Source organism: Ruegeria discodermiae (assembly GCF_030758345.1).
Taxonomy (GTDB): domain Bacteria; phylum Pseudomonadota; class Alphaproteobacteria; order Rhodobacterales; family Rhodobacteraceae; genus Ruegeria_C.
Map to the genome: position 1 here is coordinate 57672 of NZ_JAVAMO010000016.1, position 54819 is coordinate 112490.

56 protein-coding genes, 2 tRNA genes and 3 pseudogenes (2 of these 61 running past the window's edge) are annotated in these 54819 nt (G+C 58.9%); 27 read left to right on the forward strand and 34 right to left on the reverse strand.

From position 1 onward, the window contains the following. Both Q5Y75_RS23115 and Q5Y75_RS23120 read left to right on the forward strand, forming a co-directional pair. On the forward strand, window positions 1–628 hold the 3' portion of the coding sequence (locus Q5Y75_RS23115) for a LysR family transcriptional regulator (RefSeq protein WP_306201982.1). It extends 302 nt beyond the left edge of the window; 628 of the gene's 930 nt are visible here — the last part of the coding sequence; the start codon falls outside the window, past its left edge; the stop codon is at window positions 626–628. Window positions 629–637: 9 nt separating this feature from the next. Continuing rightward, on the forward strand, window positions 638–1030 hold the full coding sequence (locus tag Q5Y75_RS23120) for an alpha-ketoglutarate-dependent dioxygenase AlkB family protein (RefSeq protein ID WP_306201984.1): 393 nt from the start codon (window positions 638–640) through the stop codon (window positions 1028–1030). A 15-nt stretch (window positions 1031–1045) separates the two neighbouring features. Here Q5Y75_RS23120 and Q5Y75_RS23125 read toward each other — a convergent pair whose 3' ends face one another. The 4 genes from Q5Y75_RS23125 to Q5Y75_RS23140 form a co-directional block, all read right to left on the reverse strand. Further along, complete coding sequence (locus Q5Y75_RS23125) at window positions 1046–1900, reverse strand: alpha/beta hydrolase family protein (RefSeq protein WP_306201985.1); 855 nt, start codon at window positions 1898–1900, stop codon at window positions 1046–1048. Between the two features lie 130 nt (window positions 1901–2030). Continuing rightward, entirely contained in the window at window positions 2031–2876 is an 846-nt protein-coding gene (locus Q5Y75_RS23130; protein ID WP_306201986.1) for an enoyl-CoA hydratase/isomerase family protein, read from the reverse strand. Between the two features lie 85 nt (window positions 2877–2961). Continuing rightward, window positions 2962–3750, reverse strand: coding sequence for an SDR family NAD(P)-dependent oxidoreductase (locus tag Q5Y75_RS23135; RefSeq protein WP_306201987.1), 789 nt, complete (start codon window positions 3748–3750; stop codon window positions 2962–2964). A 97-nt stretch (window positions 3751–3847) separates the two neighbouring features. Next, window positions 3848–4624 (reverse strand): CmcJ/NvfI family oxidoreductase, encoded by a 777-nt coding sequence (locus Q5Y75_RS23140; RefSeq protein WP_306201988.1) that lies wholly within the window; start codon window positions 4622–4624, stop codon window positions 3848–3850. A 114-nt stretch (window positions 4625–4738) separates the two neighbouring features. Between Q5Y75_RS23140 and Q5Y75_RS23145 the strand changes: the two genes are divergently transcribed. The 3 genes from Q5Y75_RS23145 to Q5Y75_RS23155 all read left to right on the forward strand — a co-directional run bounded on the left by Q5Y75_RS23145 (window position 4739) and on the right by Q5Y75_RS23155 (window position 6924). Further along, window positions 4739–5686 carry a LysR family transcriptional regulator gene (locus Q5Y75_RS23145; RefSeq protein ID WP_306202100.1) on the forward strand — a complete coding sequence of 316 codons (948 nt, stop codon included), beginning with the start codon at window positions 4739–4741 and terminating at the stop codon, window positions 5684–5686. A gap of 152 nt (window positions 5687–5838) precedes the next feature. After that, window positions 5839–6303 carry an NUDIX hydrolase gene (locus Q5Y75_RS23150; RefSeq protein WP_306201990.1) on the forward strand — a complete coding sequence of 155 codons (465 nt, stop codon included), beginning with the start codon at window positions 5839–5841 and terminating at the stop codon, window positions 6301–6303. Between the two features lie 237 nt (window positions 6304–6540). Further along, window positions 6541–6924: a hypothetical protein gene (locus tag Q5Y75_RS23155; RefSeq protein WP_306201992.1), complete on the forward strand. Its 384-nt coding sequence runs from the start codon at window positions 6541–6543 to the stop codon at window positions 6922–6924. Window positions 6925–7007: 83 nt separating this feature from the next. Here Q5Y75_RS23155 and Q5Y75_RS23160 read toward each other — a convergent pair whose 3' ends face one another. The 5 genes from Q5Y75_RS23160 to Q5Y75_RS23180 all read right to left on the reverse strand — a co-directional run bounded on the left by Q5Y75_RS23160 (window position 7008) and on the right by Q5Y75_RS23180 (window position 12644). Further along, on the reverse strand, window positions 7008–7919 hold the full coding sequence (locus tag Q5Y75_RS23160) for a 2OG-Fe(II) oxygenase family protein (RefSeq protein ID WP_306201994.1): 912 nt from the start codon (window positions 7917–7919) through the stop codon (window positions 7008–7010). Between the two features lie 1030 nt (window positions 7920–8949). Then, window positions 8950–9026 (reverse strand) — tRNA-Arg (locus Q5Y75_RS23165). 65 nt (window positions 9027–9091) lie between these two features. Then, entirely contained in the window at window positions 9092–10477 is a 1386-nt protein-coding gene (locus tag Q5Y75_RS23170) for a sensor histidine kinase (protein WP_306201995.1), read from the reverse strand. Between the two features lie 13 nt (window positions 10478–10490). Further along, window positions 10491–11909 carry a dihydrolipoyl dehydrogenase family protein gene (locus Q5Y75_RS23175; protein WP_306201997.1) on the reverse strand — a complete coding sequence of 473 codons (1419 nt, stop codon included), beginning with the start codon at window positions 11907–11909 and terminating at the stop codon, window positions 10491–10493. Window positions 11910–11912: 3 nt separating this feature from the next. Beyond that, window positions 11913–12644: a TVP38/TMEM64 family protein gene (locus Q5Y75_RS23180; RefSeq protein WP_306202102.1), complete on the reverse strand. Its 732-nt coding sequence runs from the start codon at window positions 12642–12644 to the stop codon at window positions 11913–11915. Between the two features lie 289 nt (window positions 12645–12933). Here Q5Y75_RS23180 and rpmH point away from each other — a divergent pair, with 289 nt between their 5' ends. From rpmH to yidD, 3 genes are read left to right on the forward strand one after another with little or no spacing between them, the layout of a single operon-like run. Further along, a complete protein-coding gene (rpmH, locus tag Q5Y75_RS23185; RefSeq protein WP_005980833.1) occupies window positions 12934–13068 on the forward strand; it encodes a 50S ribosomal protein L34 in 135 nt (44 codons plus the stop codon). A gap of 25 nt (window positions 13069–13093) precedes the next feature. Beyond that, window positions 13094–13513, forward strand: coding sequence for a ribonuclease P protein component (gene rnpA, locus Q5Y75_RS23190; protein WP_306202000.1), 420 nt, complete (start codon window positions 13094–13096; stop codon window positions 13511–13513). Beyond that, the gene (yidD, locus tag Q5Y75_RS23195) at window positions 13510–13743 is read left to right on the forward strand and encodes a membrane protein insertion efficiency factor YidD (protein ID WP_306202002.1); all 234 of its coding nucleotides are present in this window, start codon (window positions 13510–13512) and stop codon (window positions 13741–13743) included. Before rnpA ends, yidD begins: the two co-directional genes overlap by 4 nt. A 5-nt stretch (window positions 13744–13748) precedes the next feature. On the opposite strand, the gene Q5Y75_RS23200 is transcribed toward yidD, so the two are convergent. Continuing rightward, entirely contained in the window at window positions 13749–14684 is a 936-nt protein-coding gene (locus Q5Y75_RS23200) for an alpha/beta fold hydrolase (RefSeq protein WP_306202003.1), read from the reverse strand. Window positions 14685–14801: 117 nt separating this feature from the next. Here Q5Y75_RS23200 and Q5Y75_RS28585 point away from each other — a divergent pair, with 117 nt between their 5' ends. Next, complete coding sequence (locus Q5Y75_RS28585; protein ID WP_371933299.1) at window positions 14802–15008, forward strand: hypothetical protein; 207 nt, start codon at window positions 14802–14804, stop codon at window positions 15006–15008. A gap of 658 nt (window positions 15009–15666) precedes the next feature. Here Q5Y75_RS28585 and ccmI read toward each other — a convergent pair. Genes ccmI through Q5Y75_RS23225 form a run of 4 tightly spaced genes read right to left on the reverse strand, consistent with a single transcriptional unit; the run spans window position 15667 to window position 20326 of the window. Further along, window positions 15667–17079 carry a c-type cytochrome biogenesis protein CcmI gene (gene ccmI, locus Q5Y75_RS23210; protein ID WP_306202005.1) on the reverse strand — a complete coding sequence of 471 codons (1413 nt, stop codon included), beginning with the start codon at window positions 17077–17079 and terminating at the stop codon, window positions 15667–15669. Further along, a complete protein-coding gene (locus tag Q5Y75_RS23215; RefSeq protein WP_306202007.1) occupies window positions 17076–17558 on the reverse strand; it encodes a cytochrome c-type biogenesis protein in 483 nt (160 codons plus the stop codon). Before Q5Y75_RS23215 ends, ccmI begins: the two co-directional genes overlap by 4 nt. Before the next feature lie 12 nt (window positions 17559–17570). Beyond that, entirely contained in the window at window positions 17571–19547 is a 1977-nt protein-coding gene (locus Q5Y75_RS23220; RefSeq protein ID WP_306202009.1) for a heme lyase CcmF/NrfE family subunit, read from the reverse strand. Further along, window positions 19544–20326: a Crp/Fnr family transcriptional regulator gene (locus tag Q5Y75_RS23225; RefSeq protein ID WP_306202011.1), complete on the reverse strand. Its 783-nt coding sequence runs from the start codon at window positions 20324–20326 to the stop codon at window positions 19544–19546. The genes Q5Y75_RS23220 and Q5Y75_RS23225 overlap by 4 nt, the downstream gene beginning before the upstream one ends. A 214-nt stretch (window positions 20327–20540) precedes the next feature. Here Q5Y75_RS23225 and Q5Y75_RS23230 point away from each other — a divergent pair, with 214 nt between their 5' ends. The 4 genes and pseudogenes from Q5Y75_RS23230 to Q5Y75_RS23245 form a co-directional block, all read left to right on the forward strand. Continuing rightward, window positions 20541–22889, forward strand: coding sequence for a hypothetical protein (locus Q5Y75_RS23230; protein WP_306202013.1), 2349 nt, complete (start codon window positions 20541–20543; stop codon window positions 22887–22889). 66 nt (window positions 22890–22955) lie between these two features. Beyond that, window positions 22956–23321: a Rap1a/Tai family immunity protein gene (locus tag Q5Y75_RS23235; protein WP_306202014.1), complete on the forward strand. Its 366-nt coding sequence runs from the start codon at window positions 22956–22958 to the stop codon at window positions 23319–23321. Between the two features lie 118 nt (window positions 23322–23439). Next, window positions 23440–23538 (forward strand): annotated as a pseudogene (locus Q5Y75_RS23240) (IS481 family transposase); the annotation flags it as partial. Between the two features lie 85 nt (window positions 23539–23623). Continuing rightward, a pseudogene (locus Q5Y75_RS23245) lies at window positions 23624–24636 on the forward strand (IS3 family transposase); the annotation flags it as partial. A gap of 48 nt (window positions 24637–24684) precedes the next feature. Here the strand turns inward: Q5Y75_RS23245 and Q5Y75_RS23250 are convergent. Both Q5Y75_RS23250 and Q5Y75_RS23255 read right to left on the reverse strand, forming a co-directional pair. Further along, the gene (locus Q5Y75_RS23250; RefSeq protein WP_306202015.1) at window positions 24685–25650 is read right to left on the reverse strand and encodes an LLM class oxidoreductase; all 966 of its coding nucleotides are present in this window, start codon (window positions 25648–25650) and stop codon (window positions 24685–24687) included. A gap of 14 nt (window positions 25651–25664) precedes the next feature. After that, complete coding sequence (locus Q5Y75_RS23255) at window positions 25665–26441, reverse strand: CmcJ/NvfI family oxidoreductase (protein ID WP_306202016.1); 777 nt, start codon at window positions 26439–26441, stop codon at window positions 25665–25667. Window positions 26442–26548: 107 nt separating this feature from the next. On the opposite strand from Q5Y75_RS23255, the gene Q5Y75_RS23260 reads away from it, so the two are divergent. Beyond that, window positions 26549–26749 carry a helix-turn-helix domain-containing protein gene (locus Q5Y75_RS23260; protein ID WP_306202017.1) on the forward strand — a complete coding sequence of 67 codons (201 nt, stop codon included), beginning with the start codon at window positions 26549–26551 and terminating at the stop codon, window positions 26747–26749. Between the two features lie 189 nt (window positions 26750–26938). On the opposite strand, the gene ttcA is transcribed toward Q5Y75_RS23260, so the two are convergent. Then, entirely contained in the window at window positions 26939–27862 is a 924-nt protein-coding gene (gene ttcA / locus Q5Y75_RS23265; protein ID WP_306202018.1) for a tRNA 2-thiocytidine(32) synthetase TtcA, read from the reverse strand. A 143-nt stretch (window positions 27863–28005) separates the two neighbouring features. Between ttcA and Q5Y75_RS23270 the strand changes: the two are divergent. The 10 genes and pseudogenes from Q5Y75_RS23270 to Q5Y75_RS23315 all read left to right on the forward strand — a co-directional run. Further along, window positions 28006–28305: pseudogene (locus Q5Y75_RS23270) on the forward strand (tRNA 2-thiocytidine(32) synthetase TtcA); the annotation flags it as partial. Window positions 28306–28369: 64 nt separating this feature from the next. Then, window positions 28370–29908 (forward strand): putative bifunctional diguanylate cyclase/phosphodiesterase, encoded by a 1539-nt coding sequence (locus Q5Y75_RS23275; RefSeq protein ID WP_306202019.1) that lies wholly within the window; start codon window positions 28370–28372, stop codon window positions 29906–29908. Between the two features lie 126 nt (window positions 29909–30034). Then, the gene (gene yidC, locus Q5Y75_RS23280) at window positions 30035–31855 is read left to right on the forward strand and encodes a membrane protein insertase YidC (RefSeq protein WP_306202020.1); all 1821 of its coding nucleotides are present in this window, start codon (window positions 30035–30037) and stop codon (window positions 31853–31855) included. Then, a complete protein-coding gene (locus Q5Y75_RS23285; RefSeq protein WP_306202022.1) occupies window positions 31852–32592 on the forward strand; it encodes an MOSC domain-containing protein in 741 nt (246 codons plus the stop codon). The genes yidC and Q5Y75_RS23285 overlap by 4 nt, the downstream gene beginning before the upstream one ends. Continuing rightward, entirely contained in the window at window positions 32589–33242 is a 654-nt protein-coding gene (gene yihA, locus Q5Y75_RS23290; RefSeq protein ID WP_306202024.1) for a ribosome biogenesis GTP-binding protein YihA/YsxC, read from the forward strand. Before Q5Y75_RS23285 ends, yihA begins: the two co-directional genes overlap by 4 nt. Further along, complete coding sequence (locus Q5Y75_RS23295) at window positions 33239–33598, forward strand: DUF2946 domain-containing protein (RefSeq protein ID WP_306202026.1); 360 nt, start codon at window positions 33239–33241, stop codon at window positions 33596–33598. Before yihA ends, Q5Y75_RS23295 begins: the two co-directional genes overlap by 4 nt. Window positions 33599–33668: 70 nt before the next feature. Continuing rightward, window positions 33669–35069, forward strand: a complete 1401-nt coding sequence (locus Q5Y75_RS23300) for a PepSY-associated TM helix domain-containing protein (RefSeq protein ID WP_306202028.1) — start codon at window positions 33669–33671, stop codon at window positions 35067–35069. Between the two features lie 105 nt (window positions 35070–35174). Then, window positions 35175–36038 (forward strand): acetylglutamate kinase, encoded by an 864-nt coding sequence (argB, locus tag Q5Y75_RS23305; protein ID WP_306202030.1) that lies wholly within the window; start codon window positions 35175–35177, stop codon window positions 36036–36038. Then, entirely contained in the window at window positions 36038–36700 is a 663-nt protein-coding gene (locus Q5Y75_RS23310) for a ferredoxin (RefSeq protein ID WP_306202032.1), read from the forward strand. The genes argB and Q5Y75_RS23310 overlap by 1 nt, the downstream gene beginning before the upstream one ends. After that, entirely contained in the window at window positions 36697–37194 is a 498-nt protein-coding gene (locus tag Q5Y75_RS23315; RefSeq protein WP_306202034.1) for a SixA phosphatase family protein, read from the forward strand. Before Q5Y75_RS23310 ends, Q5Y75_RS23315 begins: the two co-directional genes overlap by 4 nt. 55 nt (window positions 37195–37249) lie before the next feature. On the opposite strand, the gene Q5Y75_RS23320 is transcribed toward Q5Y75_RS23315, so the two are convergent. The 17 genes from Q5Y75_RS23320 to rplO all read right to left on the reverse strand — a co-directional run bounded on the left by Q5Y75_RS23320 (window position 37250) and on the right by rplO (window position 52820). Then, entirely contained in the window at window positions 37250–38041 is a 792-nt protein-coding gene (locus tag Q5Y75_RS23320; RefSeq protein ID WP_306202036.1) for an amino acid ABC transporter ATP-binding protein, read from the reverse strand. 10 nt (window positions 38042–38051) lie between these two features. Then, window positions 38052–39356: an amino acid ABC transporter permease gene (locus tag Q5Y75_RS23325; protein ID WP_306202038.1), complete on the reverse strand. Its 1305-nt coding sequence runs from the start codon at window positions 39354–39356 to the stop codon at window positions 38052–38054. Between the two features lies 1 nt (window position 39357). Continuing rightward, a complete protein-coding gene (locus tag Q5Y75_RS23330) occupies window positions 39358–40626 on the reverse strand; it encodes an amino acid ABC transporter permease (RefSeq protein WP_306202040.1) in 1269 nt (422 codons plus the stop codon). A 129-nt stretch (window positions 40627–40755) separates the two neighbouring features. Next, complete coding sequence (locus tag Q5Y75_RS23335; RefSeq protein WP_306202042.1) at window positions 40756–41772, reverse strand: amino acid ABC transporter substrate-binding protein; 1017 nt, start codon at window positions 41770–41772, stop codon at window positions 40756–40758. A gap of 207 nt (window positions 41773–41979) precedes the next feature. After that, window positions 41980–42687: an ATP12 family chaperone protein gene (locus tag Q5Y75_RS23340; protein WP_306202044.1), complete on the reverse strand. Its 708-nt coding sequence runs from the start codon at window positions 42685–42687 to the stop codon at window positions 41980–41982. Next, window positions 42680–43363, reverse strand: a complete 684-nt coding sequence (locus Q5Y75_RS23345) for an HAD-IA family hydrolase (RefSeq protein ID WP_306202046.1) — start codon at window positions 43361–43363, stop codon at window positions 42680–42682. The genes Q5Y75_RS23340 and Q5Y75_RS23345 overlap by 8 nt, the downstream gene beginning before the upstream one ends. After that, window positions 43360–44403 carry an RluA family pseudouridine synthase gene (locus tag Q5Y75_RS23350; protein WP_306202047.1) on the reverse strand — a complete coding sequence of 348 codons (1044 nt, stop codon included), beginning with the start codon at window positions 44401–44403 and terminating at the stop codon, window positions 43360–43362. Before Q5Y75_RS23350 ends, Q5Y75_RS23345 begins: the two co-directional genes overlap by 4 nt. Further along, window positions 44400–44780: a fluoride efflux transporter CrcB gene (gene crcB / locus Q5Y75_RS23355; RefSeq protein ID WP_306202048.1), complete on the reverse strand. Its 381-nt coding sequence runs from the start codon at window positions 44778–44780 to the stop codon at window positions 44400–44402. Before crcB ends, Q5Y75_RS23350 begins: the two co-directional genes overlap by 4 nt. A gap of 31 nt (window positions 44781–44811) precedes the next feature. Further along, the gene (locus Q5Y75_RS23360; RefSeq protein ID WP_306202050.1) at window positions 44812–46125 is read right to left on the reverse strand and encodes a replication-associated recombination protein A; all 1314 of its coding nucleotides are present in this window, start codon (window positions 46123–46125) and stop codon (window positions 44812–44814) included. A gap of 3 nt (window positions 46126–46128) precedes the next feature. Beyond that, window positions 46129–47511, reverse strand: a complete 1383-nt coding sequence (locus Q5Y75_RS23365) for a trypsin-like peptidase domain-containing protein (protein ID WP_306202051.1) — start codon at window positions 47509–47511, stop codon at window positions 46129–46131. A 146-nt stretch (window positions 47512–47657) separates the two neighbouring features. Further along, window positions 47658–48077: a 50S ribosomal protein L17 gene (rplQ, locus tag Q5Y75_RS23370; protein WP_306202053.1), complete on the reverse strand. Its 420-nt coding sequence runs from the start codon at window positions 48075–48077 to the stop codon at window positions 47658–47660. A 118-nt stretch (window positions 48078–48195) separates the two neighbouring features. Continuing rightward, window positions 48196–49212: a DNA-directed RNA polymerase subunit alpha gene (locus tag Q5Y75_RS23375; protein ID WP_306202055.1), complete on the reverse strand. Its 1017-nt coding sequence runs from the start codon at window positions 49210–49212 to the stop codon at window positions 48196–48198. A gap of 115 nt (window positions 49213–49327) precedes the next feature. Next, window positions 49328–49717 carry a 30S ribosomal protein S11 gene (gene rpsK / locus Q5Y75_RS23380; RefSeq protein ID WP_306202057.1) on the reverse strand — a complete coding sequence of 130 codons (390 nt, stop codon included), beginning with the start codon at window positions 49715–49717 and terminating at the stop codon, window positions 49328–49330. 15 nt (window positions 49718–49732) lie between these two features. Next, window positions 49733–50101 (reverse strand): 30S ribosomal protein S13, encoded by a 369-nt coding sequence (gene rpsM, locus Q5Y75_RS23385; RefSeq protein WP_306202059.1) that lies wholly within the window; start codon window positions 50099–50101, stop codon window positions 49733–49735. Between the two features lie 198 nt (window positions 50102–50299). Further along, window positions 50300–50875 carry an adenylate kinase gene (locus Q5Y75_RS23390; RefSeq protein ID WP_306202061.1) on the reverse strand — a complete coding sequence of 192 codons (576 nt, stop codon included), beginning with the start codon at window positions 50873–50875 and terminating at the stop codon, window positions 50300–50302. Then, window positions 50872–52236, reverse strand: coding sequence for a preprotein translocase subunit SecY (gene secY, locus Q5Y75_RS23395; protein ID WP_306202063.1), 1365 nt, complete (start codon window positions 52234–52236; stop codon window positions 50872–50874). The genes Q5Y75_RS23390 and secY overlap by 4 nt, the downstream gene beginning before the upstream one ends. A 110-nt stretch (window positions 52237–52346) precedes the next feature. Beyond that, window positions 52347–52820, reverse strand: coding sequence for a 50S ribosomal protein L15 (gene rplO, locus Q5Y75_RS23400; protein ID WP_306202065.1), 474 nt, complete (start codon window positions 52818–52820; stop codon window positions 52347–52349). Window positions 52821–53194: 374 nt separating this feature from the next. Here rplO and Q5Y75_RS23405 point away from each other — a divergent pair, with 374 nt between their 5' ends. The 3 genes from Q5Y75_RS23405 to Q5Y75_RS23415 all read left to right on the forward strand — a co-directional run. After that, window positions 53195–53383: a hypothetical protein gene (locus Q5Y75_RS23405; RefSeq protein WP_306202067.1), complete on the forward strand. Its 189-nt coding sequence runs from the start codon at window positions 53195–53197 to the stop codon at window positions 53381–53383. A gap of 324 nt (window positions 53384–53707) precedes the next feature. Then, window positions 53708–53797: transfer RNA gene (locus Q5Y75_RS23410), tRNA-Ser, on the forward strand. A gap of 254 nt (window positions 53798–54051) precedes the next feature. Further along, a protein-coding gene (locus tag Q5Y75_RS23415; protein WP_306202069.1) for a circularly permuted type 2 ATP-grasp protein crosses the window boundary here: on the forward strand, window positions 54052–54819 show its 5' portion. 651 nt of this gene lie beyond the right edge of the window; the window shows 768 of its 1419 coding nt (coding positions 1–768); the start codon lies at window positions 54052–54054; its stop codon lies off the right edge, out of view.

Genomic DNA, 54819 nt, shown 5'->3' on the forward strand with positions numbered 1-54819 from the left:
GATCTTCATGGACGGCGTCATCTCGAATGTAATTGCAGAGTTTCAGGCCGAGTACCCCAATATTCGGATCGACCAATCCTATGGATACCACACTGAACTTTTGTCCCAGTTGTCCGCCGAAACTCTGGATTTGGCCATTCTCCCTATGCGCCCGGCAGACGTGTCTGATGAGTACGAATTTCGTCAAATTCTGCCTGGTCGAAACGTCATTGCGTGCCGCCTTGGGCACCCATTGGCGCGCAAAAAAGTGGTAAAGCTGGAAGACATCACCGAGTTTTCCTGGATCGCGCCACCTGCAAGTAGCCCGCTGTTTCGCGACTTGCGAAATACGCTAGACGGTATCGGTATGCGAGATCTCAAAATCAGTTTCACAGGCGGGTCTTTGAGTGCGGTTGTGAACGTTCTGACGGGTTCAGACTCCCTAACCGTATTGCCTTTTTCGGTGGTCTTCATGATGCAACGGCAAAAAACCTTGACAGCACTGCCGATAAAAATCGGTGATCCCGACAGACACTTGGGTTGCGTTACGCTTAGCGCCCGAAGCTTGCCAGCCTCGTCGAACCGCGTGCTTGAGTTCATAAAGCAGAAGTTCGAAATGCTTGATCGGTTGATTTGTAACGCGGGATGATCTCTCTGAATGGTCTTTTCGAAAAAGCACGAGAGATTGAGTAGTTTTGTAAAGCCCGCACGAAGTTTGGGACGGATGTTGTTCAATGCGTGCTGCTTCGTTGAACAGGCCTGGGGTCATCGTTTCCAAAGCTGCCTGCTCAACCTTTATCACACAGGTGAAGAAGGTTTGGGGTGGCACAGTGACGGGGAAAGAACACCTGTTGCGTCCTTATATCTCGGTGCTGCGCGTCGATTTGTATTCAAAAATAAGATCGACAAAGAAACGATCGAAATCACTCTCGCACATGGTGATCTTTTGGTTATGGAAGGTGAAACTCAGGATCACTGGCAGCATCGTGTCCCGCCGATGAAACGTGTTAGGGAGCCCCGGATCAATTTGACATTCCGGCAAGTGGGGTGATTCTGCGCAAAGTGCTTACCCACGCTCCAGCTCCTCAAACCAATTCATCACGCGCGCGGCCCATCCATCAGGGGCACTATGCCCACCTTTGTGCAGCATCAAATCAATGCGTCCAGCATCGCAATCGGTCCAGTGCCTGAGCCAGAGTTCACCCTCAAACGTGTTCGAGTCTGGCTGTCGGTTTTTGCAGCCATTGGTCTCGCGCAGAACTTTTAGCGACGCCCAGACATCTCCCTGAACCACTGTCCCATCAAAGAAGGATCGCCCCTCCAGCGGCACCACCCGGTCTGTCCAGCCATGGGTATGGAATAGATATACCGGTTCGGCACAGCGGTCTGGCAACTGCTCCCAAAGTGCGCCTGCCAAAGCAGCATAGGCATCAGCAAAATCTGGTTGCCAGCACGCCATATCCCAGACCATTGATCCGCCACGCGAGAACCCGGACAAGAGTAACGGAGCCTCTGCAAGGTCAGTCTTGTTTTGGACATCTGCTAACACCGTGCTCAGAAACGCTGCGTCGTCACGTTCGAATTTCATACTATCCGCACGGACCGACCAATCCTTTGTCCATCTTGCTTCTGGATGCTCTCCATTTGGAGCGACGAAAACATAGCCCCGCGAAAGAGCCTCACTGGCGAGATCAGAATTAAGCATACCGCCACCGGTGCTGCCACCGCCATGCAAATGCATGACAATCCCTGCGGGCTCGGGCGTTTCCGGAAACAGAACATGGTACGTACCGCCTTCAACTGCACAGGGTGTTAAGAGACCACCGCATGACTGCGCGTGCAGATTTTCCGGGCTCAACAAAGCGGCAAAGACAATGCTTGCCACTTGGAAAATACCTTTGTTCAATACAATGACCTCCAATCAGCTTTCCATGCCTGTTTGACTCACCCCGCGACCAGATTCAGCATCTGGTCGCAAAATATCTCTGCAAGTCATAGTGCAACCTCTGGCCACCGCCTCCAAGCGGTGACCAGAACAGCGCCATGCGAGATCAGTTGATGTCTTGTACTTGCATGACCAACTCGCCCCAGTTGCGCTGGTTTTCGATGTCATGTTCCAAGCCTTGCTCATCGGCGATGCCGAAGCGTTTGACAGCCGGTGTTTTGCTTGTTGCCTGGTAGAGCCAATAGGCTTCAGCCTTCAAGGCATCCTGGATCGGTTGGTCGATGGACTCATAAACCATCTGCTTGCAGGCATTGATGGACTCTGCGGGGAATTGTGCAATGCGCTGTGCCAAAGCGTCCACATATGGGCCGATTTCATCGGGGTCGAGCGCCTTGTTGATGGTGCCCAACCGCTCGGCATCATCTGCATCATAGTCCTGCGCACTGAGGATGATCTCAAGCGCCTTGCCCAGCCCCGTCTGGCGGGCCATGCGGGACGCACCGCCGCCGCAAGGCAAAATACCCATCCCGACTTCCATCTGCATGAATTTGTAATTGCCGCGCGCGACAAAACGCATGTCGAGGGCAAGCGCCAGCTCGTGGCCACCACCGCGCGCGAAGCCTTCTATTTTCGCAATGGTGGCTTGGGGGACTTTGCTGATGCGCTCGCAAACAGCTTGAAGGTCCAGAAGTTGTGCTTCGTCGCGCGATACGGCCTCCGTCGACATGTCTTTCAGCAACTCTGTGTCATAATGGCAGACCCAGACCTCGGGGTTGGCTGATTGGAAAATCACAACTTTCACCGAGCGGTCACGCTCAAGGCGCATGGCAAGGCTGTTTAGATCGGCCAGCATCTCCTGACCCTGAACATTGACTGTCCCAAAGTCGAAGGTGACGGTCGCGATCGCGTCCTTCACATCAACTGTAAATGTCTGAAAGTTCTCGTATTTCATTGGGCATTCCTCTCTTGTGGCCCCGCATCGACGATATGGGGATTGGTGAAAACACACTTTGGGTATGATTGCCGCTTGGTGCGGTTCAGCTGTTCTGGTGCACGAAGGTTTTGATCGCCTCCATCACTTGTGACGCATGTGCCGCATCCAAAGCGGCACCGTGCGGGTTGGCGAAGTTGCGGCTGTCATTGTCAAAGTAAGCGCCAGATGCATCTGCAAACCGGTCGCCGAGGGCGGCGTCGATTAGAATGTTGGCCCCAATGTTGAGGTCGTTGCCAGCCATGCCAAAGCCCTCTTTCACCATTTTGGATGCCAGCAATGACCCTGGATTGACAGCGATCATCGCTGGTCCATTGGGCAGAGACTTTGCAAGTTCACGCGTCCAAATCGTAATGGCGAGTTTGCTTTGCGCGTATGCATCCATGTCTCCGAGGCGTTTTTTCCCGCGCATCGCATCCAAGTCCACAGGCACTTGCGCGGCAGACGAAAGGTTCACGACGCGGCCCTCTGACGGCATGATCGGAAGAAGCAATTCTGTCAAAAGGTACGGGGCAAACGTGTTGACTACAAAGCGAATGTCTAAACCGTTGCCAAGCACCGCTTTGGGTGCCTTCAGCACACCGGCATTATTTATCAGAACATCCAGCCTGTTATGCTTGCTAAGGATTTCTGCAGCCAGAGCCTTCACAGCGTCTATGTCCGACAAATCTGCGATGTAGGTTTCGACCTCTCCGCCAATCTGTTTTACAGCCGCTTCGAGCTTTCTGGTGTTGCGTCCATGGATCAATACACGATGCCCATTCGCAGCGAGTTTCTGCGCGGTGAGCAGACCGATTCCATCGGTCGAGCCCGTGATAAGAATAGTCTTACTCATGTAGTCGGTCCTTCACCCAAAGTTCAACGGCGGATCATTTTCACGCTGATTGAAGGGAGTGTTGAAAGCACTTGTCAAAGCAATCGAGTCGGCGGCGTCAATATCGAACCAGCGTCCGGCTCTCGATGCTCTTGCGAATGGTTGTGACGTCGGGGTCCTCAATCATATCCAGCGCGCTGTGTGCAATAGAGGGCAGTCCCCGATTGTCGTAGATGTTGAAGAAAGCCACTTCGTCTGGTGTCATTTTTGATTGATACAACCATTCGTGGTGGTCGTTACCCACCAGTCCCATGATCTGACCCTTGCGATCCGGATAGATCAGGTCGAGTAGTATCCAGTCCTCAGGATCAACGCTGGAGGGACGAACAAAACCCAAAGGCGCGCTGTTGATTGGGTCTTCAATCGGCCGCCAGACGTTGATGAACGCGAAATAGCCTTTGCTCCATTCCGCAGCTTCTTCAGCCCCTAGTAAATCGACAAGGCGTTGTTGCGCACCTGCCTCGCTGTAATCACTGTGAACATTGCGGGCCGGTTTCCGCGTAGCGTCTGGATCGTCAACGCGAACCGTATGATCAAAGATGACGACCTCGCTCACCCCAAGCCTGTTGGTAAGAAGTCGCGTTAATTCACTGTCGTAGGTTTTGCGCCAAACGTCTTCGTTGAAGTCTTCGACCGTGCTGGGATACTTCATAAACTCCACAGCGTCCTGCGCAAATCGAGGGGGCTGCGTCGATAGTCGCGTGTCGTTCAGTTGTACTTCGGTCGGTGCCAACTCAGGGGAAATCAGATTGCCGACGATACCATCTGCATCCAACTCGAATGCTTGCCGCTCGTCCTTGTGGACATGGTAGTTGACTGTGGCGGTCCCTGTCATTGCAGCGATCTCCTGAAATCTACGACATTTCCTTTTCAAACATATGGCTTCTGATATTTACTAAATAAAGTGGACACTTTTATATTCAGAATTCGGAAAGTCGACATAATGGGCATAGATACAGACGAGCTGCGACTGTTTATCCTCGCGGCAGAATTGCTGAACATCAGCGCAGCCGGTCGGAAGCTGGGCATGGCTCCGGCTGTCTCCAGCGCAAAGCTGTCCAAGCTTGAACATAGGCTGGGCTCTGAGCTGTTGCATCGGACCACGCGCAGAGTATCCTTATCTGTCGAGGGCGTGGATTTCCTGCCTTTTGCGCGCGAAATGGTTGCCCAGGAGGAAGCGGCACTTGCTGCGCTAGGACAAGGGTCAGCCAAAGCAAGTGGAACGCTGCGCTTTACGGCGCCCAGCACTTTCGCACAGATCTATATCGCGCCAATCCTACCCGAATTTCTCGACAAGTTCCCCGATGTGACGCTGGATTTACGCATGTCTGACCTTCAGTTCAATCTTATCGAAGGCAGCTATGACCTTGCCTTAAGGTATTCCCCGCTGTCGGACACGAGTTTGAAGGGGCGCAAGCTGGCGGATGACAAACGCATTCTCTGTGCGTCGCCGTCCTACCTAAAGACCCACGGGACACCTGCAACCCCGTCTGATTTGGCGCGTCACAGACTCATAGCTTTCAGCAATCTTGATCCAAGGCCCCTGAAATCTGCTCAAGGCGATATCGCAATGTTTGAGTACGGCGACAAAAAAAACCAGTTGATTGTGGATGACGGGCTCACCCAAAAGCGCGCAACAATAGCGGGAGCTGGCATTTCGATGAATGCACTTTGGAGCGTTCATGAAGAACTCACCTCAGGACTGCTAGAACACGTCCTACCCGATTATGAGGCCGCGGAAGAAAACGTGTTGTGGATGATCTACCCGAAATCCAACGTGCTTTCGCCAAAAGTCCGGGTGTTCATGGACTTTCTCATCGCAAAGATTGGAAAGAACCCGCCGTGGGAGAGTAAGCTCCGCGAGCTTTCAAGAGCCAGCGGCGGCGTTGGTCAGTGACCTCAGCTAGGGTATATCAGATTTACAGATCATTCGCAGCCATAGGTGTTCCATAAAACGAGGTCGGTTGTCTGAGCAAAGCCGAGTTTGCCTTCAGCCAACCATCCTCTAAGGCCGTTTAGATCAGTTTATTCTCGGCCCAAGGTGCTCAGATGACGGAAATCCCTATCAGATCGATTATTGTTTCGCTTGTCGCCATTCGACAGATGCAGGCGCGTCATGAGGTTCTTCTTCTTAAGAGGACCCAAACTTTGATTGGCGAATGGTGCCAAGTTGCTGGTAGTATTGAGGACGGTGAAACAGCTTGGCAGGCCGCTGTTCGAGAGCTGGCCGAAGAGACCGGCTTGCGGCCCAGAACTTTGTATTCGGCGGATATTTGCGAGCAGTTTTATGAAGCAGATCGCGATGCCATCACTGTGGCACCGGTCTTTGTTGCATTCGTAGATGCCACTGCCCAGGTTTCATTGAATCACGAGCACAGCGACTACCGCTGGGTTTGCTTTGATGACGCGATAGAAATGGTTGCTTTCGGGGGCCAACGGCGCATTCTCCGCTGGATAGAGGACGAATTCGTGAAGCGAAAGCCGAGCAGTCATCTTTTGATCGATCCGGGTTAGGCAGTATCCCAAGCTATTTGCAAGTGGTCCTATTTCGACCGATTTTCGCCGTAAACACGAAACCCATCAGTGGACAGGAATCATCCGCCAAAGCCAGGCCCATGCTTTAGATACGCGAATAAGTGGTATGCGTTTCTGGCAGTGGTGCTCAGGCTAAAGCCTCCCTATCTGACTGCGGCCGCAGTGACAGCTCGCTGGTCCATTGGGGCACTCAGCCATAAATTGGAGGTTAATACGATGAACACCCAGGTTTCACGCGCAACCGGGCTGGACCAAGTGTCAAAGGCCCTGCAGTCAGTGCACCAGCATCTGCTCACCTTTCAAGCAGAAAGGGCAGGCTTCACTGGCAGTCCGCTAAAACTGTTCGATCGCGCAACAAAGGACAGTGCATTCGTTTGGCTAAAACCGCTCCGAGACGCAATCGTGGCGCTTGATGAACGCTGTGCGGATAGCCAGAAAATATCGCCTGAGGAATCAAAGGCCTACGGTGATCAATGCCGCGCGTTGCTCAACGCGGAAACCGGTCCGTTTCGCGATGGTCTGAACGCGGCTTTCCAATCTAAACCAGAGGCGATCTGGGCCGTCGGAAACGCCCGAAGGGCCATTGAGGCATTAGGCTGATGCAAACAAGACCGACTGGTCTTTGAAAAGGGGAGACCGCGAAGCGACTTTGATCGCCTCGCGGTTTCTTTGAACCTCTAGACTTAGAACGGCGCAAAACCGTCGCTTTTGTTCTCTGGCAAACTCCATCGATGGGCAGGCTTAATGTCTGGTGCAGGCGCACCTTCCATTGGGATTTGCCCACGATCACCGTAAAGCCAGAGAACAAAATTGAAGCGCTCGCCACTGGTGATCGGCTCTGAAGCATGGGGGACACTACCGTGATGGATCAGGGCTGTTCCAGGTTCAAAGGTGAGTTTTTCAACACGGCGCGAGTCAGGATCAATGAAGCTGACGGCAGAACCAGAATAGTCCTCTCCCGGCAGATTCAGGTTGATGTTCAATGTCACCGCCGAAGCATCCGAATGGGGTCGCAAAGACGTGTCCTTGTTCGCCTGCCATTGGATTGAAAATCCAAATGTCTGGGTGTCATAGCCGTGCACATCCGGAAACAAAAGTCGAGAAACGGGGCGCATATAGCGGTTCATCAGTTCCTGATAAAACGACTGAAACGTCGGTGCGGCGAGATAGCCCTTGGAACGCGGATCTAACATAGCTCCACCGCGATTCAGCACGATGCCGTAAGGCGGGCGCAATGGAATGTCGGCCTCCGAAACAGCATCCATATAGGCGCGTAGGGTGGCCAATTGATCCAGATTGAAGAATTGGGTGCGATAGACGCCGGGAAATACTTCCTCCCACAGATCCTTTACCGCCCCTTCTTTGTTTGGGTCGGTCCACGCGGTCTCAATGGCATCACGCAGGCGCGGGTCGAAAATCGAATTGTCCAGTTTGGGGAGATCACTGCCGAGACTCGCCTCCCATTCTGACCAGGCATCGGCAAAAAGTGTCTTGTTCTCATCCCAGAAGTACTGGACCGAAGGCGCGCGTTGCAGCATCTCTTCTCGTGAAGGTCTCTTGATGGTGTGCGCGCGTTGAAGCGAGGTCTGTGTCATTGCTCAAAGTCCTTATCGGTATGCGGTGATTGTGCTTCGCTCCATATTTATTTTATAGAAATCGGAATTAAACGAGATGGTTTTGAATTCAGAATTCGGTTTTTACCGCTAATTTAGCTGTCCCACCCAACCTTTCCGGGCCTGATAACCTGCTCCAGGGACCTGCCCGGAACAGGTTTTTGCACAAGGAAGCGTGGGGGCTTCAACGGGCCTTTGCCTCATACTCTGCAAGGATCGCATCCAAATCCTCTTCGGTCGGCGGATGTCCTGACTTGTCGCGTATTGCGAGACCCCCGGGTCACGCAGATGCAGCGAGTGGCCGGTTCGGTGAAGCTACATTGCGATTTGGCTTGGCGCGATGAATGACCGGTTTGGGCCGTACTTACTAGTTGTGGTGGGAGTATCGCCCATCGACTCTTTTTGAGGGCCAGCGGGATTTGGATAAACCAAACGCCCCTGGCCGCCAGGGTGAGGGCGCGGCCCTCCCCCTCGGGCAACCCTATTAGACAGGGCCGTGTCCTCGGCTGCGCCTGCGGGCCGCACCACCCCTGTCGAATAGCATTGCCTCGCCCCCTCCCGCGTTCGCCACGTGGCAGATCAGCAGGAACAGGCGGCTTCGCCGTCTGATCTGCAAATCAGCCCTGATTTTCCGGAGGGGAAGTCAGATCAAACGAAACAATCTGGGGCCAGTTAGATTTGGACAAGCCAAACGCCTCTGGCCATCAGGGGTAAGGCGCTGCCTTCCCCCTCGGGCAACCCTATTAGACAACACCGTGTCCTCGGCTACGCCTGCGGGCCGCACCACTATTGTCGAATAGCATTGCCTCGCCCCCATCCGCGTTCGCCACGAGGCAGATCAGCAGGAACAGGCGCCTTCGGCGTCTGATCTGCAAATCAGCCCTGATTTTCCCAATGGAGAAGTCAGGATCATTGAAACCGGTCTAGGTGCTGGATGAAGGATGTGAGGCGAAAATGGAAAGGTTCTGTCGCTGGTGGCAGAACTATGTGTCGCCTGACAACAGGGATTAAGTGGCGGACCGAGGAGGATTCGAACCCCCGACCCCTTGATTCGTAGTCAAGTACTCTATCCAGCTGAGCTATCGGTCCACTTGGTGACGCGCTGTCTAGACCCAGTGCAGAGCGGGCGCAACCCCAATTCCACGAATTTTCGTTCAAAAGGTTCCGTCGCCGCGCGGCAGGAGAATTTCGAAGCTTGTGCCTGTCTCATCCGTCTTTTTCAGACACAGCTCACCGCCATGACCGCGCACCAGTTCAGCTGCAATCGCCAGGCCAAGCCCCGAACCGCCCTTGCGCATGCCGCCCTGAAAAGGGGTGAACAGGTGTTCCCGTGCTTTGGCAGGCAATCCTGGACCACTATCGTGGATCTCGATGCGCCAGTCCTGATCGGTCTCTCTGGCCGACACGCGAATTTCTCCGGGTTTGCCGGTGGCGACGATGGCCTGGCGGGCGTTGCGCACGAGGTTCATCACCACACGGAACAACTGCTCGGGATCGGCCCGGACCAGCAGTCCTTCGGGAATGTCCATACTGAAATCGACGCAGTTATCGGGAACTGCCAAGGTTTCGCTGGCAATCACGTCGGCCACAACCTCTTGCAGGTCAACCATGGTCAGCGTGGGTGCAGGTTCTTCGGCCCGACCAAAGGCCAGCGTGCTTTCGCACAAAGACACTGCGCGCGTGATCGAGTTGACCAGTTTCGGCGCCATGCGCCGGACAAGCGGGTCATCGCTGGCTTCGATACGATCGGTGAATAGCTGGGCGCTGGTCAGGATGTTGCGCAGGTCATGGCTGACCTTGGCCACCGCTCCGCCCAGCTGTGCCAATCGCTCGCGTTGTTTCAAGGCATGGGTCAGCTGGGTCTGCAGCATCAGCAGCGCATCTTCGGCCTCGCGCAGCTCAGTCACCGAGGCGTTGGGGCTGATGATGCCGCGCGCATCTTCTGGCGCGCTGGCATAGCGCTGCATGTAGCCCACCACACTGCGGATCGGACGCACCAGCAGCGCGCGCACCGCGAGAAAGAGCAGCGAAGCGGTGATGATAGAGATAAAAAGCGACAGGGCGAGAATACGCAACCCGTAGTCAATCATCGCCATGCGCAGCGGCTCGGTTTCCATGGTGATTTCGATCAGCAGCCCAGCATCGCGTACCGGTTCGCCGATCACGCGGATGATCTGATTGTCCCGATCACCCAGGCGCAGCATCGCGTCTCGGATCAAAACCCAGGCGCTAGCCATGCGCAGATCATAGGTCTCGGCAATCTGGTCGGGGATCGGCGAGGAGAGCATCAACTGGCGCACTTCATTGCGACGCAGCACCACGTTGAAGACACCGGCATTCTCCAGCAACTCAGCCTCAAGTTCCTCTGCCAACATGTCATCGGCAAGGAGCGCCAGCGAGGCGATCTGGGCGCGTTCCAGACGGTTGAGCAGGAAATCCTCGCGGAATCGGGCGATCGACGGCACGAAGATCAGCACTTCGGCCAACATGACAAACACCGTTGTAAGGATCAGAAATCTGCCCGAAAGCGAGTTCAGCATGTCACCTTTCCGGTCAGGGGATCCATTTCTGGACGAATCCGACCACCCGTTTCACTGCCTGGTTCTCAAACAGCCTTGGCGAGAAATAGGCCCCTGCAGCGCGCTTGTTGACCTCTCCGATGGTCGGATAGGGCGACACCATTGCAGCGACCTGACTCATCTTCAGGTTATTGGCCAGAGCGAGCGACCACAAGTTGATCAATTCCCCGGCCTGGTGACCCACGATTGTCACTCCCACGGGGCGGCCTTTGACCACCATCACCTTGATAAAACCGGTGGTTTTTCGCTCGGCAATGGCACGATCATTGTGGTGATAGTCAAAGCGCACGACCTCAAGCCGGGTGCTGTACTGGGTTCGCGCCTGCATCTCGGTCAACCCGACCTGCGCCAGTTCAGGATCGGTATAGGTGGCCCAGGGGATATGGCCGGTCTTTGCCTTTGACGGCAGCCCGAACAGGGCCGAGCGGATGATGACCCCGGCGTGATACCCCGCCACATGGGTGAATTGCAGCCCGCCCGCGACGTCCCCGATGGCATAGATCTTCTTGTTGGTGGTGCGCAGGCTGTCATCCACCTTGATGCCAGTGCGCGTGACATCGACCCCGGCAGCTTCGAGGTTCAATCGGTCCATATTGGACTTGCGGCCAACCGCCAGCAGCAGATGGGTACCGACAAAGCTTCGCCCGTCCTGGGTGGAAACGGTGATGGCACCAGCCTGCCCCGCAACCTCGGACACCAAAGCATCTTCGGCGATCTCGACGCCTTCGCCGCGCAGCGCGTCCAGCACAACTGCCGCCGCCTCGGGATCATCCTTGCCCAGCGCCTTCATGCCTTCGATGACGGTGACCTTGCAGCCAAGCCGCACATGCGCCTGTGCCATTTCCATGCCGATGGGACCACCACCGATGATCAGCAGATGTTCGGGCTTTTCGCGCAGATCGAAGAGGGTTTCGTTGGTTTCATAAGGAACCTTGTCCAGCCCCGGAATTGGTGGCACCAGCGGAGAGGAGCCGGTGGCGATCACCACCCGGCGGGCCGAGATCACCTGATCACCCGCCCGCACCTCGGTCGGTGAGATGAACGTGCCATATTCACGGATCACCCGCACCCCAAAGCCTTCGAAGCGTTCCTGGCTGTCCATCGGGGTGATCTGGGCGATCACGTCATGCACGTGATCCTTCGCGGCGGCATAGTCGACCTGCGGGGCGACATCAGCCACGCCAAAGCGCGCGCCGTGACCCTGGCCATAGGCCTGCTTCGCGCTCGCAAGCAGCGCCTTGGAGGGAACGCAGCCGAAATTCAGGCAATCGCCGCCCATCCTGTGCCCTTCCAGCAGGGTCACATCGGCCCCCATCTGGCTGGCCCCGGCCGCTACCGACAAGCCGCCGGACCCAGCCCCGATGACCAGGATATCCGTCTTGATAGGGGTCATGGCTCAGATCTCTTTCTTGCCGCGCAGGGCGCGAATGGCGATGGGTAGCGCAGCCAGTACGCAAAGGCCCAGAATCGGCCCGATGATAAAGGGCTCCCACAGCAGCGACAGGTCCGGTGTCTCGCCCCGGTCGAACACGCCGCCCAGACCGACGCCGATCCAGGTGAACACGATTGCGCCCGGAATGATGCCCAACGCCGTTGTCATCACAAAGTTCCGCAGTTTCACGCCAACCAATGCTGGAACCAGATTGGCCACAAAAAACGGCACCGCAGGCACCAGCCGCAGCAGGAACAGCACTGAAATCTCGTTCTCGCGCAGACCGTCGCGCAGCTTTTTGATCGTTCCTTCCGAGGAATCGAGCTTCGCCGTCAATGTTGCCCCCAGCCCCCAGCGCGCGGCCAGAAAGATCGCCGTGGCTCCGATGGTGGCCGACACCACATTCAACCCGGTGCCCATGCTCAGGCCAAACAGGAACCCGCCTGTCATCGAGGCCACCGCCGCGCCGGGAAGTGAGAACGCCACGATCAGCACGTAGAGACCGACAAAAGCGGCGGCCATAGTCAGATAATTGCCGTCACGAAAGGCCAGCAGCGCCTCTCGATTGTCGCGCAGGGTCTCGAAACTCAGGTAATCGCCCAGCGTCACCGCCCCGATGACGGCAACGCTGAGGATGACCAGTAAGGGGATATGCCGCGCCAGCCCGCGGCGCGGCATTTCTGATGTGTCGCTCATGGTTTTCAGCTTTTTGTCGGATCTCATGTTGCCCCCAACATGCGCCGCCTGGGCGTTTAGAAACAGATGCTTCACAACGCGTTGAAGTTTTGCCCGCCAATTGTGAGATAACGCCACGTATTCCGCCCGGATTGAAACCTTTCCCACCGGATCGACGCCATTTTTGTTGCAAAAGACGCTTCCGAGGGTTTGACTTACCCGGGAAGGGGCCGTAAAGGACGGACTTCGAATAACAGACCGGGAGGCGATTCCGCGCCGCGCCCGACCGCAAGAGATTGGAGACGGAGCGATGAAACGCACCTATCAGCCTTCGAACCTGGTTCGCAAACGCCGCCACGGGTTCCGTGCGCGCATGGCCACCAAGGCTGGCCGCAAAATCCTGAATGCCCGCCGCGCCCGCGGCCGCAAGTCGCTGAGCGCTTAAGGCTAATCGACAGCAGGTATTGCTTATGACACCGCCGGAGGCCCCCATGGATGGTTCGACCAGCCAAGGGAATAGCCCTCCGGCGGTGTCCGTTTGTGTGCCGATTATCGTGTTGCGCAAACGCGCCGAGTTTCTGAAAGCGGCCCGCGCGCGCAGGCAAGGCACCGCTTCAATGATGGTGCAGGCCCGCAAACGCGGCGCGGATGAGGCTGTCGGCATACGCGCGGGCTTTACCTGTTCGAAAAAGGTCGGCAATGCCGTGGCCCGCAACCGCGCCAAGCGGCGGCTGCGCGAGGCGGCGCGGCTGGTGTTGCCCGAGCGGGGCAAGCCGGGGTGGGACTATGTGCTGATCGGACGGCGCGACGTTACCGCGAACCGCCCGTTCGATCTGTTGGTGCAGGACCTGCGCCATGCGTTGCGCAAATTGCATGCAGGTAAGCCATGACCTTGTTTGCCCATGTCGTGGCCGTGCCGATCCGGCTCTATCGCCTGATCTTCAGCCCTTGGGTCGGGTTCAACTGCCGCTATCAACCCACCTGTTCTGCCTACGCGCTGGAGGCGCTGGAGAAGCACGGCGCAATCAAAGGCGCGTGGATGGCCGCCAAAAGAATCGCGCGCTGTCATCCGCTGGGCGGCGACGGCTATGACCCGGTGCCGGACGACAAGAAGAGCTGATCTGCTCAGAACAGTCCGAGATTGCCCTGCGTGGTGCGCGCCCGTGTCGGAATCACCTCTCGGTCCAGCTTGCCCAACAGGGTGTGGTGAAGGTCCTCATAAAAGCGCGGTGCGTCAAAGTACCAGCTATGGCTCGCTGACTTGCCGTCATCATAATCATCGCGGGTGTCATTGAAGAACTTGCCGCAATAGAGATTGACGGCCTTTTCATGATGATCCGCTGGCATGCCCACCCGGCCCAGCCGGCGTGACACGCCAACGCGCTTGATCTCAGAGACCGAGAGTATTTCGTCGAACGGGCTGTAATAACACGTCAGCCGCGTACATCTGCGCATCAGGGAAGACGTCTTGGGATTGCCGTTGCTGAAGGATTTCGACGACACATCCGCCGCCACAAAGGCGATCTGGCTGGTGGTCCAACTGGTCTGTGCGGTGGCATGGTCGTCATCTGCGTAATCCATCGCCTCGCGCACCAGATAGGTTCCCATGGAATGGGCCAACACATGGATATTATAGCGGCAATCCGGCGTCTGCATCCGAGACAGCCGGTTGATGCCGTGGACAAACAGCTTGTCCGCCGAGCGGCGCGCATCAGCGCGATCCGAGTTGTAACCCAACACCGACCCGTCGCTTGGCCAATCGAAGCTGATGACCACCCCGGTAAACCCCTGCGCCTCCAGCCCGACGCGAATCTTCCGGTGACGTTCCAGCATCTCGAACTGCTCGGTGTTGAACCCGTGCACAAAGACCACGATATGCCCGTTCTCTTCATCAGTGGCACCAGCCTCGTCCTGAACCCGACCAAGCCATTGCGAGACCGGCAGTTCGTGTTGTCGAGCGGGTTGCCGGACATTTGATGGAATCGCCAGATAGCGCGCGCCGCCCAGCCTGTTGGAGTAATGGTCACCGCTGCGGGCGCGGACGGAAAAGAAATAGTCCATGGCTCAAACCTCTCGAAGTACAATGCTGGCCCAGCCTAACATCGATCTCGGGCCTTTGCAGCGCGACGTTTCGATAGTTTATGCCCGCAAGCTTGAAGAGAGGCGCAATGCTGGACGATGACAGCGATCTCTCCCCTGTTCGCCGAGGCGCCCTCGACCACCGAGTTCAAGAAGCTGCACAAACGGATCGCACGCCGTGCCCGCAAAGCGACCGAGCAATACAGCATGGGCGGCGGACGGCGTCATAAGCACCTGATTTTGCTCGAAATAGAGGCAAGAGTCGCGCGTACAGGAACGACCGGTCTTCGTGTAGGAGCGATCTAGGCTTGGGACTGACTTCCAGATCAAGTGTCGATAGCTGTCAGCGATGTCTAAGGCAGGCTTTTCGGTTGATCACCTGTTCGCAGAAAACACAAACAGCGCAAGCGTTCGAATTTCTCAACAAAGTCGCAGGAAAGAGATCCTTCGCCGCATCTTTGAGGGCAACTCCTCCAATCTGTCAAAAGCGGTCATTTACAATCGAGGGTGCAACAACTGCCATGCTCAAGGCAGCACCAAAAGTGAGCAAAGCGCAGAGAGCGGACTTTGCAAAGTCCGGCGTGCGGCCCAAACCAATAGTTCGCCGGAAGCAAACGTCGCTGCTTTACCTACTGAGAGCAATCGCTAATCGTTAAAGCTCCCGATCTCATAGTTTGGCGGTAGACCGCTTATTGCGCATCGCTTTAACAATTGGCCAGGCGATCACCAGAAGTGTGGCAATTACCAACATGGCTGCGACCGGACCTTGATGCGATGTACTGGGAACGGCTGTTTCGGATATCGGTGAAGAAATCGCAGTCGGCGCTTAGCATTCCAGCCCATGATACGCAGCACTGGTCGATCACCGGACATTCCCAAACAGTATTGCAGACCAAGCGCCAGCTGGATCAAACCGCGCGAAGGTGCAACATGCCGACCAAAGCGTGCGACACAACCAAGTCGATCACTCTCCTAGATGCCTTTCTACCTCGGTGTCCAATCGTATCAAAATTTGGGTATTACCCGAAAAGCGCGCGCGGGCGGTTTCGTAAGAGGCCCGCGCCTTCTCGTCTTTCCCAAGCACCGTGTAGGAACGAATCAGCATGATCCAGTCATCGGGGCTGTCGGGCTCTTCCTTCAATCGGGCCGCAAGCCCCTCAACCATCCCGGAAATCAGGTCAGCCTGCTCATCTGCGTCCATATTTTGTACCGCAGCCACCTGCTCAGCCGACGGGCCGGCTGGGTCTGGGCGCAAGAGATCCAGACCCAGCATGCGCATGGCTTCGTCCAGTTTTTGTTGCACAAAAGGCGCGGCGGCGTAGTGTTCGCGCGCGGTTGTGATCGCCTGTGCCGCGCCCGCGCTGTCGCCCTGTTCGGTCCGGATCGTCGCCAGTTCGATCCAAGCCTGGTGATCCATGGGGTCCACCGCTAGTGCGGTTTCGAGCTCGGTTGCGCGGACCACTGCCAGATCGCTGGCGTTTGAGCCACCGGCGGCAGCGATCTCGGTCGGTGTGGCATCGGGCAGGTATTGCCGCACATCGTGTTTCAGAAACCGCGCCATGTTGACGATGTCGCGCCGCACCAGCGGCAACCACGGTGCATCCGGGGCCGAGGCGAAGGCCAGATCCGTCCAATCCAGCAAAGCGGTCTCGAAATCCTGCGCCTGCGCCTTGGACAGAGCGACATAGTAGCGGGCGCGGGGGTCATCCACGGTTTGCAACACCTGCTCAAAGATCACCCGCGCCGCCGCAGGCACCTTGTTGCCATTGGCCAGAACCATGGACTCGCCATAGGCCGAAAGGATGCCGGGACGGTCGCCGCCCAACTCCACTGCGCGCCTGTAAGCGTCAACGGCCGAGGCATGATCACCAGTTGCGGAATAAGAGTTTGCCAACGTCCACCAGGTCTCAAACGACTCGGGCAGCTCAGAGGTTCGCTGGATTAACAGCTGAATCCGGCTGTTGATATCCCCGGCAGAGGCGCGACGTTCAAGAATTTCGGTTTGACGGATCGCGAGCGGCTGATCGCTATCTTCGGGCGTGCCAAGCGCGGCGTAGAATGCGACGGAGGCGACCACATTGACCCCGACAAGCGCCAAAGCCATTGGAAGGGACCGGCGCGACATCGACATGCCTGCCCCCAGATCGCGCGCGGCCTTGAGCGCCCGCTGCTCTATCTCGCGCTGAGCCGCGTCGCGCTCGGCCTCGGTGATCAGGCCCCTTGCGTGGTCCTGTTCCACCTCGTCGCGCTGATCGCGGAACACGGAAATCGCGCCCTCGGCATCGTCCAGCTCCATCTGTCCGTTCCGCAGGAACGGGCGCGCGGTCCACAGCGCCAGCAGCGTCGCGATACCGATAATGATGAACCAGAATGTCATTGTGATCCCTCCCCATCAAGAAGGTGCTGCGCCCGCGCGCGGTCCTCATCCGACAATACCTGCGCCCGGGCAGTCAACGGGCGGCCCCGAAGGTACATGATCAGAAAGAAGCTGCCCAAACCCAGCAAAACCAGCGGTGCCGACCAAAGCGCATAGGTATGCGCCGCCATCCGGGGTTTGAGCAGAACATAGTCGCCGAAGCGTTCTGAGACATAGGCCAGTATCTCACTGTCGCTGTCGCCCTCGATCATCCGCTCTCGGACGACGACGCGCAGGTCCTTGGCGATCCCGGCATTGGAATCAAAGATCGACTGGTTCCGGCATTTCAAGCAGCGCAGCTGACGGCCGATATCACGCGCGCGTGCCTCTTGCGCCGGGTTGTCGAACATCTCGCCCGGATCAAGCGCCAGGGCGGGGATCGACAGTGAAAGCATCAGTATCGCGGCGCTGAGCAGACAGGCTGATAGGTGTCGTATCATCGGTGCCCTTCCTTATTCTGCGGGCTGCAAGGCAGCGCGGGACCGGCTGGGCGCACCAACCCGCAAGCGGCGGTCGGAAAGCGACACCAGAGCGGATAGCGAGATCAGCAGCGCGCCGAGCCACATCCAGGGCACGCCCGGATTATAGTAGTACCGCATCACGAAACCGCCGCCGCCATTGGGGTCGCCCAGAACCGCGTAGAGGTCACCATGCCAGAGCGTCCGGATACCCGCCTCGGTCGTGGGCTTCTGTTCGACCGGGTACCAGCGGCGTTCGGGTTTCAGCGTGCTGACAAGCGTACCGTCCCTGAACACTTCAACCGTCGCGATCGAGGTCTGGTAGTTCGGGCCGGTGGTGTTTTCGATCCCGTCCAGTACAAACGCGTATGGCCCGACTGCGATGCGCTCGCCCGGCTGCACGGTCTGAATGACCTCGGATTTCCACACCGACACCGCGATCACGCCCGCTGCAGCGATGGCGAGGCCGCCATGACCCAGGTAAAGGCCCCAGGCCGAGCGCGGCAACCCAATAATGCGGCGCAGTGCGACATCCGGTTTCACCCCCGGCAGTCCGATGCGAACCGCCAGATCTTGCAGTGTTGCAACGGCCAACCAGAGCGCGATGAACACGCCCAGCAGGCCCACGGGATCGCGTAACCCGGCAACAAGCAACACCAGCCCGAGTACGGCTGCGGCAACGATCGCGGTCAGCGCAGCCCGGCGTAGTACGACGGCGCGGCGCGCGCGCTTCCACGATAAAAACGGCCCAATCCCCGCTGCCAACATCGCGATGCCAAAGATCGGCAGGAAGGCCTGATTAAAATAGGGCGCCCCGACACTGATCTTGGCGCCGTTGATCAGTTCAAGCGCCAGCGGGTAGAGCGTTCCGACAAACACCACCCCGCAGCCTGCGGCCATGAGCAGGTTGTTAACCAGCAGACCTGTTTCTCGCGACCAGATGGCAAAGACACCGCCCTCGTTGATCTGCGGTGATCGCCAGGCGAACAGCACCAGCGCGGCACCGATATAAAGCGCCAGCAGTAACAGGATGAACGCGCCGCGTTCGGGATCTGTGGCGAAAGCATGGACCGAGGTCAGGATGCCCGAGCGCACAAGGAACGTTCCGATCAGGCTCAGGCTGAAGGTCAGGATGGCCAGAAGGATCGTCCATTTCAGCAGCGCATTGCGTTTTTCTACCACGATGGCGGAATGCAGCAGGGCGGTGCCGATCAGCCATGGCATGAAAGATGCGTTTTCCACCGGATCCCAGAACCAGAACCCGCCCCAGCCCAACTCGTAATAGGCCCACCACGATCCCAGCGCGATCCCGGCGGTTAGGCCGGACCAAGCAATCAAAATCCAGGGGCGCATCCACCGCGCCCAGGCCGGATCAATCCGGCCCGTGATCAGGGCCGCCACCGCAAAAGAAAACGCCGTCGAAAACCCGACATATCCCAGATAGAGCAGCGGCGGGTGGAAGGCCACGCCAGGGTCCTGCAACAGAGGATTCATGCCTTGCCCGTCCAAGGGTGGCATCGCGACCCGTTCGAACGGGTTCGAGGTGAGCAGGATGAACAGATAAAACCCGATCCCGATCATCCCCTGCACCGAGAGGACGGTCGAACGCATGCGCACTGGTATCATGCGCCCGAAGAGAGAAATCAGCACACCGAACAACGCTAGCATCAGCACCCAGAGCAGCATCGAGCCCTCGTGATTGGCCCAGACTCCAGTCACCTTGTAGAGCATGGGTTTCGCGGAATGAGAGTTCAGCGCCGCGATCCGGACAGAGAAATCCGACACCACGAAAGCATAGGTCAACGCCCCGAACGCGGTTGCGATGCCCAGAAACTGGACCTCGGCAGCGCGGTCGGCAACCTGCATGGCGGATGCATTACCCCTCAGCATACCCCAGAGCGGCACGCAGGCCTGAATGATCGACGCAACCAGTGCAAGTATCAGCGCGAAATGCCCAAGTTCGACAATCATCCCGCGGTCTCCCTGATCGAGTTGCAGCCTGCCTGCGCCAGCCCCGCCATACTGTTCGCTCGCCGGAGTACCGCGACGGGCAGGCGCCGTTCGATCGCGGCGAAGTCGGGGACAGCGTATTCCGTGGGGGAAAAGAAGCGCACCAGCCCGCTTTTCTTTAGGCGGCTCATGATGCGGCTGACCGTTTCAGTGTTCAGGCCCAGATAATCGGCAATATCCTCTCGTGACATCGGCAGCGTGACCGCGCTGTCCGAGACGCACCGCCCCTTGGTTCGCACAACCATTTCGGCCAGAAACAGGATCACCCGCTCGGTGCTGTCAAGCCGCCCCAGCGTAGCCACATGCCGCGAGGCGGTTTCCAACTGCTTGTGGGTAACCCTGAAGATCGACAAGATGAAGCTGGGGTTTTCCCGCAGAGCCCCGGCATAGGACGAGAAATCCTGCTCGCATATGACGCAATCATCCAGCGCCTCAAGCCAAGTATCCGACTCGGGTGCCGCAAGCAGCCCGCAGGTGGTCTCCCCAATCGTTTCAAGCGAGATGATCTGACGGCGCCCATCCTCAAATGTCCGGCAGATCGCGGCAGTGCCTTGAATGATGGTCCAGATTTTCAGACAGGCCTGCGCGCTGGCTACGAGCCGATCACCACGATTGAGCGAGATCAGATCGGTGCGGCTCTGCCGTCTTGCCGGGTCCTGAAACTGGCAGAACCGGCTGTGGCAGGCAATGCACTCGTCTGCCCCGCTGAGCGGGTGCCGAGCATCGGAACCGGTGATCATTTCACTCTCCCTGGGCGCTTTTTTAGCTTCCTTGGTGAGGCGATGCTAAAGGTGATCGTTTTGTGTTTCTTTGAGATACATCAAGGTGCAGAACCCCTTATTTCTTGGGGTTTGAGGCTCAATTCAGAAATTCTGATAAATGTCAGGGCGCGATCACAGGGGCTCACGGTAGCGTGAGGGGAATCGGATTCTCAGCTCAACAGGAGTCTGCTCCGTGCGACGCTTTTGCTTCTTTATACTGTTCTTCATCGCTACTGCGGGCTTTGCCGCCGCTCAGGATGTGCCGCACGAGGTGACGCCGGATCTGGCTGCCGAAAAAGGGTGCCTGTCCTGTCATGAAGGCATCGAGAAGTTCACCACGGGTGCGATGATGGAAACCATCGAGGCAATAGGCCCGGACTATGGCGACCCGGCGGGTTGCGTTGTCTGCCATGGCGGCAATGCTCAGGGGCTGACAGCGGAACAGGCTCATGAAGGCACCCATCCGGAACTTGCCGATGCGGGCGGGCCGCACATGTTCTACCCTGATCCGGGCGCGGTCTGGATCGCCGACAAGTCCTGCGGCCAGTGTCACGATGGATATGCGGAACGCCTGATCAAATCGCTGATGAACACCGAAGCGGGCAAGCTGCAGGGCAACCTGTGGTCGTGGGGTGTGATCGACACGCATCGCTCTGTCTACGGCAACTATGATCTGGTGGACGAGGACGGCTATGTGCCCACCGTCGGCACCGAGGCCTATGCCGAGTACATCACCGCCTACGCCGAGGCGCATCCCGATCAACTGCCTTCGTCGATGGAGCAGGTGCCGGATGTGGATGTGGACGAGATCTCGGAACATCCCAATCTGGCCGGGATCACCTATTCGCGCCAGCAATGCCAGCGCTGCCATGTCGGCGTTACCGGACGTGAGAAGCGCGGCGATTTCCGCGGCGCAGGCTGTTCTTCATGCCACGTCCCTTATTCCAATGACGGGTTCTACGAGGGGGGCGATCCGACAATTGCCAAGGACCAACCGGGCAAATTGATGACCCACCAGATGCAGGCCACGCGCAAATCCAAGGTCAAACATGGCGATCTGGAATATTCCGGTATTCCCAACGAGACCTGTTCTTCTTGTCACAACCGCGGCAAGCGGATCGGCGTCAGCTATCAGGGCATCATGGAGTTCCCCTATGGCTCGCCCTATGACCCGCAAGGGCAAAAGCAGCCCAAGCTGCACACCAAGAACTATGTCTTCGTGAAAGACGACCTGCATCACCAGGTGCAATCGCGACCTGGCAACCCCGAAGGCGGCATGCTTTGCCAGGATTGTCACACCACCGTAGATATGCACGGCGACGGCAACCTGCCCGGCACGACGCTGGCACAGGTCGAGATTGAATGCGAGGACTGCCACGGCACCGTAAGCAAATTCCCATGGGAATTGCCGCTGGGCTATGGCGAGGAATTTCAGCTTGAACTGGCGGACAATCCGCGCGGCCTGACCGAGGATCTGACTGCCGAACAATACATGGCCGAGGTCTATGAGCCCGAGGATGGATACCTGCTGACCGCTCGCGGCAACCCCTTCGGCAATGTGGTCAAGAAGGACGACAAGGTCATCCTGCACTCCGCCTCTGGTCTCGATTTCGAAGTGCCGGTGCTCAAGCAAATCTCGCTTGACGGCACCTGGAAGTCCCCCAATGCCGAGGTCGCGATGAACCGGGTCGGTCAGCATATGGAAAGCATGGAATGCTATGCCTGCCACGCCGACTGGGCCCCGCAATGTTATGGCTGCCACATCACTGTGGATTATAGCGAGGGCAAGACGGATGTGGACTGGATTAACAACGCCAATGCCCGCGAAGAAAACGGCCTGACCGCCGATGCGCCTTTGGGCACCAACGGTCTGACCGGCCCCGGCAAGGTCTCGGAAACCCGCTCCTATCTGCGCTGGGAAGAGCCGGTGCTCGGCATCAATGGCGAAGGCCGCGTCAGCCCGCTGATGCCCGGATGTCAGGTGATCACCACCGTGATCGACAAGGACGGCAACACCGTTGCGCATAACGAGACCTGGATGACCCCCGATGCAGGCGGCACCAAGGGCCTGGACCACGCGGCCGTGCAGCCACATACGGCTGGTCGCGAAGCCCGCAGCTGTGAGAGCTGCCATAACAATCCCAAGGCACTGGGTTACGGCATCTCTGGCGGGCGGTTCATGAACGGCTACGAGGATGGCTTCGTCGTCGATCTGGAGACTGCCGATGGCACGATCATTCCCAACCGGACCCAGTTGCAGTCCCAGCCCGTTCCGTCACTGGATCATGACCTAAGCCGAATCGTTACCGAAGACGGTCAGCAACTGGTCACCGTCGGTTCACACTGGCCGCTGACCGGTCCGCTGCCACAGGAGATGCGCGAGAAAATGGAGCGCACGGGCCTCTGCATGGGCTGTCACCAGAATATGACCAACGAAGACCTGTGGTCCCGCGTGAACTCGCCCGGCTTCGTGGACAATGAAGAGCATCAGGAGGTCATGAACCAAGCCGTTCAGGCCCTGGCGAAAGAGAAATCGGAGTAGCCGGGGGCGTGCGGACCCGGCGATAGTCGGGCCAGTACAGACATTCAAGCCATGAGGAACACAAAGATGCGCGCAGCCTTGATCATCGCTTCCATGACCGTGGCCGGGGCAATCTCCAGCTTACCCGCACTGTCACAATCGGTTTATACGGCGGGCGAGCTTCTTTCTCCTTGTCAGGAATCCGACAATGACGCGCGCTGGGGTGATGCGGCAGAGACAGAATGCGAACAATATCTGATGGGCTTTGTCGGTGCGCTGCGACTTGTGGGCGCCAAAGCCGATTTGGGTATCTGCGCTCCCGAACTGAACACCGCCGACGAGGTGCGTTGGGCATTCATGCGCTGGGTCCACGCCTCATACACCGAACGCACAAGGCTCCCCGCATCAGATGCAGTCATGGCAACGCTCCAGGAAGGCTTTCCCTGCCAATAGTCAGATATTGGCAACCAAATATCAGTGTGCGTTTTGCTGTCCGACATCAGCGGATTTTCGGTTGAGTGTAGCAACGGGAGCTGTCGCAAGGTTTTGAAACTGCTCGGATTTGGCCGATTTCTTCGATGCTTACAACCACGCTCGCCGCTTGAAGACACGCAGCGGCCTCACGCCTCACAAATACATCTGTAAAATCTGGACTTCAGAGCCAGACAGATCGGCGTTGTGGAGCAAACTTATTACCGCTGGTGAAAGAAATGAGCCGTTGAAGGCGCCATTGGTTCGAGCCCAACGGCGAATGCGGAATGGGTGTAAACCAATTTAAGGAACTAAGGCGGCTTCAGAAGGAAAATGAGCGGCTCAGGCGTGCGGTATCAGACCTGATGCTCGACAAACTTATCCTGACGGAAGCATCGAAGGGAAACTTCTAAGCCCCCTCGTCGCCGTGCTTGTGTCGATCATGTTCGCAGCCAGTTCAAAGTTTCCGAGCGCCGTGCATGCCGCGTACTGGGACAGCACCGATCCACGCAAAGGCGTTTTCCACGGGGCCCACCCGATGAAGAACAGCTGGTGGCCGACATGATCGAACTTGCCAGGCAATATGGTCGGTATGGGTATCGCCGGGTTGCGGTGTTGCTGAGAGAGGCTGGATGGTCTGTCAGTGATGGGCGCATTGAACGGCTTTGGCGACGAGAGGGGCTGAAGGTGCCTGCAAAACAGCCCAAGAAGGGACGGCCTTGGCTAAACGATGGTTCATGTGTTCGGCTCAGGCCGGAACATAGCAATCATGTCTGGGGCTATGACTTCGTGCATTGTCGTATCGATGAAGGGAGACCTTTCCGGACGTTGAACAACGAGACTTTGTTCGCCAGTGGTTCGAGAACAATGGTCGAGTGATGAGTTCAGCCGGGAGTGCTTGGCAATCAGGGCAAAGCGAAAACTAAACTCGGCGGATGTGATCGATGCTCTGACGGATCTGTTCATTCTGCGCGGCACACCGTCCTACATCCGTTCAGATAACGGTCCTGAGTTCGTTGCTATGGCGGTTCGCGACCGGATTGCAGCTGTCGGAGCCAAAACGGCATACATCGAACCAGGCTCGCCTTGGGAGAACGGATTTTGCGAAAGCTTCAACGGTCGCATGAGGGACGAGCTATTGAACGGGGAAGTCTTCTACCTACTCAGAGAAGCGCAGATCATCATCGAAGAATGGAGGAAGCACTACAACATCAAACGACCACACAGTGCACTGGGCTATCGCCCTCCTGCACCGGAAACCATCATCCCGATGGAAAACAGGCCTATCATGCACTAGCAATCACGTTGGAACCGTCAGATAGGACTGCTCAATCGCTCTGATCCCTTAGGAAAAATCAGGCAGCACAACGTCCGCCAGATGTTCGAGAGTTGTGTCGATGGGCGCTTGATTGAACCGCAGGTTCAGCGCGACGTGATTGACCCCGAGCGTTGCTATCTCGTGCAGATAGCTGCGCAGGAAATCGGTGCCGGACTGAAACCCTAGGTGGATCGGGCGTGGGGGCGCAGCGGGATCAGCGAGGATGTCGACATAGAGCGATTGCATAACGGGCTTTTCCGGTTGGCCCGCTGCCTTCACGCGTCGCCGGTAATCCGCGATGACCTGCCCCTGGGCTGCTGCGTTGCGCGGATAGGTCATCCAACCATCTCCGTTCTGCGCCACCCAATCGGGTGTTTGCTGGCTAACACCGGTAATGAGCATGGGCAGGCGTGCGCCGTGAGGCTTTGGCAATAGATCAATGCCGCCAGACAGTTTGCCCTGCGCATTTTCATGCTTGGGATAGGCTGATCCGGCCGCGCGGATATACTCAAAGCTATCGCGGAAACGTGCTCCGCGGTCGTCAAAGCTCTGGTTCATCGCCGGGTACTCCTCAGGCCGATCGCCTGAGGCAACACCCAACAGCAACCGCCCGCCCGAGAGCACATCCGCGGTCGCCGCCGCTTTGGCCACATGGGCAGAGTGGCGCAATGGCAGGATCACACTCGCCGTTCCAAGCGCAATCCGGTCTGTCGCTGTTGCAAGCGCGCCCAGATAGACAAATGGATCGAACACCTGACCGGCATCACCGAAGCTTGGAACATTGAAGGGCACATCACGCAGCCAGAGTGCCACAAACCCGAGAACTTCTGCCCTGCGAGCCGCTTCCAGATGCCCCTGCAGAGTCGGCTCTGCGCCCACCCCGTATGCTTCGAGCGGTAACACAAGACCGACGCTCAGCCGTCCGGGACGAAACACTTGGTTGTAGGCCACGTTGATCTCAGCAAACTCAGCGGGCTGTATTTTGTCCAACATATCTGAGCACTCCTTCAATAGCGCACCAAGGTGCGGCTCTCGATGCTCTTGCGAATGGTGGTAACGTCGGGATCCTCGACCATATCAAGCGCGCTATGCGCAATCGATGGCAGACCTTGATTGTCATAGATATTGAAGACCGCCACTTCATCCGGAGTCATTTTGGATTGATAGACCCATTCATGTTCCGGGTTTCCCACCAGCCCCATGATTTGCCCCTTGCGGTCAGGATAGATCAGGTCCAGCAGAATCCAGTCGGATGGATCAACCGATGACGGGCGAACGAAGCCAAGAGGCGCTGAATTGATAGGATGCTCCACAGGCCGCCAGACATTGACAAAAGCATAGTGACCTTGCGCCCATTCCTCTGCGGCCTCGACCCCCAACAGGTCGGTAAGGCGCTGCTCGGCTCCGTCCTTGCTGTAGTCGCTGTGGACGTTGCGCGCCGGTTGGCGCGTCGCATCAGGGTCATCCATCCGAACCGTGTGATCAAACACCACAACCTCTCGCGCGCCAAGCCTGTCCAGAAGCATCGCCGTCAGTTCCGCATCGTAGGTCGGTTTCCAGACGTCACCGGCAAAATCTCGGACCAGCGTTTTCAGCGGCATGAATTCAACGGCATCGGATGCAAATGTGACTGACGGGCTCGTCGCACGGTTGTCTGCCAACGCTACGGATGTTGGGGCCAGCTCGGGGGAAATCAGGTTTCCCGCAATACCACCTGCATCCAGTTCAAAAGCTTGCCGATAGGGCTTGTGAACATGGTAGTTGACTGTGGCCGTCCGTGTCATGTGCGCCTCCTGCCTAAGCTCTGTTGCTTCCGTGATGGGGATTTAGTGTTGATCAATTTCCAGATAAACTGGCAATTTTCGGATTGATAATTCGGATTTCTAATATAATGGACCTCGATACAGACACGCTTGGATTGTTTGTGACGACAGCAGAGATGCTGATCATCAGCGCTGGCGGGCGCGCGTTGGGCTTGGCCCCAGCCGTATCCAGCGCAAAGCTCGCCAAGCTGGAGCAAAACCTATGTTCCGAACTTTTGCACCACAGGACACGAAAAGTGGCGCTGTCGGTCGAAGGTGGAGATTTCTAGCTATTTGCCGGTGAAATCATCGCTCAGGGATGACCCGCGCCATCGTTGCGGTTCGAAGCCACCGGCTTTCATCCGCATAACGCCCCGATTCCTAAAAAGTTAGCCTTTCACCCACTCCGGTTCCGTTTCGGTTTGCGTTTTTTGAAACCGACACCACCCAATGGACCCCATGCGATCAACTTAATACCGTCAATTCACCTTCACTTCTGTGCTACGCGGCAGAGCCGTGTCTATCGTGTCAACGCCAATTCGGAGGTTTGGAACGCCCTCCTCCATAGCAACCTCGCCACTCAGCGTAAGCCCCGCGAAGTCCCAAAGCTTCGGGTCCAGCAAATGCGAGGGTCTCGCGTTCATCAGCGCCCTGAACATGACCTGTCGGCGACCGGGAGAGTTCCTCTCCCAGCTGTCCAGGATTTGCTTCACCTGTTGGCGCTGCAGACCATCTTGAGACCCGCAAAGGTCGCAGGGAATGATTGGATAGTTCATCGACCGCGCGAACTTCTCGCAATCGGCCTCTGCCACATGGGCAAGGGGTCGCAGGACGAACAGATCGCCTTCCTCATTCACCAGCTTAGGAGGCATGGTGGCCAATCGCCCGCCGTGAAACAGGTTCATAAAGAACGTCTCAAGAATATCATCCCGATGATGGCCCAGCACGACTGCTGAACAGCCTTCCTCCCGAGCGATCCGATAGAGATTTCCCCGGCGCAGTCGCGAACACAGCGCGCAATATGTTCGGCCTTGGGGCACCTTGTCCACGACGATCGAATAGGTGTCTTGGAATTCAATCCGGCTTGGCACACCCATATTTTCCAGGAACTCAGGCAAGACCGTTGCCGGGAAGCCCGGCTGACCCTGATCAAGGTTGCAAGCCAGAAGATCAACCGGCAAAAGCCCTCGCCACTTCAACTCGATCAAGATCGCCAACAGAGTATAGCTATCCTTGCCACCGGATAAGCAAACGAGCCAGCGCGCATCGCTCCGGTCGACCATGCGGTACTGCTCTACCGCTTCGCGAACGTTGCGCACGATCCGCTTGCGCAGCTTTCTAAACTCCGTCGTGCGTGGAGCCCCATGGAAGATTGGGTGGATATCATCAAGATCTTTGGTCATCGGAGACGGAATAGGACAAATTTTGGTGTTCTGAAACCCTTTCGGGTCAACCAGTGCCGCCCAATCAACACGACCAGCTTCGATGATACCAGTCGAGCTCATCGACGCGTACCCAAATGAACTACAAATAGGTGTGAATGTTCTTTTGCCCGCTGGCCCATGTGACGGAGGCCGATTGAGAGAAATTTGCCACCGCGATGAACTCCCCCATCATCCCCTGCGATCTGTGCGGCAGTCAGGACGGGCTGCAGCGCCAGCAGGTCAAACAGAGTCTCGACCAACGGGAAAAGAACGCACCGGGCCGCAGGCAGGTGATGTTCCGAGCACTGATGAATGCGCGCGCCTCGCATCTGCTGGACCCAAAACTGTTCGATTTTATGGGATTGAGCCATTCCAAGGACGAAATTGACGCGGATTCGTCTGAAATTCCGCAATTTCGTTAACACATCGCTCAGACTGGTTTTCTAAGCTCAGGCAGACTCAAATGCAAAAGGCCCTGAAAAACCGATGCAGATCAGTTCGCTATCGACCCGCCTGAAAGATCGGATCGTGCCGGTTCTGACCGGGCCTCCGGTGCTGGCCTTTTTGCCGGCAATCACACTGGGCGCCTTCTGGCTTTGGGGCGAAACCGCGCTGTTGCTAACGGCGCTGGGGCTGCCGCTTCTGTTTGCCTTTGCGGGGGCCCTGGGCAAATGGCCGGTTGAGAGGCGCGGGCCGCGCGATGCGGTTACCGGGCTGATGCTGCAGGACAGCTTTCTTACCGCCGCCGAAGATGTTTGCGCCGAGACGGCCAGGAATGGCCTGAAATCAACATGCTTTCTGGTCGAGCTTGACGATTACGCCGATCATGTCAGTCGGCTGGGCCAGGGGGCAGCCGATCACATAGTGCAGCGATGCGGCGAGCGGGTTCAGTCCGTGCTGCGTGACAGGGACCTGGTTGCGCGTATGGGCGACAACCGCTTTGCGATCTGCCTCGCGCCGGTGCCGCATCTTGATCTGGAACTGTCAATCCAACTGGCGGGACGCCTGCAGGAGGCGGTCGAAAACCCGATCTCGCTGGATGGATCAACCGTCTATGTCGGTTGCTCCATCGGGTTCTGTCAATTCAGCCGGTTCGATGGCGACAGCGCCAAAGACTGGCTCGACGCCGCCGATCTGGCGCTGGAAGAGGCGCAACAGGCCGGGCCATCCGCGATCCGCGCGTTCTCTCCGCAGACACGCCGACGCCGAGGCACCAAACCGCTGCGCGATGAGATCGGGTCCGCGCTGGACAACGGCCAGATCCAGCCCTGGTTTCAGCCACAAATCTCGACCGAGACCGGACATGTCGTGGGCTTCGAGGCGCTTGCGCGTTGGTCGCATCCGCTGCGTGGCAATCTGGGCACGGACGTGTTTCTGCCCCTGATCGCACAGGCGGGGCTTTTGGACCGTCTGGGGCAAGTCATGCTCTACCATTCGCTGACCGCGCTCAAGGCCTGGGACAGCGCCGATGTCCGGGTTCCGAGCGTCGGTGTGAATTTCACCGCCGAAGAACTGCGCAACCCCGCACTTGTCCAGCGCATCCAGTGGGAACTGGACCGTTTTGGTCTGACCGCCGACCGTTTGGCCGTCGAAGTGTTGGAAAATGTTTTCACGGATACGGCCGATGATACGGTCACCCGCAACATCGCCGGTCTGGGACAGCTGGGCTGCAAGATCGATCTGGATGATTTCGGCACCGGTCACGCCTCTATCGCAGCCATCCGCCGGTTCGCGATCACCCGCATCAAGATCGATCGCTCCTTTGTTGCAAAAGCCGATCGCGACGCTGAACAGCAACGCATGATCGGCGCCATCCTGACCATGGCTGAACGTCTGGAACTGGAAACCCTCGCCGAAGGTGTCGAGACCGTTGGCGAGCACGCCCTGCTGGCGCAGCTGGGTTGCGATCACGTGCAGGGCTTCGGCATCGGCAGACCGATGCCCTTCGACCAGACGCTGGACTGGATCTCGGCCCATGAGGCCAAAGTGCAGGACGCGCCGCGGATCAGCCGCAAAACCGGCTGACCCAACCGATCTGCCGTTGCGATTTGACCGCGCAGGCCGCAGTTTCAGGGCGATTCCGCTTGACCTTTGGTGCTGCACTCTGTTGAACCCACCGGTGACTTTTCCTGCATATGGTGGCGGTCCCCGATGGACGATCAGAACAAGAACCTCATTCTCGCAACGGCGCTCAGTTTTCTGGTGATCCTCGTCTGGCTCGTGGTGTTTCCGCCCCCCGAGCAGACCACCCCAACCGAAGAGACGACCCTCACCGCCCCGGAAAGCGATGTTGCAGCGGCTCCGACCGCCGCAGATACCGGCGCGATCAACACCGAAATCGTGGCCGAACCTGAATCGCCCGAAGCCCCGCGGATCGACATTGATACCCCGCGCCTGTCCGGCTCGGTCTCGCTCAAAGGGGGCCGGATCGATGAGCTGTCGCTGAAAGATTACCGCGTCTCGCTCCAGCCCGATGCGGATGTCGTCAAGCTGCTGTCCCCTTCGGGCTCGGAATCGGCCTACTATGCGCTTTACGGCTGGGCCCCCGGCGCGGGCCTTGCCGGTGATCAGGTTCCGGGTGCCGCCACCGACTGGCAGCTTGCCGAGGGCGAGGTGCTGAGCCCCGACAGCCCGATCACCCTGAGCTGGGACAATGGCACTGGCCTGATCTTCAAACGCACCATCGCGATTGACGAGAACTACATGTTCACCGTCACGCAATCTGTCGAAAACACCACCGGTGCCGAGGTCAAGCTGGCCCCCTATGGAGTCCTCGCACGCCACGGCACAGGCGAGGATGCTGACCTGCCCGGGCTCAAGAATTTCTTCATCCTGCATGAGGGCGCCATCAGCATGACCGATGGCAGCCTGGCCGAGATCGACTATTCCGACATGCGCGATTTTCCGGTCGAACCGAATGAGCGCGCGCAGGCCGAGGTGTTCCAGATCCAGCAGGATGGATGGATCGGCTTTACCGATCACTACTGGATGACAACGCTGATCCCCGAACCGGGCAGCGCGTTCAAGGCCGCCGCCAAATATGACGACCGACGCAAGATCTATCAGACCGAAACCGTGCTGCCGACGCTGACCGTGGCACCGGGCGAGACCGCCCAGGTGCAGACCCAGCTGTTTGCCGGTGCCAAAGAATGGGAAACCATCCGCGAATACCAGCGCGAAGGTGTGCTGAAATTCATCGACAGCATCGACTGGGGCTGGTTCTTTTTCCTGACCAAACCGATCTTCTGGCTGCTGCACAACATCAATGTGCTGATTGGCAATATGGGCTGGTCGATCATCGGCCTGACCCTGATCATCAAGGCGATCCTGTTCCCGCTGGCGTACAAATCCTACGTCTCGATGGCCAAGATGAAGGAACTCCAGCCGCAGATGGAGGCCCTGAAAGAGGCCGCCGGCGATGACCGCCAGAAGATGCAGCAGGGCATGATGGAGCTCTATAAGAAGGAAAAGGTGAACCCGGCTGCGGGCTGTCTGCCGATCCTGTTGCAGATCCCGATCTTTTTCTCGCTCTACAAGGTGATCTTCGTCACCATCGAATTGCGCCAAGCCCCCTGGTTCGGCCCGTTCCGCGACCTGAGCGCGCCGGACCCGACCTCGATCTATAACTTCTTTGGCTGGCTGCCTTGGGCCGGGCCGCAGCCGGAATCAATCATGGCGCTGATCTTCATCGGTATCCTGCCGCTGCTTTTGGGTATCTCCATGTGGCTGCAGCAGAAACTGAACCCGGCACCCACCGACCCGACGCAGGCGATGATCTTTGCCTGGATGCCCTGGGTGTTCATGTTCATGCTGGGCAGCTTTGCCAGCGGGCTGGTGGTTTACTGGATCGCCAACAACACGATCACCTTCATCCAGCAATATGCGATCATGCGCAGCCAGGGCTACAAACCGGATGTGTTTGGCAACATTAAATCCGGCTTCAAGCGCAAACCCAAGGCTGACGAGAAGTGACGGCAACGATCCAAAGCCTCTGGCGGCACCCGATCAAGGCGCATGGCCGTGAGTCTTTGGATGAGGTGGCTCTGATCGCCGGGCAATGTCTGCCCGGCGACCGCGTTTGGGCGGTTGCCCATGAGGCCGCCAGGGTCGATGGCACCGAATGGGTCAAATGCGGAAATTTCACCCGCGCCGCAGGGTCGCCGCAATTGATGGCGATCTCGGCCCGCACAGAGGGCGACAGGCTGGTTATGATGCATCCCGACCGGCCCGACCTGCGCTTTGACCCCGAAGCAGACGAGGCCGCGTTTCTGGACTGGGTTAGACCGCTGATGCCAGACGGCCGCGCCGCGCCTACCCGTATCATCCGGGTGCCCGGCGTTGGCATGACCGACAGCAGTTGGCCCTCTCTTACGCTGTGCAATATGGCGACCCACCGGGCGGTGGAACAAAAGTTGGGGCACGAGTTGTCGATCCATCGCTGGCGCGGCAATATCTGGTTTGATGGCTTTCCCGACTGGGCCGAGTTCGACTGGATCGGCCAGCAGGTCAAAATCGGCGAAGCGATCCTGCAAGTGCGCGAGCGCACAACCCGCTGCCTGGCGACAACCGTGAACCCGGATACCGGCGAGCGCGACGCTGATACGTTGGGTACGTTGGAACAGAACTGGGGCCACAAGGATTTCAGCGTCAAAGCCGAGGTGATCCAGGGCGGGCAGGTCCGTGTCGGCGATAAGTTGGAATTGCTATGAACGCACTTCCCTTTCCCTTGGCGGATGACCCTGACCCGCAGACGCAAGAACGTGGGCGCAAGCTGTTTGCCGGCCAGTCGGAATTCGTGAAAGGCGTGGTCGCCATGTCCGGCCTGCCGCCCGCCGACCGGATCGAGGTCTGCTTTGCCGGGCGCTCGAATGTGGGCAAGTCCAGCCTGATCAACGCGCTAACCGGCACCAAGGGGCTGGCGCGCGCCTCCAACACGCCGGGCCGCACGCAGGAGATCAACTTTTTCACGCAAGGGCCGGAGCTCTATCTCGTGGACTTGCCGGGTTATGGCTATGCCAATGCGCCGCTGCCGGTGGTCGAGAAATGGCAGCGCCTGCTGAAACAATATCTCAGCGGGCGCCAGACCCTGCGCCGTGCCTTCGTGCTGATCGACGCGCGCCATGGGGTCAAACCGGTCGATGCCGAGATCATGAAGCTGCTGGACACCAGCGCCGTGACCTTTCAATGCGTGCTGACCAAAGCCGACAAGGTCAAGGCAAAGGACCGCGCGCGCGTGCTGGATCAGGTCCGCGCCGCCTTGGCGAGACACCCCGCCGCCTACCCGGAAATCGTTTTGACCTCGTCCGAGAAGGGCGATGGCATCCCGGTTCTGCGGTCGATCATCGCCACGCTGGAATGAAGCTGCGGCTGGTCATATGCCTGACCCTGATCGCGCTCGCGCTGAGCAGCGCCATTCCGCAGGGCTGGATGCCCGCAGGCAGTGGCGAAAAGATGTTGCTGGTGCTGTGCGTCGGTGACGAGACGGTCGAGCGCTGGGTTGACCTCGACGGCAGTGACCCTCTGCATGACGAGACGGACGAGCGGATGCCCTGCGCCTATGGCGCGCTGCACACTGCCGAACTGGCGCCGGACACCCGTCCGGTGATCCTTCTGACCTCAACGCAGAGCGAGCGCTGGAGCCACGCCGATTTCACCCATCGCAGCGCCGGATTTCATGCGCGCTACGATGCCAGGGGGCCGCCCCTCACTCTCTGATATCCAAAACGAGACCTTCTGAAAGCCCCGCGCCGCATGGCGATGGGGGCCGTTTGATATCGAAAGAGACATGGCAATGGACACCCCCTATACGGCCGAGAGCGGCCAAAGCACACTTGCGCAAAAATTCTATTTCGCCGCATGGCGATGGCACTTCTATGCGGGGATATTTGTGATCCCCTTCCTCATCACTCTGGCGGTGACCGGGTTGATGATGATGTTTATCACCCAGTTCGACGGGCGCGACGGCGAGAAGATCGCGGTCGCGGTTCAGGGCGAGACGCTGGCCGTCTCAGAACAGGCTGAGGCCGCGTTGGCTCAGGTGCCGGGCAGCGTCGTGGAATGGATCGGCCCCAAGGCGGACGATCTGGCCACCGTTTTTCGGGTCAAGACCGATGCGGGTCAACTAATGGTGGCGGTCGATCCCTATACGGGTTCGGTGATCGAGACCTGGGACCGCCGTGCCGGATGGTACGACCTGGCCGACAACATCCACTCGACACTGCTGATCGGTGATACCGGGGACCGGCTGATTGAGATCGCCGCCGGACTGGCGCTGGTTTTGGTACTGACCGGGCTCTACCTGTGGTGGCCGCACGGCAATGCGCATGCTGCCTTTGTCCCAAACCTCAAGGCACGCGGTCGCGCGCTGTGGAAATCGCTGCATGCGGTGGTCGGGTTCTGGATGTCGCTTCTGCTGGTAGTATTCCTGATCTCCGGCCTGTCCTGGGCCGGTGTCTGGGGCGGTATGCTTGTGCAGGCTTGGAGCAGCTTTCCCGCCGAGAAGTGGGACAACGTCCCACTCTCCGATGACACCCATGCCAGCATGAACCATGGCAATCAGAACGACGTGCCCTGGGCGCTGGAACAGACACCGATGCCCGCTTCAGGCTCTGATATGGGTGCAGAGGGCATTCCTGCTGGTGCTGCGGTGACCATCGATAGTGTTGTCGCGCTTGGCCTGTCGCTGGGCATGGAAAACCGGTTCCGCGTTGCCTATCCTGGCGGTGATACGGGCGTCTGGACCCTCAACCGCGACAGCATGAGCGGGGATTCGACCGACCCGATGGTGGACCGTACCATTCATGTGGACCAATACACCGGCAAGATTCTCGCCGATGTGCGGTTCGAGGATTATTCGCTCATGGGCAAAAGCATGGCGGTCAGCGTGCCGTTCCACATGGGGCTGCTGGGCACCTGGAACTTTGTCCTGAACGCGGTGTTCTGTCTTTCGGTGATCTTCATCTGCGTCTCGGGCATTGTCATGTGGGTCAAGCGGCGCCCCGCGCGCGCAGGCCGTCTTGCAGCGCCACCAGTGCCAGCAGAGCTGCCCTTCTGGAAGGGCGCGGTGTTTATCGGGTTGTTTACCTCGATGGCCTTCCCGCTGGTCGGTTTGACCCTGTTGGTCGTGCTGGCCTTCGATCTGCTGGTGCTGGGCAACATTCCGGCGATGAAACGCGCGCTAAGCTAAACACTTGCGCCACGCCGCCCTTTGCGGTGGCGCGGCGTGTTTTGTCCCATCCGGTCTTGGCAGTTTTGGCGAAACCTCCTAACAGGGGGTCAGAGGATCATTGCCATGAAGAAACAGAAGATGAACCGCGATTGGATTGCCACCGCCGCCACCCTGTCCAGCGCGCTGCCTTATCTGCAGCGCTATGACGGGGCCATCGTTGTCATCAAGCTGGGCGGCAACGCCATGGGCAGCGACGAAGCGATGGAGAGCTTTGCGCGCGACGTGGTGTTGCTGCGCCATGTGGGTGTGAATCCGGTTGTGGTACATGGCGGCGGACCAATGATCAACGCCATGCTGGACAAGCTGGAGATTCAGTCCGAGTTCGTGAACGGCAAACGCGTCACCGATGCCGCAACGGTCGAAGTGGTCGAGATGGTGCTCTCCGGTGTGGTCAACAAGCGCATCGTGCAGGCGATCAACGATCAGGGCGGCACGGCGGTGGGCCTGTCAGGCAAGGACGCGCATCTGATGCAATGCGAGCAGACCGATGCCTCGCTGGGTTTCGTGGGAACGCCCGCCAGGATGAATCCCAAGCTGCTGCATGACCTCTTTGCCAATGATGTGATCCCCGTGATTGCGCCGCTGGGCTCCGGCCCCGAGGGAGAAACCTTCAACGTCAATGGCGACACGGCGGCCGGGGCGGTCGCCTCGGCGCTCAAGGCCGACCGGCTGCTGTTGCTGACCGATGTGTCCGGCGTGAAGAATGCCGCTGGTGATGTCGTAACTGAGCTGAAAGCGGGCCAGATTCGCGAAATGACCCGCGAGGGCACCATCGCGGGCGGCATGATCCCCAAAACCGAAACCGCGTTGGACGCACTGCACAATGGCGTGCGGGCCGCGGTCATTCTGGACGGGCGCGCACCCAACGCCGTGCTGCTCGAACTGTTCACCGAGCACGGCGCCGGATCGCTGATCCGCCCGGATTGATGGACCAGCCCGCGCTGCACCAGATCGAGGCATTGGCCGCCGAACGCGGCCTGATCGTGATGGGAGCCTTTCACCCGAGGCAGGTCTACGGGCCTGAGCATGGTACAGGCACGCTGGTTCTGCTAGGTACGGGGCCCGAGTTCTGGTCGGTCTTCTCGCACGCGACCGAATATCGCGACGGTCATCCACATGCGGTTGACCGCTGGTCGCAGCGTGTCGTCGGAGGGCTTGCGCGGCACCTGGATGTCTCTTGCAGTTTTCCCTTCGGCGGGCCGCCTTATGAGCCTTTCATAGACTGGGCGCTGAAATCGGGGCGGTGCTGGCAAAGCCCGGTAGGGATGTTGGTGCATGACAAAGTCGGGCTGATGATCTCGTTCCGGGGGGCGCTGCATCTGGACGCAGCAATACCGCTTCCTGCCCCTCCGGTCTCTGCGCCCTGCGCGACCTGCGAGGCGCCCTGCACAGTGGCCTGTCCGGTGGGCGCCCTAAGCGCAGAAGCGCCCTATGATCTGGCCGCCTGTCACGGTTTTCTCGACACCGACGCAGGCACCGCCTGCATGACCCAGGGATGCGCCGCGCGCCGCGCCTGCCCCGTCAGCGCCGGAGCCGGTCGCACCGACGCGCAATCCGCCCTGCATATGAGAGCTTTTCATTCCACATGACACGCACCCTCATCCTGACCCGCCATGCGAAATCCAGCTGGGATCATCCCGCCCTCGACGATCATTCGCGCCCGCTCAACAAGCGCGGGCGCGCATCGGCGAAGGCGATCGGGGGCTGGCTGTCCGACAAGCACTATCTGCCCGACGCCGTGCTGAGTTCGGATTCGATCCGAACGCGCGAAACCTGGGACCGCATGGGGCTGACCGCCACACAAACGGTCTTTACCCGCGATCTCTACCACGCCCATGCGCAGGGGATGATGCATGCGCTGAACCAGGCAAGGCGGCAGTGCGTTTTGATGTTAGGTCACAATCCCGGTATCGCGCATTTTGCGGAACAACTGGTGAAGGCCCCGCCACCCCATGACCGGTTCTTTGACTACCCCACCTGCGCGACCACGGTAATCGCCTTTGCGGTGGAGGATTGGGCGGATGTCACCTGGCAGGAGGGCACGGTTCTGGACTTCGTCATTCCGCGCGAGTTGCTGGAATAGAAAAGGCGGGGCCAAACCCCGCCTCGTCTTACGTTCAGGAAGGGTCTACCCCAACTCAGTGCCCGAGGATCTGGCTCAGGAACAGTTTGGTCCGCTCGCTCTGCGGGTTGTTGAAGAACTCTTCGGGTTCGTTCTGTTCCACAATCTGACCCGCATCCATGAAGATCACGCGGTTGGCGACCTGACGGGCAAAGCCCATCTCGTGGGTGACGCACAGCATGGTCATGCCTTCCTCGGCCAGTTCGATCATGGTGTCGAGCACCTCTTTGATCATCTCCGGGTCGAGCGCTGATGTGGGCTCATCAAACAGCATGATCCGCGGCATCATGCAGAGCGAGCGTGCGATGGCCACCCGTTGCTGCTGACCGCCCGAAAGCTGGCCAGGATACTTGTCGGCCTGCTCTGGGATCTTCACTTTGGTCAGGAAATGCATCGCCCGCTCCTCTGCCTCTTTGCGGGGCGTCTTACGCACCCAGATGGGCGCGAGCGTGCAGTTTTCCAGAATGGTCAGGTGCGGGAACAGGTTGAAGTGCTGGAACACCATGCCAACCTCGGACCGGATCTTGTCAATGTTCTTGAGGTCATTGGACAGTTCCGTGCCATCCACCACGATCTTGCCCTGCTGGTGCTCCTCCAGCGCGTTCAGGCAACGGATCAGGGTGGACTTGCCGGACCCCGACGGCCCCGCGATCACGATCCGCTCGCCCTGATTGACGGTCAGATTGATGTCACGCAGCACGTGGAAGGACCCGTACCACTTGTTCATGCCGGTAATTTCGATGGCGACCTCGTCGCTCACCTGCATTTTGGTGCGGTCGATTTCGCGTTCGATTGCAAGTTCAGACATTGGGCCCTCCTTAACGATGGCCGGTTTGGAGCTTACGCTCCAGATACATGGAGTAGCGGGACATGCCGAAGCAGACCACGAAGAACAGGAAGCCGATAAAGGCGAAGAGTTCCCAGTAGATGCCGTTCCATGCCGTGTCGGCACGGATGGCGCTGGACAGGCCGATCACATCGAACAGGCCGATGATCGAGACCAGCGTGGTGTCCTTGAAGATGCCGATGAAGGTCGACACGATCCCGGGGATCGAAATCTTCAGCGCCTGTGGCATGATGATCAGCCGCTGCGCCTGCCAGTAGTTGAGGCCAAGCGAATCCGCCCCCTCATACTGACCCCGCGGCAGAGCGGCGAGGCCGCCCCGGATCACCTCGGCCATATAGGCGGCCGAGAACAGGGTCATCATGATCATCACCCGCAGGATGATGTCAAAATTCGTGCCTGGCGGCAGGAACAGGTTCAGCAGAAGCGAGGCCACGAACAGGAGTGTGATCAGCGGAACGCCCCGGATGAACTCGATGAAGCCGACGCAGAGGTATTTGACGATCAACAAGTCCGATTGACGACCCAGCGCCAGCACGATGCCCAATGGCAACGAACAGCCGATTGCAACAACGCCCAGCAGAAGCGCCAGCATGTAACCGCCAAATTCCCGGCTTTCGACCGAAGCGATGCCAATGGGGATAATCGAATTGATTGCACCTGCGACCGGGCCAGCCAGGAACAGCCACCAGAGCACCGGTAGCAGAAATGCAGCGATCAGCGCAGTCAATCCCCCTGCGATAGGCAGCAGAAACCGGTATGCCAAGTATCCGATGCCAAATCCGGCAGCTGCCATAAGCGGCCCCCAGATCGACCCGCCCCACATCAGCCAGACCAACAGGAACGGATAGGCCGCTGTCAGATAGAGCAGTTTCGACGAGACCTTTTCGGCATACAAAATCGGACTGAGCGCCACAAGAAGCAGCACGAGCGCCAGGATCGGTCGCCAATAGAGTTCAGGCGGGTAGAAGCCGAACAGCATCTGCTGCCACCGCTCATTGATCACGGCCCAGCAGGCGTGCCCATGTGTGGTGCCCCATGTCGCCATCATGATCTCACGACATTCGGTCAGCGAGTTGGCATTCCAGACCGAGAGGAAAGTCCAGGACAGGATGTTCGACAGCACGTAGTAGACGAACACTACACAGACCACGGTCAGGATCGAATTGATCCAGGTCGAGAACAGATTCTCGCGCAGCCATCCCAGCACGCCAACGGTTGATCCCGGCGGCGCCTGTTCCGGCAGCATTTCGGTGCGGACAAAACTTTGATTGCTCATATCACCGCTCCACCAGTTTGACGCGTTCGTTGTACCAGTTCATCACCGCCGAAATGCTCAGAGAGATGGCGAGATAGACCAGCATCAGCAGCAGAACGCATTCCAGCTCGCGACCGGTCTGGTTCATGGTAATCCCGCCCAACGTGCCGGTGATGTCCATATAACCGACCGCGATGGCCAGGGATGAGTTCTTGGTCAGGTTCAGATAGTTCGAGATCATCGGCGGAATGATCACCCGCAGCGCCTGTGGCAGGATCACCAGCCGCATGATCCGCCCCTGACGCAGCCCCAGCGCCGCGGCGGCCTCGGTCTGGCCATGGCTGATGGCAAGGATGCCGCCGCGCACGATCTCGGCGATGAAGGCCGCCGTGTAAAGCGACAGGGCCAGCCAGAGCGCGATCAAGGAGTTCCGCAGATGGGTGCCGCCGGTGAAGTTGAACCCTTTGAGTTCGGGGTACCCAAGGTGAAAGCCCAGCGCGACCAGCAGGATCAGCATCGGCACAAAGATAAGGCCAAGCAGGATGTGCCAGATCTTGGGCCGATCGCCGGTCTGCTCCTGGGTCTTGTTGGCCCAGGCGGTGACCTTGCGCATCGCAAAGATGCTGCCTGCCAGAACGATGATGATCGCGATCAGATCAAGCGACACATCAAAGCGCATCGCGCTTTCGCCAAAGAAATGGATATCCCCCAGAGAGCGTGAGAACAGCGCCTCGGGGATGTAGACACCGCGATTGGTGACAGCGACCGTGTTGAACAGATCCATGGTCGCGGTGGGGTTTTCGCCCCGGAATGCCCTTGGTGCGGGAAGGCTTTCGATCAGGATGGCCATCGCAAACACGATCCACAGAAGGACCGGCACGTTGCGGAACATCTCGACATAGACGGTCATGATCTTGGCGACCAGCCAGTTCGATGACAGGCGCAACACACCTACTAGGACACCCACAATAGTGGCTGTAATACAACCCAAAACAGCCACTACCAGCGTATTAAGCAGGCCGATGAAGGCAGCGCGCAGGTGGCTGTCGCGGGAATCATATTCCAGCAGCCGTTGGTTAATGTCATAGCTGGCGGGTTCGCTGAAGAACCCAAATTCGACCGGTTTGCCTAGCGCTTCGAGGTTCTGGATCGTGTTGCTGAGCAGCCATGCCGCCAGCAGCATGAAGCCCATTAACGCAACGACCTGAATCGTGGCTGACCGATAACGCGTATCATAAAGGAGCATGGACAGCCGAAAATGCTCCTTCGGCGGGTCAGTGAGTGTTGTCATGACCTATGGTTTCCCCGTAACAATCCGGTCCTGAATTCGACGGGGTTTGCCCCCGCTCGCAAATACCGGGTTTGTTGTTTGTGAAAATGAAAAAGGGCGCAGGATGTCCTGCGCCCTTTTTGCGGCTTCTTAGCGGAACGGCGGCGAGTAGAGCAGGCCGCCATCGGTCCATTGCGCGTTCAGGCCGCGCGCCAGGCCGATCGGGGTGTCTTCGCCGATGTTCTTCGCAAAGATTTCACCATAGTTGCCGCCAGCAGCGATCGCGCGCTGCGCCCATTCGGCATCCAGACCCAGCATCTCGCCCAAGGTACCTTCGGTGCCCAGCAAACGCTTGATTTCCGGATTTTCGGTGCTGGAGGCGATGTCGTTGATATTCGCCGAGGTCACACCAAGCTCTTCTGCAGAGATCAGCGCATTCAGCGTCCAGCGGGCAACGTCACCCCATTCGTGATCGCCATGGCGCACCAGCGGACCGAGCGGCTCTTTCGAGATGATCTCGGGCAGCAGGATATGGGCCGACGGATCTTCGAAGGATGCCCGTGTCGCAGCAAGACCGGACGCGTCGGTGGTGTAGACGTCACAGGCACCGGCCAGATACTGCTGCTGTGCTTCTGCGTTGGTTTCGATCGGAACCGGCTCGTAGCTGATGTTGTTGGTGCGGAAGAAATCCGCCAGGTTCAGCTCGGTTGTCGTGCCGGTCTGGATGCAGACCGTCGCGCCGTCCAGCTCCTTGGCCGAGGACACGCCGAGTTCCTTGGGGACCATGAAGCCCTGGCCATCGTAGTAGTTCACGCCGATGAATTCGAACTTCAAGTCGACATCGCGGCTGAACGTCCAGGTGGTGTTACGCGCCAGCAGGTCGATTTCGCCCGAGGCCAGAGCGGTGAAACGCGTCTTGCCCGTGGTCGGCACAAATTCGACGGCATTGGGATCACCCAGAACCGCCGCGGCCACCGCACGGCACATCGACACGTCGAAACCTTTCCATTCCCCGTTGGCATCTGGCGCAGCAAAGCCAGCCAGACCGGTGGTCACACCGCAGTTCAGCTTGCCACGCGCCTTGACGTCGTCCGCAGTCCCCGCCATTGCAGCGCCCGCCGCAAGAGTGACGACAGTGGCCGCGCCCACAAATATGGTTTTTTTCATTTTTACCTCTTCCTGATTTTCCGCCCCCTTGCGGGACGGCTCGCCGGCCTGAGTTAAGCCGGAGCGTATACCGAAAAAGGGATCTCCCCTTCAGTGGGGCCAAGTTTGAGCGCATTCATCAATAAACGTCAAGGGTTCGATCACTGAAATAAATACGCAAAGGCCCATGTTGCCCCTGGGTCAGGCAACCGGATCGGTCATGTAATCTCAGGCTGAAAGGTCGAAGAAGCGTTTCGCGTGCAAAAACGCATGGCGCTTTATCTCTGCGTGTGCGGTGGCCTCGTCATCGCTGCCCCACTGCTCTTCCTGCCAGCGCTCGTCGATCCGCGACAGGTGCCAGATTTCTTCGGCTTCGCGCCAGTCCATGGCCGCCGCAAAGCCCAGCAACAAGGAGCCTGAAATGCTAACAAGGTCATGAAACGCCGCCAATTGGAACGCATCCAGCGCGTGAACCCGGTCTGAAAGCGAGGTCAGCGCCTGGTCGGGTTGCGGGCTGTGAACGACGCCTTGCAGCGCGGTCAGGCGGGCATTGAGCGTGTCAGCGGCCCAATCCAGCACCGGGTCCCAGGCCTGCGCCTGCCGCTCGGCAAGCCCCTGGGGATGCGCTGCGCGATAACAGACCAGATCGGTATCGCCATAAGCCGCCAGCATATCCGCGACCTCGGCATGTTGAACGCGCACCTTGTCGATAGCCGCGTTGGCAGACCGTGTGACCGGCATCGAGGTCGGATCGATACGGCCGTCCTGCGCGTCCCATTCCAGGGCCACCGCGTCGGCCATCGCGCGCGTGGGCAGAATCAGCACGGCCTTCGCCGGTGTTCTGACGCCCCGCCCGTCCAACTCGACACGAAAACCGTCCTGCATCGCGACCACGGCGCTGTCCGTCCAGAACCGCTTGGCTGCCCACTCACTCATGATCCACCGTCCAGAATTTGTTCAACACGCCCGCCAATTGAGCAAAATCTTCAACCATGTGCTGCGCCGATCCCAGTGCATCGCGGGGATGATATCCCCAGGTAACCCCGATACCGGCGACGCCTGCCGCTTCGGCCATTTGCATGTCAAAACTGGTATCACCGATCATAACCGTATCACCCTGCGAGGCGCCTATCTCGGACCGCGCCGTGTCGATCATCGACGGGTGGGGTTTGGACGGATGGTGATCCGCCACCTGCCGGGTCACGAACATCCGCTCCAGCCCATGCGCCTCGATCAGTTGGTCCAAGCCGCGCTTGGATTTGCCGGTGGCGACGCCCAGCAGAACATCAGGCGTCTCGCTCAACTGTTCCAGCAGACCGCGTGCGCCGGGATAAAGCGGCGAATGCGCCGCACCTTGCGTGAGGCGCAGATCGTGGTAGGCCTCTTTATACCCGGTGACGAGTTGGTCCTGGGTGCGTTCATCCGCTTCGGGGACCAGCATCTTCATCAGCACCGGCAGCGACAGGCCGACGCCAGACAACAAGGCCGGGCGCGTAGGCGTTTCCAAGCCTGCGGCGCTGAAGGCCGCGCGCATCGCCGCAAAGATGGTGGCCTGACTGTCAACCAGCGTGCCATCCACATCGAACAGGATCAGGCGCAGCGGCGCGCTCATTGCAGCGTCTCGAACGGGTCATCCGCGGCCAGATCCTCGGTCCAGCCCAGGGTGTCCCAGCTGTCTTTCATATGCTCGGGCAAAGGCGCGGTTATCGAGACCGGCTTGCGTGTCACCGGATGTTCGAACGCCAGTCGGCGCGCGTGCAGATGCAGCTTTTTGCTGATGATACCGCCCAATTGCGCGCCCCAGCCATCACCCAGATTCTCTTGCCCTGAACCGCCATATTTGCCGTCACCGATGATCGGATGCCCCATCCCGGCCATATGCGCGCGCAGCTGATGGGTGCGCCCGGTGAGCGGCTCCATCGCGACCCAGGCCGCCCGGCTGGCGACACGGTAGAGCGTGGCATAGAGCGTATGCGCGCGCTTGGCGCCAGGTGTGTCGGCAATTTCGCTGGGGTGGACGATGATCATCTTTTCACCCTCACCCTTGGTGCCATGCCCGCCCGCCTTGACCAGACCGGCCTTGATCTCGCCCAGATAGGGGGTTGGAACGCCTGCAACCAGACCCCAGTAAATCTTGCGCGTGTTGCGGTGACGGAAGGCAGCAGTTAGGGATTTCGCCGCCTCGCGGGTCCGCGCCAGCAGCAACACGCCCGAGGTATCCTTGTCCAGCCGGTGCACGAGGCGTGGGTTTTCATCATAACCGAACCGCAGCGCTTCGCCCAAGCCGTCCACATGCCGGGTCTGCCCGCTGCCACCCTGCACCGGCAAGCCCGGCGGCTTGTTCAGCGCTACTATGTGATCGTCGCGGTAGATCACGCAGGACTGGATCATCTTGGCATCCGCGTCAGAGATACGCGGTTTGACGTCGGCGGGTTTGTGATCGGCCTCCGGCAGCGGCGGCACCCGCACGGTCTGGCCGACCTCCAGCCGGGTCGAGGCCTTGACCCGCCCGCCCTCAACCCGCAGCTCGCCCTTGCGGCACATCTTCTCGATACGGCCCTGGCTGACATGCGGGAACATGCGCCGCAGCCAGCGATCCAGCCGCTGATCGCCTTCGTCCTCGCCCACCGTGATCAGTTGAACGCCGCTCATGTCCACATCTCTCGTGCCAGGTAGAGGCCAAGCATCAGCGCCCCGATCGACAATCCGACAGACAGCGCCACATACAGCGCCGCATGACCAAACGCGCCCCGCTCATAGAGCGAGACTGCCTCCAGCGAAAACGCAGAAAACGTGGTGAACCCGCCCATGATACCGGTCATGATGAATGGGTTAAGATGCGTCAGCCCGCGCTGCGCTGCGGTCACCACGAAAAACCCCATCACAAACGAGCCGATGACATTGACCAGCAGGATCGCCACAGGGAATTCCTGCGGGCCAAAGGCACGGAACAGGCCCACTCCGGTCAGGAAGCGCAGCGAAGCCCCAATTGCGCCACCGAGGGCCACATGAAAAAGCGAAGATAACATGCGCGGTCTGTCGCGCGCACGGGCCGGGATGTCAAGTTTCGCGGCGCTTCGCGCGCAGGTTCGCGAAATAATCCAGTCGCTTTTTCAACTCGCGCTCAAAACCGCGTTCGACCGGCTGATAGAGTTCTGACCGCTCAACCCCGTCCGGAAAGTAATTCTGCCCGGAAAACCCGTCTTCGGCGTCGTGGTCGTAATCATAGCCCGCGCCGTATCCCTGCTCTTTCATCAGCGCGGTCGGCGCGTTCAGAATGTGCTTGGGTGGCGGTTCGCTGCCGGTCTTCCTGGCCAGCCGCATCGCCGCCTTGTAGCCCACATAGGCCCCGTTCGATTTCGGTGCGAGTGCCAGATAGACCACCGCCTGCGCCAGCGCCAGCTCGCCCTCGGGGCTGCCCAGCCGCTCATAAACCTCCCAGGCATGCAGGCAGATCGACTGCGCCTGTGGGTCAGCCAGCCCGATATCTTCGACCGCCATACGGGTGATCCGGCGCGCCAGATAGCGCGGGTCTTCACCCCCCGTCAGCATCCGCGCCAACCAGTAGAGCGCCGCATCGGGATCAGAACCGCGCACCGATTTGTGCAGCGCCGAGATCAGGTTGTAATGCTCGTCACCGGATTTGTCGTATCTCGCCGCCCGCCGCATCAGCCGCGCCGACAGCGCATCCGGGTCGAGCGGCGCATCAACACGCCAGGCCGCGATCTGTTCCACCAGATTGAGCAGCGCGCGGCCATCACCATCCGCCATCTCCAGCAGGGCGCGCCGCGCCTCTGCCGTCAGGGGTAACGCAGTGCCCAAATCCTGTTCGGCCCGTTCGATCAGCCGTTCAAGCTGCGCGCCGTCGAGCCGCTCCAGCACCAGCACCTGCGCCCGGCTGAGCAGCGCCGCGTTCAGCTCAAAAGACGGGTTTTCGGTGGTCGCGCCCACCAGCAGGATGGTGCCGTCCTCCATATGCGGCAGGAACCCGTCCTGCTGCGCCTTGTTGAAACGGTGAATCTCGTCGACGAATAGCAGCGTGCCCTTGCCGTTTTGGCGCCGCAGCTTGGCGGCTTCGAACACTTTCTTCAGGTCGTGCACCCCGGTGAAGATAGCGCTGATCTGCACGAAATGCAGATCGGTCTCTTGTGCAAGCAGCCGTGCGATGGTGGTTTTGCCCACACCGGGCGGCCCCCAGAGGATCAGGCTCGATAACGCGCCCGAGGCCAGCATCACACCCAGCGGTGCCTCTGGACCCAATACCTGGTCCTGCCCTACCACCTCGCTCAGGGTCTGCGGCCGGAGCCGGTCGGCCAGTGGCCGGGGCATCGCGTGGTCGGGCGCGGCCGCGCCGGTGTCGAACAGATCAGCCATGCGCTAAAGCCGGAAGCGCAGCGACATGCGCTGGCCCTGCCGTTCTAGCAGCATATTCACCCATCGGCCCGGATCGGTCAGAGCGCGGCGCACGTCGCTTGGTGTCTCGATCTGACGATCATTGACGTTCAGCAGGATATCGCCCCGACGCAGTCCCGCGCGGTTGCCATTCCAGCCGGGATCAAGCACGACAACCCCTTCGGTCGACACTGACAGCGCCATGCGTGCGATCACCGCCGGATTGGCGCGCGCCACGATCAGACCGGGCAATATGGTGCGGTCGTCGAGCGCGGTCTGCTCCGCAGGGGGCTCATCAGGCGCCAGCATCATGGCCACATCCACCTCTTGGGAAGCACCGCCACGATAGCGTGTGACCCGCGCTGTGCCGCCAATGCCGGCCACCGCCATGCGGAATTTCATCTCGGGCGGCGAGTTGACCTCCTGCCCGTCCATATGGGTGATAACATCGCCGGGCTTGAACCCTGCTTCAGCAAATGGGCTGAGCCTGTGCATGTTCGAAACGACAAACCCACCCGGCAGATGCAGCCCCAGCAACTCAGCAATATCGGCGGTCATCTGCTGGCCCGACATCCCGGCCCAGGGTTGCTGAAACTCGGTCGCGCCATCTTGCGCCTGGCGCAGGAATTCCGCCACCAGATTGGCCGGTATGGCAAAGCCGATGCCGTTCGAGCCGCCAGAGCGGGTCAGGATCGAGGTATTGATACCGATCAGATCACCATTTACGTCCACCAGCGCGCCGCCCGAGTTGCCCGGATTGATCGGCGCATCGGTCTGCAGAAAATACCCCCGCGCATTGCCGGTCGCGGTGCCTGAACGCGCCAGCCCAGAGACGATACCGCTGCTCACGGTCTGGCCCACACCAAACGGGTTGCCGATGGCCAGCGCCAACTCGCCCACCTCAACCTGATCGGAATCGCGCAAGGAAAGACTGGGCAGCCCCTGTGCCTCGGACAGCTTCAGGATGGCAATGTCGCTCTCGCTGTCGCCCAGAACCACCATAGCCTCGAACTCACGCCGGTCGGTGGTGACGACCCGGATTTCGGTCGCCATGCCAACCACGTGATAATTAGAGACCACATAACCGTCGCCGGTCAGGATCACGCCGGAGCCGAGTGAGTTTTCGACCCGTTTGCGCGGTGCGGTGCGACCCTGAAAGAAGTCGCGAAAGAACGGGTCGGAAAACAGCGGGCTCGCGCGGCCCTGCCGGATGATCTTGGCATAGATGTTGACCACCGCCGGGGCGGCCTGCTTGACCACCGGGGCAAAGCCCAGCGAAATCTCGGATTGCGTCGCCGGAACGCGTGTCTCGGCGACCGCCAGTGAGGCCGGGACCAGCAAGAAAACGGTAAGCAGCGCGCGCAGCATTCCTGACCTCGTATCATGCATCGTCCCAGCGATATGCGCCGGGGGTGGACGGATTGCAAGCTACCCGGCTGGCGTGCTGGCCATGGCACAACGAAAAACCCCGCGCCAAGGGCACGGGGTTCCGACATCACTCCCGTTGGGGTGATTTATTCTTCGGCAGCCTCTTCGGCGGCAACGCGAGCCTTGTCGGCCGCGCCTTTGGCGTCCTGATCGCGGTCAACGAATTCGATGATCGCCATCGGGGCCATGTCGCCATAGCGGAAACCGGCTTTCAAGATGCGGACATAGCCGCCCTGACGGTCCTTGTAGCGCGGACCCAGAACGTCGAACAGCTTGGCGACGTCCTTGTCCTCTTTCAGCTTTGACGCGGCCTGACGGCGCGCGTGCAGGTCGCCGCGTTTGGCCAGCGTGATCATCTTTTCGATGATCGGGCGCAGTTCCTTGGCCTTGGGCAGCGTTGTCTTGATCTGTTCATGCTCGATGAGCGAGCCAGCCATGTTGGAGAACAGAGCTTTGCGGTGCTCATGTGTCCGGTTCAGGCGGCGGTAACCACGTGCGTGACGCATTTTCTAGTTCCTTCTTTCGACTTTTGCTTTGTCTGGCCCTCGATGCGTGTCAGGGGCTCTCCTTGGGGCATCATTGCCCGTGTGTTCCCCGGAGGTCCGGGCATTGGGGAAGACGCGCTTAAAACGCGTCTTCGAATTTCTTGGCCAGATCTTCGATGTTGTCGGGCGGCCAATCCTCGACATCCATGCCGAGGTGCAGACCCATGCCGGACAGCACTTCTTTGATCTCGTTCAGCGACTTGCGACCGAAGTTCGGGGTGCGCAGCATCTCGGCTTCGGTCTTCTGGATCAGGTCGCCGATATAGACGATGTTGTCGTTCTTCAGGCAGTTTGCAGACCGGACCGACAGTTCCAACTCGTCCACTTTCTTCAGCAGCAGCGGGTTGAACTCCAGACCATCGTCCTCGTCCTGGCGGCCAGCCGATTCCGGCTCGTCGAAGTTGACGAAGATCGACAGCTGATCCTGCAGGATGCGCGCGGCAAAAGCCACGGCATCATCCGGCGTGATCGAACCATCGGTTTCGATCTTCATGGTCAGTTTGTCATAATCCAGAACCTGCCCCTCACGGGTCGGCTGCACGTCATAGGACACTTTCTTGACCGGCGAATAGATAGCGTCGATCGGGATCAGGCCGATAGGCGCATCCTCGGGCTTGTTCTTCTCGGACGAGACATAGCCTTTGCCGGTGTTGACGGTCAGCTCCATGAACAGGTCCGCACCATCATCGAGGTGGCAGATAACGTGCTCGCGGTTCAGAACCTCGATCCCGGCGCTTTCGCTGATGTCACCAGCGGTGACAACGGCGGGACCCTTGGCATTGATCGACAGGCGCTTGGGGCCTTCGACTTCCATGCGCAGGGACACGCCCTTGAGGTTCAGGATGATGTCGGTGACGTCTTCGCGCACACCGGCAACGCTGGAGAATTCATGCAGAACGTTGTCGATCTGAACGCTGGTCACAGCGGCGCCCTGCAGCGAGCTCATCAGGATGCGGCGCAGTGCGTTGCCCAAGGTCAGGCCAAAGCCACGCTCCAGCGGTTCGGCCACAACGGTGGCCTGGCGCGCGGGGTCGTTGCCCGGCTTGACATCAAGCTGCGTTGGCTTGATCAGTTCTGCCCAATTTTTATGGATCATGTATTTCCTCCATTCCTGTCTGCGCCCCATGACCAACAAGGTGCAGACGCCCGAGGCTTAAAATGACGGACTGGGGCCGCGCGAAAACACGGGCCCCAGCGGGTAATTCTGTCGCTTAGACGCGGCGGCGCTTCGGCGGGCGGCAGCCGTTATGCGCAATCGGCGTCACGTCACGGATCGACGTGATGTTGAAGCCCACGGCAGCCAGCGCGCGCAGTGCCGATTCACGGCCCGAACCGGGGCCCTGTACTTCGACTTCCAGCGTCTTGACACCGTGATCCTGGGCTTTTTTGCCCGCATCTTCGGCAGCCAGCTGAGCCGCGTAAGGCGTCGATTTCCGCGATCCTTTGAAGCCCATGGTGCCAGCAGACGACCACGAGATCGCGTTGCCCTGCACGTCCGAGATCAGGATCTTGGTATTGTTGAAGGTAGAGTTCACATGGGCAACGCCCGATGCGATGTTCTTGCGCTCTTTGCGCTTGATGCGTGTCTTGTCGCGTGCCATCGGTCAGACCCTCCCTTATTTCTTCTTACCAGCAATTGCCTTTGCGGGGCCTTTGCGGGTGCGAGCGTTGGTGTGGGTGCGCTGACCGCGGACCGGCAGGTTGCGACGGTGGCGCAGGCCACGATAGCAGCCCAGATCCATCAGGCGCTTGATGTTCATCTGCACTTCGCGGCGCAGGTCGCCTTCGACGCTGTAATTGGCGTCGATATGTTCGCGAATGGCCAGTACCTCGGCATCGCTGAGCTCATTGACGCGACGATGCGCTTCAATGCCCACGGCTTCGCAGATCGCGTTGGCCGAGGTGTTGCCGATTCCGGTGATGTAGGTGAGGGCGATAGGGACCCGCTTTGCAGTGGGGATGTTTACGCCGGCAATACGTGCCACGTGTCACTTTCCTTTTTCGTTGCGGTTCCGTAGTTCCGGAACCTTTTTTCACAACGCTTTACCGTGGCAGTGCCGCCAGAGGGTCCAGCATTTTTCGAGGTGGTCTTTGGACAAACGAATCTGCCCGAAGGAATCATGTCCCCTAAGGGATGGGGGTGGGTAGAGGCTTTTGCGGGGATCGTCAACCCCCGCTTGTCCTTAACCCAGAATCGCCTCAATCGACGCCGTCACTTCCTTGATCTCGGCCAGTCCGTTGACCGGGCGGAGGTCGCCCTTGGCATAGTAGTAACCGATCAGCGGTGAGGTCTTTCTGTAGTATTCCATCAGGCGCACACGCACGCTTTCTGCATTGTCATCCGCCCGTACCGGCTGACCGGCGGCACGCGCTTGTTCCGCACGGTTGACGATGCGCTGCACCAGGGTCTCGTCATCGACGCGCATTTCAATAACGGTATGCAGCGACTGACCCAGCTTGGTCAGAAGAGCCGCCAGCGCATCGGCCTGCGCCAATGTGCGCGGGAACCCGTCGAAGATGAAACCAGCGCCTTTTTGCGTCGTCAGCTGCTCCTCAATCAGGCCGATGACAATCTCGTCGGTGACCAGTTTGCCTGCATCCATGATTTCGGCAACTTTCTTGCCCATCTCGGTGCCGCTGGTGCGCGCGGCGCGCAACATGTCGCCAGTGCTGAGTTGGACCATGCCGCGCGTCTCGACCAGATGCTGCGCCTGGGTGCCTTTGCCCGCACCCGGCGGGCCCAATAGTATTATGTTCATCGACGCGAGGGTCCCTTCCTGCTGCGTTTCTTGCTTTTGCCACGCAGCTGGGACTTTTCGATAAGCCCCTCATATTGATGCGCAAGCAGATGGCTCTGAACCTGCTGGATCGTATCCATGGTCACAGAGACAATAATCAGTACCGAGGTGCCGCCGAAATAGAACGGAATCGCGAATTGACCGCGCAGAACTTCAGGCAGCAGGCAGACCAGCGCCAGATATCCCGAGCCCAGAACCAGCACGCGGTTCACCACATATTCGAGATACTCGGAGGTCTTCTTGCCGGGGCGGATACCCGGAATGAACCCGTTCTGCTTCTTCAGGTTATCGGCCACGTCATCGGGCTTGAAGGCCACGTTGAACGTGTAAAAATAGGCGAAGAAGATAATCATCGACGCGAAGAACAGCAGGTAGAGCGGCTGTCCCGGTCCGAAATTGGCCAGAAGCCAGGACATCACAGGTCCGCTGGCAGCGCCGGATGAGAAAGTCGAAATCGTGACCGGCAGCAGCAACAACGAGCTGGCAAAGATCGCGGGGATCACGCCCGACGGGTTGACCTTGACCGGCAGGTGCGAGGAGCCGCCATCATAAACTTTCATCCCCACCTGGCGGCGCGGATATTGGATATGGATCTTGCGTAGGGCGCGCTCCATGAACACCACGAAGGTGATGGTTACGATCACCATTAGGATCACCGCGATGATCACGGCAGGGCTCAGCGCGCCGGAGCGGCCCGAGGCCAGGAACTGCGCCAGAGCGGCGGGAACCTCGGCGATGATGCCGACAAAGATGATCAGCGAGATACCGTTACCGATGCCGCGCGCAGTGATCTGCTCACCCAGCCACATCAGGAACATGGTGCCACCAACCAACGTAATCATGGTCGCCAGCCGGAAATAAAGCCCCGGTTCGGTGGCCAGATCGCCCGCTTCCAGCGACACGGCAAGACCGTAGGCCTGCACCGTGGCCAGCGCCACCGTTCCGTATCGTGTATACTGGTTGATCTTCTTGCGGCCCTGTTCGCCCTCTTTCTTGAGCTGCTCAAGCGAAGGCACCATGGCGGTCAACAACTGAACGATAATCGAGGCCGAGATGTAGGGCATGATGCCAAGGGCAAAGATGCCCATGCGCCCCAGCGCCCCGCCAGTGAACATCGAAACCATTCCGCCGATGCCCTGCCCCGCCTGCTCCATGAACTGCTGCAACGCCGCACCATCAATGCCGGGCACCGGAATGAAGGTGCCAAGACGATAGACAATCAGAAGGCCAAGCGTGAACAGGATGCGGTTGCGCAGATCGGTGGCTTTGCCAAGGGCGGACCAGCTTGTGTTGGCCGCCATTTGTTCTGCTGCTGATACCATTAATCGGACTCTCTTGTGAAAACGCCGCCCGGAACCGTTTTCCGGCTCGGGCGGCGTCTTTGGAAAACTTGAGGCACTATGTAAGCGGGTCTGAGCCCGCTCACAAGCGGTTACTCTGCCGCGGCAGCGTTTGTGACCTTAAGTGAGCCGCCCGCTTTTTCGACTGCTTCAACCGCAGCCTTGGACGCGCCGGTCACTTCCAGGTTCACCTTGGCCGAGATCTCGCCTTTGGCGAGGATGCGAACACCGTCCAGCTTGCGACGCACCAGACCGCTGGAAACCAGCGCGTCCTCGGTGATAGCCGCCTCGGCGTCCAGCTTGCCGGCATCGACGAATTTCTGGATCAGGCCCAGGTTTACAACGGCAAATGCCTTGCGGTTGGGCTTGTTGAAGCCACGCTTGGGCAGGCGCTGATAGAGCGGCATCTGGCCACCCTCATAGCCATTGATAGCCACACCCGAACGGGATTTCTGACCTTTGATACCCCGGCCACCAGTTTTACCGGTGCCCGAACCGGGACCACGGCCAACACGTTTGCGGGGTTTAGTTGCGCCAGCATTGTCGCGCAGTTCATGCAATTTCATTTCGCTTCTCCTAAGCCGGATGTGACCCCCGAAGCGGAATGGGTCAACCACGGCATTTCCTGGTTTTGATTCCCGTGGCTGTTCGACCACCGCGCGTGCATAGTCCTAATCCGCCAATGACGCAACACCCGGTTTTCAATGCTGGCAGGTGCCCCGCTCCAAACAAAGCCAAGCGCAACTGACTTGTTCTATGAGGCTGGGCTAAGTGACCGGTGGTCCATTGGCTTGTCATGTTGAGCGACCAATACAGTCAGCACGGATAACCTCTCGACCATTCTGGACAACACTCCTTTTGTCACCATCATGATCCCGCTGATCGAATCCACCGCCGACACGTTCGGCGGAGCGGGCTTGATCGAACGCTCTGGTGGTAGTTGGGGCGGGGGGCCTGTCTGGGCGGTAACGGCACGCTGCTGGACGCAGGCGCCAACCTGACCGTGGCGGCCTTCGCCGAAAAGGCCAAGCAACCGATCGGATTCATCGCCTTCATCAAGATCGCCTTCCCGATCATAATCCTGACGCTGATGATTACCAACATTTATATCTGGCTGTGGTACGTCTGAGTTCGGCGCGCCGGCAGGTCTTTGACAAGGCTCCGGAGCGTGTTCCGCCCACGACCACCTGGCCACTCCTCACACTCGTCACTCCCGCAGGGAAAACGCCTTGCAAGGTCAGCGCGCATCTGAATCTAACGGACAGAAACGCGCAATCGAGGAGATCTCCGACGGCCAATCAGGCGCTGGTGAGCGGCGAACATCCGGTCAATTCCAGCTTTGCTCGACGCTATTCCCTTCTATTTCAACGGCTTCGCACTGTCGCGCAAAAAAATGCACCCTTAGTGGAATTGCCCTTGTATTTCCGTCGTTTGCACGGATATACCCGTCGGCGGAGACGTGGCCGAGTGGTCGAAGGCGCTCCCCTGCTAAGGGAGTAGGCGGGAAACCGTCTCGAGGGTTCGAATCCCTTCGTCTCCGCCACCTATAATTTTTGCTCAATCCTGATCATTGTTTGCAAACCCTTATGGGCCTGTTTTTGTTGATTTATCTTGTTCTACCAATTGCCTGATTAAGCACCAACCAGTCCAGAAAATCGCGTCTAGCTGGTCAGGAAAACAGAACGCGTCGCCCTGGGCTTTACATCATAGCCAAAAAAATAGTCGTTTTTCTCAAGGTCCTCGGGCTCGCGAGAGCGTTTTCCTTGAAAACTCTGATTTGTTTGTCAAACTCCTCGCATGAATGAATACTTTGATGAAATGTTCGAAGGTGATGGATCATTAAGAGGTCCATTCGAAGAGATAGGCCGCTGGTTCAATGCAGAAGATGCGTCACGGCTCAGATCCAAACAACGCGAAGCGGAGGAAGTGTTCAGGCTGACTGGCATCACCTTCAACGTCTACGGCAAAGCCGAGGCAGAGGAGAGGTTGATACCGTTTGATATCGTGCCGCGTGTGATTTCTGCGCGGGAGTGGCAGCGCCTGGAGCGTGGTATCGAACAGCGGGTCCGGGCGATTAACGCCTTTCTCCACGATATCTACCACCGTCAGGAAATTGTCCGAGCAGGGAGGGTGCCTGCGGCAATGATCGCTGAAAACGAAGCGTTCCTGCCGCAGATGCTGGGCGTTTCACCACCTGGTCAGGTCTATACACATATTGTTGGCATCGATCTGGTGCGCACCGGGCCCGACGAGTTCTATGTGCTGGAAGACAACGCGCGCACCCCTTCGGGCGTCAGCTATATGCTCGAAAATCGGGAAACGATGCTGAAGATGTTCCCCGAGTTGTTCAGTGCCACTAACGTCCGGAATGTTTCGGACTATCCGCGAAACCTGAGGCGTTCTCTTGCTGCATGCGCTCCGGACTGCGCCGAAGGAGAGCCCACTGTCGCGGTGCTGACCCCCGGAATTTATAACTCGGCATATTACGAGCACGCGTTCCTTGCGGACCAGATGGCTGTGGAGCTTGTCGAAGGACATGATCTGCGCGTCGTCGACGGGCGTGTC

What these genes read in the sequence shown, in the direction of transcription:
- Q5Y75_RS23170 (WP_306201995.1), bottom strand. Translation starts at nt 10,477, where the DNA reads ATGCTGAACTCGCTTTCGGGCAGATTTCTGATCCTTACAACGGTGTTT.
- Q5Y75_RS23140 (WP_306201988.1), bottom strand. Translation starts at nt 4,624, where the DNA reads ATGACAGGGACCGCCACAGTCAACTACCATGTCCACAAGGACGAGCGG.
- Q5Y75_RS23135 (WP_306201987.1), bottom strand. Translation starts at nt 3,750, where the DNA reads ATGAGTAAGACTATTCTTATCACGGGCTCGACCGATGGAATCGGTCTG.
- Q5Y75_RS28585 (WP_371933299.1), top strand. Translation starts at nt 14,802, where the DNA reads ATGACAGCGATCTCTCCCCTGTTCGCCGAGGCGCCCTCGACCACCGAG.
- Q5Y75_RS23350 (WP_306202047.1), bottom strand. Translation starts at nt 44,403, where the DNA reads ATGAGCGGCGTTCAACTGATCACGGTGGGCGAGGACGAAGGCGATCAG.
- yidD (WP_306202002.1), top strand. Translation starts at nt 13,510, where the DNA reads ATGACCTTGTTTGCCCATGTCGTGGCCGTGCCGATCCGGCTCTATCGC.
- Q5Y75_RS23130 (WP_306201986.1), bottom strand. Translation starts at nt 2,876, where the DNA reads ATGAAATACGAGAACTTTCAGACATTTACAGTTGATGTGAAGGACGCG.
- yidC (WP_306202020.1), top strand. Translation starts at nt 30,035, where the DNA reads ATGGACGATCAGAACAAGAACCTCATTCTCGCAACGGCGCTCAGTTTT.
- Q5Y75_RS23375 (WP_306202055.1), bottom strand. Translation starts at nt 49,212, where the DNA reads ATGATCCATAAAAATTGGGCAGAACTGATCAAGCCAACGCAGCTTGAT.
- yihA (WP_306202024.1), top strand. Translation starts at nt 32,589, where the DNA reads ATGAACGCACTTCCCTTTCCCTTGGCGGATGACCCTGACCCGCAGACG.
- Q5Y75_RS23250 (WP_306202015.1), bottom strand. Translation starts at nt 25,650, where the DNA reads ATGTTGGACAAAATACAGCCCGCTGAGTTTGCTGAGATCAACGTGGCC.
- Q5Y75_RS23260 (WP_306202017.1), top strand. Translation starts at nt 26,549, where the DNA reads ATGGACCTCGATACAGACACGCTTGGATTGTTTGTGACGACAGCAGAG.
- argB (WP_306202030.1), top strand. Translation starts at nt 35,175, where the DNA reads ATGAAGAAACAGAAGATGAACCGCGATTGGATTGCCACCGCCGCCACC.
- Q5Y75_RS23315 (WP_306202034.1), top strand. Translation starts at nt 36,697, where the DNA reads ATGACACGCACCCTCATCCTGACCCGCCATGCGAAATCCAGCTGGGAT.
- crcB (WP_306202048.1), bottom strand. Translation starts at nt 44,780, where the DNA reads ATGTTATCTTCGCTTTTTCATGTGGCCCTCGGTGGCGCAATTGGGGCT.
- rplO (WP_306202065.1), bottom strand. Translation starts at nt 52,820, where the DNA reads ATGAAATTGCATGAACTGCGCGACAATGCTGGCGCAACTAAACCCCGC.
- Q5Y75_RS23235 (WP_306202014.1), top strand. Translation starts at nt 22,956, where the DNA reads ATGCGCGCAGCCTTGATCATCGCTTCCATGACCGTGGCCGGGGCAATC.
- Q5Y75_RS23275 (WP_306202019.1), top strand. Translation starts at nt 28,370, where the DNA reads ATGCAGATCAGTTCGCTATCGACCCGCCTGAAAGATCGGATCGTGCCG.
- Q5Y75_RS23365 (WP_306202051.1), bottom strand. Translation starts at nt 47,511, where the DNA reads ATGCTGCGCGCGCTGCTTACCGTTTTCTTGCTGGTCCCGGCCTCACTG.
- secY (WP_306202063.1), bottom strand. Translation starts at nt 52,236, where the DNA reads ATGGTATCAGCAGCAGAACAAATGGCGGCCAACACAAGCTGGTCCGCC.
- Q5Y75_RS23300 (WP_306202028.1), top strand. Translation starts at nt 33,669, where the DNA reads ATGGCAATGGACACCCCCTATACGGCCGAGAGCGGCCAAAGCACACTT.
- Q5Y75_RS23340 (WP_306202044.1), bottom strand. Translation starts at nt 42,687, where the DNA reads ATGAGTGAGTGGGCAGCCAAGCGGTTCTGGACGGACAGCGCCGTGGTC.
- Q5Y75_RS23120 (WP_306201984.1), top strand. Translation starts at nt 638, where the DNA reads ATGGTCTTTTCGAAAAAGCACGAGAGATTGAGTAGTTTTGTAAAGCCC.
- Q5Y75_RS23215 (WP_306202007.1), bottom strand. Translation starts at nt 17,558, where the DNA reads ATGATACGACACCTATCAGCCTGTCTGCTCAGCGCCGCGATACTGATG.
- Q5Y75_RS23390 (WP_306202061.1), bottom strand. Translation starts at nt 50,875, where the DNA reads ATGAACATAATACTATTGGGCCCGCCGGGTGCGGGCAAAGGCACCCAG.
- Q5Y75_RS23360 (WP_306202050.1), bottom strand. Translation starts at nt 46,125, where the DNA reads ATGGCTGATCTGTTCGACACCGGCGCGGCCGCGCCCGACCACGCGATG.
- Q5Y75_RS23225 (WP_306202011.1), bottom strand. Translation starts at nt 20,326, where the DNA reads ATGATCACCGGTTCCGATGCTCGGCACCCGCTCAGCGGGGCAGACGAG.
- Q5Y75_RS23220 (WP_306202009.1), bottom strand. Translation starts at nt 19,547, where the DNA reads ATGATTGTCGAACTTGGGCATTTCGCGCTGATACTTGCACTGGTTGCG.
- Q5Y75_RS23255 (WP_306202016.1), bottom strand. Translation starts at nt 26,441, where the DNA reads ATGACACGGACGGCCACAGTCAACTACCATGTTCACAAGCCCTATCGG.
- ttcA (WP_306202018.1), bottom strand. Translation starts at nt 27,862, where the DNA reads ATGACCAAAGATCTTGATGATATCCACCCAATCTTCCATGGGGCTCCA.
- rplQ (WP_306202053.1), bottom strand. Translation starts at nt 48,077, where the DNA reads ATGCGTCACGCACGTGGTTACCGCCGCCTGAACCGGACACATGAGCAC.
- Q5Y75_RS23330 (WP_306202040.1), bottom strand. Translation starts at nt 40,626, where the DNA reads ATGACAACACTCACTGACCCGCCGAAGGAGCATTTTCGGCTGTCCATG.
- Q5Y75_RS23180 (WP_306202102.1), bottom strand. Translation starts at nt 12,644, where the DNA reads ATGAGCGACACATCAGAAATGCCGCGCCGCGGGCTGGCGCGGCATATC.
- Q5Y75_RS23310 (WP_306202032.1), top strand. Translation starts at nt 36,038, where the DNA reads ATGGACCAGCCCGCGCTGCACCAGATCGAGGCATTGGCCGCCGAACGC.
- rpsK (WP_306202057.1), bottom strand. Translation starts at nt 49,717, where the DNA reads ATGGCACGCGACAAGACACGCATCAAGCGCAAAGAGCGCAAGAACATC.
- Q5Y75_RS23160 (WP_306201994.1), bottom strand. Translation starts at nt 7,919, where the DNA reads ATGACACAGACCTCGCTTCAACGCGCGCACACCATCAAGAGACCTTCA.
- Q5Y75_RS23345 (WP_306202046.1), bottom strand. Translation starts at nt 43,363, where the DNA reads ATGAGCGCGCCGCTGCGCCTGATCCTGTTCGATGTGGATGGCACGCTG.
- ccmI (WP_306202005.1), bottom strand. Translation starts at nt 17,079, where the DNA reads ATGACATTCTGGTTCATCATTATCGGTATCGCGACGCTGCTGGCGCTG.
- Q5Y75_RS23325 (WP_306202038.1), bottom strand. Translation starts at nt 39,356, where the DNA reads ATGAGCAATCAAAGTTTTGTCCGCACCGAAATGCTGCCGGAACAGGCG.
- Q5Y75_RS23335 (WP_306202042.1), bottom strand. Translation starts at nt 41,772, where the DNA reads ATGAAAAAAACCATATTTGTGGGCGCGGCCACTGTCGTCACTCTTGCG.
- Q5Y75_RS23175 (WP_306201997.1), bottom strand. Translation starts at nt 11,909, where the DNA reads ATGACCCCTATCAAGACGGATATCCTGGTCATCGGGGCTGGGTCCGGC.
- rnpA (WP_306202000.1), top strand. Translation starts at nt 13,094, where the DNA reads ATGACACCGCCGGAGGCCCCCATGGATGGTTCGACCAGCCAAGGGAAT.
- Q5Y75_RS23150 (WP_306201990.1), top strand. Translation starts at nt 5,839, where the DNA reads ATGACGGAAATCCCTATCAGATCGATTATTGTTTCGCTTGTCGCCATT.
- Q5Y75_RS23155 (WP_306201992.1), top strand. Translation starts at nt 6,541, where the DNA reads ATGAACACCCAGGTTTCACGCGCAACCGGGCTGGACCAAGTGTCAAAG.
- Q5Y75_RS23200 (WP_306202003.1), bottom strand. Translation starts at nt 14,684, where the DNA reads ATGGACTATTTCTTTTCCGTCCGCGCCCGCAGCGGTGACCATTACTCC.
- rpmH (WP_005980833.1), top strand. Translation starts at nt 12,934, where the DNA reads ATGAAACGCACCTATCAGCCTTCGAACCTGGTTCGCAAACGCCGCCAC.
- Q5Y75_RS23295 (WP_306202026.1), top strand. Translation starts at nt 33,239, where the DNA reads ATGAAGCTGCGGCTGGTCATATGCCTGACCCTGATCGCGCTCGCGCTG.
- Q5Y75_RS23320 (WP_306202036.1), bottom strand. Translation starts at nt 38,041, where the DNA reads ATGTCTGAACTTGCAATCGAACGCGAAATCGACCGCACCAAAATGCAG.